This window comes from Acinetobacter sp. T_3_1, assembly GCF_025377055.1.
GTDB lineage: Bacteria > Pseudomonadota > Gammaproteobacteria > Pseudomonadales > Moraxellaceae > Acinetobacter > Acinetobacter kookii.
On sequence record NZ_JACHVD010000008.1, the window covers coordinates 34625 to 90958 of the forward strand.

General features: G+C 41.8%; 63 protein-coding genes and 1 tRNA gene (1 of these 64 running past the window's edge). 36 read left to right on the forward strand and 28 right to left on the reverse strand.

The window, feature by feature from the left end; all coding sequences use genetic code 11:
- The coding region (locus H4I94_RS09440) for an IS4 family transposase (RefSeq protein ID WP_409976798.1) at positions 1 to 883 on the reverse strand (883 nt) is incomplete at its 3' end.
- Between the two features lie 634 nt (positions 884 to 1517).
- On the opposite strand from H4I94_RS09440, the gene sohB reads away from it, so the two are divergent.
- Positions 1518 to 2480: a protease SohB gene (gene sohB / locus H4I94_RS09445; RefSeq protein WP_261182915.1), complete on the forward strand. Its 963-nt coding sequence runs from the start codon at positions 1518 to 1520 to the stop codon at positions 2478 to 2480.
- 125 nt (positions 2481 to 2605) lie between these two features.
- Positions 2606 to 3223, forward strand: coding sequence for a cytochrome b/b6 domain-containing protein (locus H4I94_RS09450; protein WP_092818958.1), 618 nt, complete (start codon positions 2606 to 2608; stop codon positions 3221 to 3223).
- Here H4I94_RS09450 and H4I94_RS09455 read toward each other — a convergent pair.
- The 5 genes from H4I94_RS09455 to H4I94_RS09475 form a co-directional block, all read right to left on the reverse strand.
- Positions 3182 to 3850 carry a DUF2238 domain-containing protein gene (locus H4I94_RS09455; RefSeq protein WP_261182916.1) on the reverse strand — a complete coding sequence of 223 codons (669 nt, stop codon included), beginning with the start codon at positions 3848 to 3850 and terminating at the stop codon, positions 3182 to 3184. The two genes, H4I94_RS09450 and H4I94_RS09455, sit on opposite strands and share 42 nt — an antisense overlap.
- Positions 3851 to 3994: 144 nt before the next feature.
- Positions 3995 to 5383, reverse strand: a complete 1389-nt coding sequence (gene purB / locus H4I94_RS09460; RefSeq protein ID WP_092818558.1) for an adenylosuccinate lyase — start codon at positions 5381 to 5383, stop codon at positions 3995 to 3997.
- 63 nt (positions 5384 to 5446) lie between these two features.
- Positions 5447 to 6178, reverse strand: coding sequence for a high frequency lysogenization protein HflD (gene hflD, locus H4I94_RS09465; RefSeq protein ID WP_261182917.1), 732 nt, complete (start codon positions 6176 to 6178; stop codon positions 5447 to 5449).
- A gap of 16 nt (positions 6179 to 6194) precedes the next feature.
- A complete protein-coding gene (gene mnmA, locus H4I94_RS09470; protein WP_261182918.1) occupies positions 6195 to 7328 on the reverse strand; it encodes a tRNA 2-thiouridine(34) synthase MnmA in 1134 nt (377 codons plus the stop codon).
- A gap of 4 nt (positions 7329 to 7332) precedes the next feature.
- Entirely contained in the window at positions 7333 to 7818 is a 486-nt protein-coding gene (locus H4I94_RS09475) for an NUDIX hydrolase (protein WP_261182919.1), read from the reverse strand.
- Positions 7819 to 8088: 270 nt separating this feature from the next.
- Between H4I94_RS09475 and H4I94_RS09480 the strand changes: the two genes are divergently transcribed.
- Together H4I94_RS09480 and H4I94_RS09485 are read left to right on the forward strand one after the other, a co-directional pair.
- The gene (locus H4I94_RS09480; protein WP_261182920.1) at positions 8089 to 9303 is read left to right on the forward strand and encodes a DnaJ domain-containing protein; all 1215 of its coding nucleotides are present in this window, start codon (positions 8089 to 8091) and stop codon (positions 9301 to 9303) included.
- 11 nt (positions 9304 to 9314) lie between these two features.
- Positions 9315 to 9968: a hypothetical protein gene (locus H4I94_RS09485; RefSeq protein WP_092818554.1), complete on the forward strand. Its 654-nt coding sequence runs from the start codon at positions 9315 to 9317 to the stop codon at positions 9966 to 9968.
- Positions 9969 to 10124: 156 nt separating this feature from the next.
- On the opposite strand, the gene H4I94_RS09490 is transcribed toward H4I94_RS09485, so the two are convergent.
- From H4I94_RS09490 to H4I94_RS09505, 4 genes are all read right to left on the reverse strand, one after another.
- Positions 10125 to 10655: a gamma carbonic anhydrase family protein gene (locus tag H4I94_RS09490; RefSeq protein WP_261182923.1), complete on the reverse strand. Its 531-nt coding sequence runs from the start codon at positions 10653 to 10655 to the stop codon at positions 10125 to 10127.
- A 93-nt stretch (positions 10656 to 10748) separates the two neighbouring features.
- Positions 10749 to 11897 carry a D-alanyl-D-alanine carboxypeptidase PBP5/6 gene (gene dacC, locus H4I94_RS09495; RefSeq protein WP_092818552.1) on the reverse strand — a complete coding sequence of 383 codons (1149 nt, stop codon included), beginning with the start codon at positions 11895 to 11897 and terminating at the stop codon, positions 10749 to 10751.
- A gap of 118 nt (positions 11898 to 12015) precedes the next feature.
- Positions 12016 to 12405 (reverse strand): MCR_0457 family protein, encoded by a 390-nt coding sequence (locus tag H4I94_RS09500; RefSeq protein ID WP_261182925.1) that lies wholly within the window; start codon positions 12403 to 12405, stop codon positions 12016 to 12018.
- 246 nt (positions 12406 to 12651) lie between these two features.
- A complete protein-coding gene (locus tag H4I94_RS09505; RefSeq protein ID WP_261182927.1) occupies positions 12652 to 13026 on the reverse strand; it encodes an MCR_0457 family protein in 375 nt (124 codons plus the stop codon).
- Positions 13027 to 13136: 110 nt separating this feature from the next.
- Here H4I94_RS09505 and surE point away from each other — a divergent pair, with 110 nt between their 5' ends.
- The 3 genes from surE (at position 13137) to H4I94_RS09520 (ending at position 15859) form a co-directional block, all read left to right on the forward strand.
- Positions 13137 to 13907, forward strand: a complete 771-nt coding sequence (gene surE / locus H4I94_RS09510) for a 5'/3'-nucleotidase SurE (RefSeq protein ID WP_261182928.1) — start codon at positions 13137 to 13139, stop codon at positions 13905 to 13907.
- A gap of 116 nt (positions 13908 to 14023) precedes the next feature.
- Positions 14024 to 14836 (forward strand): peptidoglycan DD-metalloendopeptidase family protein, encoded by an 813-nt coding sequence (locus tag H4I94_RS09515; RefSeq protein ID WP_261182929.1) that lies wholly within the window; start codon positions 14024 to 14026, stop codon positions 14834 to 14836.
- Positions 14837 to 14929: 93 nt separating this feature from the next.
- The gene (locus H4I94_RS09520; protein ID WP_092818546.1) at positions 14930 to 15859 is read left to right on the forward strand and encodes a LysR family transcriptional regulator; all 930 of its coding nucleotides are present in this window, start codon (positions 14930 to 14932) and stop codon (positions 15857 to 15859) included.
- A 55-nt stretch (positions 15860 to 15914) separates the two neighbouring features.
- On the opposite strand, the gene H4I94_RS09525 is transcribed toward H4I94_RS09520, so the two are convergent.
- The gene (locus H4I94_RS09525) at positions 15915 to 17126 is read right to left on the reverse strand and encodes an aspartate aminotransferase family protein (protein WP_092818545.1); all 1212 of its coding nucleotides are present in this window, start codon (positions 17124 to 17126) and stop codon (positions 15915 to 15917) included.
- 163 nt (positions 17127 to 17289) lie between these two features.
- On the opposite strand from H4I94_RS09525, the gene grxD reads away from it, so the two are divergent.
- Positions 17290 to 17631, forward strand: a complete 342-nt coding sequence (gene grxD / locus H4I94_RS09530; protein WP_086175639.1) for a Grx4 family monothiol glutaredoxin — start codon at positions 17290 to 17292, stop codon at positions 17629 to 17631.
- 66 nt (positions 17632 to 17697) lie between these two features.
- On the opposite strand, the gene H4I94_RS09535 is transcribed toward grxD, so the two are convergent.
- Positions 17698 to 20337, reverse strand: coding sequence for a Lon protease family protein (locus H4I94_RS09535; RefSeq protein WP_261182930.1), 2640 nt, complete (start codon positions 20335 to 20337; stop codon positions 17698 to 17700).
- A 183-nt stretch (positions 20338 to 20520) separates the two neighbouring features.
- Here H4I94_RS09535 and H4I94_RS09540 point away from each other — a divergent pair, with 183 nt between their 5' ends.
- From H4I94_RS09540 to rpmE, 4 genes are all read left to right on the forward strand, one after another.
- On the forward strand, positions 20521 to 22683 hold the full coding sequence (locus H4I94_RS09540; protein WP_261182931.1) for an AmpG family muropeptide MFS transporter: 2163 nt from the start codon (positions 20521 to 20523) through the stop codon (positions 22681 to 22683).
- 288 nt (positions 22684 to 22971) lie between these two features.
- Positions 22972 to 23373, forward strand: a complete 402-nt coding sequence (gene gloA / locus H4I94_RS09545; RefSeq protein WP_092818542.1) for a lactoylglutathione lyase — start codon at positions 22972 to 22974, stop codon at positions 23371 to 23373.
- Between the two features lie 258 nt (positions 23374 to 23631).
- Entirely contained in the window at positions 23632 to 24630 is a 999-nt protein-coding gene (locus H4I94_RS09550; protein WP_261182932.1) for a bile acid:sodium symporter family protein, read from the forward strand.
- A 203-nt stretch (positions 24631 to 24833) separates the two neighbouring features.
- Entirely contained in the window at positions 24834 to 25058 is a 225-nt protein-coding gene (rpmE, locus tag H4I94_RS09555) for a 50S ribosomal protein L31 (protein ID WP_001200845.1), read from the forward strand.
- An 87-nt stretch (positions 25059 to 25145) separates the two neighbouring features.
- Here rpmE and H4I94_RS09560 read toward each other — a convergent pair whose 3' ends face one another.
- The 3 genes from H4I94_RS09560 to epmB are packed head-to-tail and all read right to left on the reverse strand — an operon-like array spanning position 25146 to position 30014.
- Positions 25146 to 27257, reverse strand: coding sequence for an EAL domain-containing protein (locus tag H4I94_RS09560; RefSeq protein WP_131273345.1), 2112 nt, complete (start codon positions 27255 to 27257; stop codon positions 25146 to 25148).
- Positions 27239 to 28984 (reverse strand): GTPase, encoded by a 1746-nt coding sequence (locus H4I94_RS09565; protein WP_261182933.1) that lies wholly within the window; start codon positions 28982 to 28984, stop codon positions 27239 to 27241. The genes H4I94_RS09560 and H4I94_RS09565 overlap by 19 nt, the downstream gene beginning before the upstream one ends.
- A gap of 13 nt (positions 28985 to 28997) precedes the next feature.
- Positions 28998 to 30014, reverse strand: a complete 1017-nt coding sequence (gene epmB, locus H4I94_RS09570; RefSeq protein ID WP_092818538.1) for an EF-P beta-lysylation protein EpmB — start codon at positions 30012 to 30014, stop codon at positions 28998 to 29000.
- 70 nt (positions 30015 to 30084) lie between these two features.
- On the opposite strand from epmB, the gene efp reads away from it, so the two are divergent.
- The 8 genes from efp (at position 30085) to H4I94_RS09610 (ending at position 38663) form a co-directional block, all read left to right on the forward strand.
- Complete coding sequence (gene efp, locus H4I94_RS09575; RefSeq protein WP_092818537.1) at positions 30085 to 30654, forward strand: elongation factor P; 570 nt, start codon at positions 30085 to 30087, stop codon at positions 30652 to 30654.
- Between the two features lie 173 nt (positions 30655 to 30827).
- The gene (locus H4I94_RS09580; RefSeq protein WP_261182934.1) at positions 30828 to 32921 is read left to right on the forward strand and encodes a carbon starvation CstA family protein; all 2094 of its coding nucleotides are present in this window, start codon (positions 30828 to 30830) and stop codon (positions 32919 to 32921) included.
- Positions 32918 to 33220 carry a YbdD/YjiX family protein gene (locus H4I94_RS09585; RefSeq protein ID WP_092818535.1) on the forward strand — a complete coding sequence of 101 codons (303 nt, stop codon included), beginning with the start codon at positions 32918 to 32920 and terminating at the stop codon, positions 33218 to 33220. Before H4I94_RS09580 ends, H4I94_RS09585 begins: the two co-directional genes overlap by 4 nt.
- A gap of 153 nt (positions 33221 to 33373) precedes the next feature.
- On the forward strand, positions 33374 to 34279 hold the full coding sequence (locus H4I94_RS09590; protein ID WP_261182993.1) for an AAA family ATPase: 906 nt from the start codon (positions 33374 to 33376) through the stop codon (positions 34277 to 34279).
- A gap of 24 nt (positions 34280 to 34303) precedes the next feature.
- Positions 34304 to 35209, forward strand: a complete 906-nt coding sequence (locus H4I94_RS09595; RefSeq protein WP_261182994.1) for a DUF58 domain-containing protein — start codon at positions 34304 to 34306, stop codon at positions 35207 to 35209.
- A gap of 3 nt (positions 35210 to 35212) precedes the next feature.
- Complete coding sequence (locus tag H4I94_RS09600) at positions 35213 to 37222, forward strand: DUF3488 and transglutaminase-like domain-containing protein (protein WP_261182935.1); 2010 nt, start codon at positions 35213 to 35215, stop codon at positions 37220 to 37222.
- Between the two features lie 31 nt (positions 37223 to 37253).
- A tRNA-Val gene (locus tag H4I94_RS09605) sits at positions 37254 to 37330 on the forward strand.
- A gap of 322 nt (positions 37331 to 37652) precedes the next feature.
- Positions 37653 to 38663 (forward strand): tyrosine-type recombinase/integrase, encoded by a 1011-nt coding sequence (locus H4I94_RS09610; RefSeq protein WP_261182936.1) that lies wholly within the window; start codon positions 37653 to 37655, stop codon positions 38661 to 38663.
- Positions 38664 to 38732: 69 nt separating this feature from the next.
- Here H4I94_RS09610 and H4I94_RS09615 read toward each other — a convergent pair whose 3' ends face one another.
- The 12 genes from H4I94_RS09615 to H4I94_RS09670 all read right to left on the reverse strand — a co-directional run bounded on the left by H4I94_RS09615 (position 38733) and on the right by H4I94_RS09670 (position 44391).
- Complete coding sequence (locus H4I94_RS09615) at positions 38733 to 39368, reverse strand: hypothetical protein (RefSeq protein WP_261182937.1); 636 nt, start codon at positions 39366 to 39368, stop codon at positions 38733 to 38735.
- 107 nt (positions 39369 to 39475) lie between these two features.
- On the reverse strand, positions 39476 to 39757 hold the full coding sequence (locus H4I94_RS09620; RefSeq protein ID WP_261182938.1) for a hypothetical protein: 282 nt from the start codon (positions 39755 to 39757) through the stop codon (positions 39476 to 39478).
- Positions 39757 to 39960, reverse strand: coding sequence for a hypothetical protein (locus H4I94_RS09625; RefSeq protein ID WP_261182939.1), 204 nt, complete (start codon positions 39958 to 39960; stop codon positions 39757 to 39759). The genes H4I94_RS09620 and H4I94_RS09625 overlap by 1 nt, the downstream gene beginning before the upstream one ends.
- Positions 39957 to 40259, reverse strand: a complete 303-nt coding sequence (locus H4I94_RS09630) for a hypothetical protein (protein WP_261182940.1) — start codon at positions 40257 to 40259, stop codon at positions 39957 to 39959. The genes H4I94_RS09625 and H4I94_RS09630 overlap by 4 nt, the downstream gene beginning before the upstream one ends.
- A complete protein-coding gene (locus tag H4I94_RS09635) occupies positions 40252 to 40545 on the reverse strand; it encodes a hypothetical protein (RefSeq protein ID WP_261182941.1) in 294 nt (97 codons plus the stop codon). The genes H4I94_RS09630 and H4I94_RS09635 overlap by 8 nt, the downstream gene beginning before the upstream one ends.
- Positions 40538 to 40969, reverse strand: a complete 432-nt coding sequence (locus tag H4I94_RS09640) for a DUF551 domain-containing protein (RefSeq protein ID WP_261182942.1) — start codon at positions 40967 to 40969, stop codon at positions 40538 to 40540. Before H4I94_RS09640 ends, H4I94_RS09635 begins: the two co-directional genes overlap by 8 nt.
- The gene (locus H4I94_RS09645; protein WP_261182943.1) at positions 40969 to 41370 is read right to left on the reverse strand and encodes a hypothetical protein; all 402 of its coding nucleotides are present in this window, start codon (positions 41368 to 41370) and stop codon (positions 40969 to 40971) included. Before H4I94_RS09645 ends, H4I94_RS09640 begins: the two co-directional genes overlap by 1 nt.
- A complete protein-coding gene (locus H4I94_RS09650; RefSeq protein ID WP_261182944.1) occupies positions 41370 to 41666 on the reverse strand; it encodes a hypothetical protein in 297 nt (98 codons plus the stop codon). The genes H4I94_RS09645 and H4I94_RS09650 overlap by 1 nt, the downstream gene beginning before the upstream one ends.
- A gap of 52 nt (positions 41667 to 41718) precedes the next feature.
- Entirely contained in the window at positions 41719 to 42618 is a 900-nt protein-coding gene (locus H4I94_RS09655) for a YfdQ family protein (protein ID WP_261182945.1), read from the reverse strand.
- Between the two features lie 18 nt (positions 42619 to 42636).
- The gene (locus H4I94_RS09660; protein ID WP_261182946.1) at positions 42637 to 43011 is read right to left on the reverse strand and encodes a hypothetical protein; all 375 of its coding nucleotides are present in this window, start codon (positions 43009 to 43011) and stop codon (positions 42637 to 42639) included.
- A 16-nt stretch (positions 43012 to 43027) separates the two neighbouring features.
- On the reverse strand, positions 43028 to 43228 hold the full coding sequence (locus tag H4I94_RS09665; RefSeq protein WP_261182947.1) for a helix-turn-helix domain-containing protein: 201 nt from the start codon (positions 43226 to 43228) through the stop codon (positions 43028 to 43030).
- 473 nt (positions 43229 to 43701) lie between these two features.
- Positions 43702 to 44391, reverse strand: coding sequence for a S24 family peptidase (locus H4I94_RS09670; protein WP_261182948.1), 690 nt, complete (start codon positions 44389 to 44391; stop codon positions 43702 to 43704).
- 301 nt (positions 44392 to 44692) lie between these two features.
- Here H4I94_RS09670 and H4I94_RS09675 point away from each other — a divergent pair, with 301 nt between their 5' ends.
- Genes H4I94_RS09675 through H4I94_RS09705 form a run of 7 tightly spaced genes read left to right on the forward strand, consistent with a single transcriptional unit; the run spans position 44693 to position 49233 of the window.
- On the forward strand, positions 44693 to 45538 hold the full coding sequence (locus H4I94_RS09675) for a phage regulatory protein/antirepressor Ant (RefSeq protein ID WP_261182949.1): 846 nt from the start codon (positions 44693 to 44695) through the stop codon (positions 45536 to 45538).
- Entirely contained in the window at positions 45535 to 46329 is a 795-nt protein-coding gene (locus H4I94_RS09680) for a replication protein (RefSeq protein ID WP_261182950.1), read from the forward strand. Before H4I94_RS09675 ends, H4I94_RS09680 begins: the two co-directional genes overlap by 4 nt.
- The gene (locus H4I94_RS09685) at positions 46326 to 46934 is read left to right on the forward strand and encodes a restriction endonuclease (RefSeq protein ID WP_261182951.1); all 609 of its coding nucleotides are present in this window, start codon (positions 46326 to 46328) and stop codon (positions 46932 to 46934) included. The genes H4I94_RS09680 and H4I94_RS09685 overlap by 4 nt, the downstream gene beginning before the upstream one ends.
- Positions 46931 to 48190 carry a DNA cytosine methyltransferase gene (locus H4I94_RS09690; protein WP_261182952.1) on the forward strand — a complete coding sequence of 420 codons (1260 nt, stop codon included), beginning with the start codon at positions 46931 to 46933 and terminating at the stop codon, positions 48188 to 48190. Before H4I94_RS09685 ends, H4I94_RS09690 begins: the two co-directional genes overlap by 4 nt.
- Positions 48187 to 48378, forward strand: a complete 192-nt coding sequence (locus H4I94_RS09695; protein ID WP_261182953.1) for a hypothetical protein — start codon at positions 48187 to 48189, stop codon at positions 48376 to 48378. Before H4I94_RS09690 ends, H4I94_RS09695 begins: the two co-directional genes overlap by 4 nt.
- Positions 48375 to 48830: a hypothetical protein gene (locus H4I94_RS09700; protein WP_261182954.1), complete on the forward strand. Its 456-nt coding sequence runs from the start codon at positions 48375 to 48377 to the stop codon at positions 48828 to 48830. Before H4I94_RS09695 ends, H4I94_RS09700 begins: the two co-directional genes overlap by 4 nt.
- Positions 48831 to 48843: 13 nt before the next feature.
- Positions 48844 to 49233 carry an antiterminator Q family protein gene (locus H4I94_RS09705; RefSeq protein ID WP_261182955.1) on the forward strand — a complete coding sequence of 130 codons (390 nt, stop codon included), beginning with the start codon at positions 48844 to 48846 and terminating at the stop codon, positions 49231 to 49233.
- Between the two features lie 14 nt (positions 49234 to 49247).
- On the opposite strand, the gene H4I94_RS09710 is transcribed toward H4I94_RS09705, so the two are convergent.
- A complete protein-coding gene (locus H4I94_RS09710) occupies positions 49248 to 49931 on the reverse strand; it encodes a hypothetical protein (protein WP_261182956.1) in 684 nt (227 codons plus the stop codon).
- 725 nt (positions 49932 to 50656) lie between these two features.
- On the opposite strand from H4I94_RS09710, the gene H4I94_RS09715 reads away from it, so the two are divergent.
- From H4I94_RS09715 to H4I94_RS09755, 9 genes are all read left to right on the forward strand, one after another.
- On the forward strand, positions 50657 to 51289 hold the full coding sequence (locus H4I94_RS09715; RefSeq protein ID WP_261182957.1) for a hypothetical protein: 633 nt from the start codon (positions 50657 to 50659) through the stop codon (positions 51287 to 51289).
- A gap of 862 nt (positions 51290 to 52151) precedes the next feature.
- Positions 52152 to 52343, forward strand: a complete 192-nt coding sequence (locus H4I94_RS09720; protein WP_261182958.1) for a hypothetical protein — start codon at positions 52152 to 52154, stop codon at positions 52341 to 52343.
- Positions 52330 to 52548 carry a hypothetical protein gene (locus tag H4I94_RS09725; protein WP_261182959.1) on the forward strand — a complete coding sequence of 73 codons (219 nt, stop codon included), beginning with the start codon at positions 52330 to 52332 and terminating at the stop codon, positions 52546 to 52548. Before H4I94_RS09720 ends, H4I94_RS09725 begins: the two co-directional genes overlap by 14 nt.
- 8 nt (positions 52549 to 52556) lie before the next feature.
- Positions 52557 to 52781 (forward strand): hypothetical protein, encoded by a 225-nt coding sequence (locus H4I94_RS09730; RefSeq protein ID WP_261182960.1) that lies wholly within the window; start codon positions 52557 to 52559, stop codon positions 52779 to 52781.
- Between the two features lie 2 nt (positions 52782 to 52783).
- Positions 52784 to 53002, forward strand: coding sequence for a hypothetical protein (locus H4I94_RS09735; RefSeq protein ID WP_261182961.1), 219 nt, complete (start codon positions 52784 to 52786; stop codon positions 53000 to 53002).
- A complete protein-coding gene (locus H4I94_RS09740; RefSeq protein ID WP_261182962.1) occupies positions 52983 to 53336 on the forward strand; it encodes an HNH endonuclease in 354 nt (117 codons plus the stop codon). The genes H4I94_RS09735 and H4I94_RS09740 overlap by 20 nt, the downstream gene beginning before the upstream one ends.
- A 243-nt stretch (positions 53337 to 53579) precedes the next feature.
- Positions 53580 to 54026, forward strand: a complete 447-nt coding sequence (locus tag H4I94_RS09745; RefSeq protein ID WP_261182963.1) for a phage terminase small subunit P27 family — start codon at positions 53580 to 53582, stop codon at positions 54024 to 54026.
- A 12-nt stretch (positions 54027 to 54038) separates the two neighbouring features.
- Positions 54039 to 55733, forward strand: coding sequence for a terminase large subunit (locus H4I94_RS09750; RefSeq protein WP_261182964.1), 1695 nt, complete (start codon positions 54039 to 54041; stop codon positions 55731 to 55733).
- A 55-nt stretch (positions 55734 to 55788) separates the two neighbouring features.
- Positions 55789 to 56334, forward strand: the 5' portion of a protein-coding gene (locus tag H4I94_RS09755; protein ID WP_261182965.1) for an HK97 family phage prohead protease. 48 nt of this gene lie beyond the right edge of the window; 546 of the gene's 594 nt are visible here — the first part of the coding sequence; its start codon is at positions 55789 to 55791; the stop codon falls past the right edge of the window.

A 56334-nucleotide genomic window follows, 5' to 3' on the forward strand; every position in this document is an offset into this window, starting at 1 on the left:
TTTTCTTGGCATGCGCACTGCTCAATTCAATACATTCATCCGCAATAATGCCTTTAGTCGCTAATACACTGCGGCTTGATTTAACTTGATAAACTGTCTTTGGGCGTAGCCGAGTTACGAAGCTGACTTTCTGATGTGTCAACTGAGCAAACCATTGATAATCAAAATATCCTTTATCAAAGACGATAATGCTGCCAGCAGGAAACTTAAATGCTCTGCCTTGCACCATATCATTTTCAATACCATCTCCAAGCGCTACAAATTCAGGAATGGTATTGCTGTGATTTAAGCCAACACTGAGTTTAATACTGGCTTTGGATTCATGCACTTTTGCCCATTCGCACAATGACAGTGAAAGATCAATATGACTGGCATCTAGTGAATACAGCGGATTCTTGAATCTAAATTTATGTGCAGTTTTAGAGTTTTCACAGCGCTGAAGCAGCTGTGTGAACAATTGCTGATACAGGCTGGCGGGCTGTTCTTCGTTGAGTCTTGCTAAGGTGCTTCGCGCAATTCTTTTCGCGCCAAGATGATAGAGCTTTTCCTGCTGGGATTCGAGATTGGATTGAATGTCTCTTAAGCTTTGCCGACAAGAAAGTTGGGACATTAATATGGCAACAAACTGATCCCAGCGGGTGGCTGATCTTAATTTTTGCCCAGAGTGGTGCAGTTTAGCCAGACGTTCAAAATCTTGTCTTAAAATGGGTTTGAGTAATTGATGAAATACGGTATTCTGATGTGACAAAACCTGAGNAAACTGATCCCAGCGGGTGGCTGATCTTAATTTTTGCCCAGAGTGGTGCAGTTTAGCCAGACGTTCAAAATCTTGTCTTAAAATGGGTTTGAGTAATTGATGAAATACGGTATTCTGATGTGACAAAACCTGAGTCCTTTATAGTTAAAGTGTTTGTTTGCACTCATATTTTAACTATTTAGACTCAGGTTTTTTTTATTTAAAGCAAACTATGGGACAGTAGTGGCCGTAAGGCTCTTTTTATTTGTGTGTTGGGGCTGAAGTTGGAAAGATCTGGTTTTCTTTTATAGATAATGATCATTAGATTCCTTTTATAAATCAAAAAATATTCAATATTAGATTTTTTTAAATCAGCACGGCCTCAATTGACTGATTTAATTTTGTACCTTCTCGTAGGCAATCTCTCTACTTTTGAAAGGTCAAAAGTAGACAAAAACCTTTTGTTTCCCATACACGACATCCTTGTCGATGGGAAAAGTGTGGCATCCATGCCACACTCATGAATCTAATATTGACTAAAAATCTATTTTCAATTTCAGCTTTACGAACAGTTCTNATGGGAAAAGTGTGGCATCCATGCCACACTCATGAATCTAATATTGACTAAAAATCTATTTTCAATTTCAGCTTTACGAACAGTTCTTAATTTCTAAAATGATTTATGAAAGAAGTTTATTATTTGCAAAATATAAATTGAATTTTTGTGTGATTGCCCACATCTTATGCAAGATAAATATGAATTAAATGAGTCTGTATCTGTATGTTATTTCACACCCCCAAATTACCCGCTGAAATTCGTATTAGCCATTTAAACGCACGTGTAAATGAACAACGTAAAAAAATTGCCCAAGCGACTGCGTCTAAACTGGAACTCTTGCATCTTGCCCAGCAGCTTTCAAAGGAAGCACGCTTACGTAAAAAGAACAATCAAAAAATTTATGTACTCGATTTCAAGGGTGACACAGCAGCCTCTGCCGTAGAAAACTTGCGTGAAGAAATTACCCTGATTTTAGCCACTGCAAAAGCAGGGCGTGACCGTGTTGTGGTACGTCTGGAAAGCCCGGGCGGTATGGTACATGGCTATGGCCTGGCGGCTGCCCAGCTGGTGCGTTTGCGTGATGCCGGCTTTAACCTGACGATCTGTGTCGATAAAGTCGCAGCCAGTGGCGGTTACATGATGGCTTGCATTGCCAATGAAATTGTCTCTGCTCCATTTGCCGTGGTCGGTTCCATTGGTGTGGTTGCACAGGTACCGAACTTTAACCGCTTGCTGAAAGAAAAGCATATCGACTTTGAACTTTATACCGCAGGCCAGTTTAAACGTACCGTGACCATGTTTGGTGAAAATACCGCAGAAGGTAAAGCCAAATTTGAGGAAGAGTTACAGCAGACGCATGAGCTGTTTAAACACTTTGTAGAAAAATACCGCCCGCAACTGAATGTAGAGAAAGTGGCGACAGGTGAACACTGGTATGGAAAAGACGCGCTTGAACTCAACCTGGTAGATAAGCTGCAAACTTCGGATGAGTATTTACTCGGCTTGTTAGCGCAGCACGAAGTCTTTGTGATTGAAACTCGCCGTAAACCGACATTGGGTGAAAAACTGGGTTTACAAGCCGCACAAATGGCAGATGGTCTGGTGCCGGCCGTGATGAATAAAGTCATGGAAACTTTGAGCAAGGCAAATGCTGGCTTGGTTCAAATGCGAGATCCTAAGCTTTAATTGAAATTCGTTGGGCTATTTTAAAATTGCGCTCTGATGAGCGCAATTTTTTTGACTGGATCTTAATCTCCGATTCAGCTTGATCTTTTATGATGGCATTAAAATAAATGAGCACAGGTTTTTTTATGCTTCATCATACGACGAACTCTTCAACAGATTTGCTGATCCGATTTCTGCATATTGTTATTATTTTGAGTTTTACCGGGGCTTATCTCACCGGGGATATAGAAGAATGGCATCACATCCATATGGCATTTGGCTATACACTCGGTATTAGCCTGATATTAAGAGTTTTATGGCAGTTTTTCGCTCCTCGACTGGCCCATACCCAGCCTTCAGGAATAAGCCGTCGTTTAAATGTAATCAAGCCATTTGTAAAGCGTTATGGGGCGCAGCCGCAGCAATGGGTTTCACCCGCATTTTTAAAAGCAGCCAGTTCCAGTCTGTTTCAGCTCAGTATCCTGGGTATTTTTTGCTTGTTGCCTTTAACTGTGCTGGCCGGATTTTTTACTGACTATACGCATAGTCATAGTTTAAAAGAAGTGCATGAGCTATTTGCCAATCTGTTTTTAACCAGTGTGTTATTGCATTTGGCAGCGCTGACATTGAACAGTGTTCTGCTTAAAAAATGGCTGGCAAAGCGTATGTTCTGGGGCGAAGATCCCCATTCATGGTTCACCCTGTTTGCGTCAGTCCTGTCACTAGGCATGCTGGTCGCTTTCTGGCTGTGGTATTTTAGCTAAGCTTTTGCGAGAGTAGCACAGATCAAGCAGGCCATAGCCTGCTGCGCCGACTGTTGCAAGCAGCATGTCTTTATGTGCATCCCACATATCTCCCTGCTGCCCATTATAATTTTCCGCTTCCTCTGGGGATAAACCAATCGCAATCAGCCATTCAAGCCATTCATAAATTAAACTGGTGGCCATAATAAATTGAACCACCAATAAAAATAGCATGAAGGGTTTAGCTTCAGGCAGCCACACCTGAAACAATCGAAGTAACACCGGGTAGAGCAGTACACCGCAGGCAAGATGCACCAGACGGTCATACATATTGCGTGACCAGCCCATCGATTGATTGAGGTCAAAGCCGAACAGCTGAATCAGCCATTCGTTATAGGGGACATAGGAATAGAGGTAATGTGCGCCGATAATATGGATCAGCAAAAAAAAGAGATAGAGCACAAAACTATAAAAACTCATGCCAATTTTTTTTTGGGTAAACAATAACAGCACAAGCATAAACACGGTGCCTGCTTGATGCAGTAGATATGCTTCAAATTCTAAAGGACGAATACTGGCGATAATGATCGCAACCGTGATCACTACGAGTGCAAGCCAGTGTTTAATGCTTAATTGATGTTCAATCATTATTTCTTGTATTGGCAAAATTTTATTGGGAGTGCTGAAATTTTATCAATGACTTATGTAGTTATAAACATAGATGAATTATCAACAGATTCTATTCTAATAAAAAAGCGAAGCCGAAGCTTCGCTTTTTAGATTTATTTCGAATTAAATTTTTGAGATTAAATCTTTAATCTGTTTCGCTTGAGTTGACGCATTACCTGTATAAGTTGCAGGTGTCATTGTCGCAAGACGGGCACGGTCAGCAGCAGGAACGGCTTCTAACTCGTTACCATTCACGAAGTTCACCATCATGTCGCGAGTCATGGCCTGACCACGAGTCAGTGCTTTCAGTTTTTCATATGGTTTTTCAACTGCATAACGACGCATTACCGTTTGAATTGGTTCAGCAAGCACTTCTTGAGCGTGATCCAGATCTTCCAGAATACGGTCAGCATTCAATTCAAGTTTGCCAATACCTTTAGAACAAGCTTCGAACGCGATCAAGCTTTGTGCAAAACCGACACCCATGTTACGAAGTACAGTCGAGTCAGTTAAGTCACGCTGCCAGCGAGAAATAGGAAGTTTTTCGCCCAAGTGTGCAAGAACTGCATTGGCAATACCCAGGTTACCTTCAGAGTTTTCGAAGTCAATTGGATTCACTTTATGCGGCATGGTTGAAGAACCGACTTCACCTTCTTTCAGGCGTTGTTTGAAGAAACCAAGCGAGATGTAACCCCAAACGTCACGGTTAAAGTCGATCAGGATGGTGTTGAAACGACGCAGTGCATCAAACAGTTCCGCCATGTAGTCATGCGGTTCAATTTGAGTGGTGTACGGGTTGAAAGTCAAACCTAAAGATTCAACAAATGCTTGTGAATGCGCAGGCCAGTTGATTTCCGGATAAGCAGAGTAGTGTGCGTTGTAGTTACCGACTGCACCGTTAATTTTACCTAGAAGTTCAACTTGTTTGAACTGTTTGATTTGACGCGCTAAACGGTAAGCCACGTTGGCCATTTCTTTACCCAAAGTGGTTGGGCTGGCAGTTTGACCGTGGGTACGAGACAACATTGGCTGTTCAGCGTGTTGTTCAGCCAAAGCAACGATTGAGTCGATGATTTGCTGCATAGCTGCAACTAAAACTTCACGGCCATTTTTCAGCATTAATGCATGAGACAGGTTGTTGATGTCTTCAGAAGTACATGCAAAGTGAATGAATTCACCGGCATTTTTCAATTCTTCGATATCAGCAATCTGTTCTTTAAGAAAATATTCAACTGCTTTAACGTCATGGTTGGTGGTGCGTTCAATTTCTTTAATGCGGTTGGCATTGTCTTCAGAGAAGTTGGCCACAATCGCATCAAGTGCAGCATTGGTTTCTGCGCTGAAAGCAGGAACTTCAGTGATTTCAGGACGGTTTGCAAGCGCTTGTAACCAGCGAACTTCAACAGTCACACGAGCGTGGATTAAACCAAACTCAGAGAGGAAAGGACGCAAAGCATCACATTTGCTGGCGTAACGTCCATCTAATGGAGAAAGTGCGGTTAAAGCGTTCATAGCGATTCCTTAAACTTTGGAATTAAACGTAAAGCGAATAATAAAAATTCGTTCATGATCAGGTTAAACCACCTGATACTGTAAACGGGCAAGATCTTGAATATCCTGGAGCAGTTTGCGCTTGCTAAAAATCATGCCCCATGAGCTGCCACCGAGTTGACGCCATAAGTGCGCCAGTTGCAGGCCAGTAAACAGGGAAGCGCGAATTCGGTTGGTGTGGGCACTATCTTTAAATGCTTCGGCATTGCCCTTGACCATAATCCGCGGATTAATCTGTCCGGCAGTGTCTATATAGGTTTGGGCAAGGTTGGCAATAATGCTGGGATGCAGATAGTTATTATCGAAAAAAGACAGCTGTTTGAGAATTTTTTGTTGTGATTGTTCAATAATTTCAATAAATTTTGGATTGCTATAGACTTTTTTCTCTAACTGCAACAGTGCCATGGCATAGCTCATTGGCAGCTTGGCGTTGGAAAATTTCGGCAAACGCGACTTGGGAGAAGGATTAAAGGGTTGGGTAATGCTGCTTTCTAAGGTTTTTAAACCGAGGGAAATATCGGCCAGTTGATTAAAGAAGTCTAGGGTTTGACAGGATTCATTGGAAGTGGGACGGATATTCAGGCTGGCTTTAATGAGTTGTTCTAAATAGAAACTGCCATTTTCACCAATACTGTGTTGTCCTGACATGGCTGTCATATGGGTCAGCTGTGTCGACTGGAACACAGCTGCCAACGCCAAAGCACGGTTCTGACGTACATTCAAAGTCCGAGGCTGTTGAAAGGGTAACTCAGCCATGCCTATCGCTTCCTTTTTAAATAAAATCAGGTTTTGGTGCATTGGTATGATGAATCACACCACCACCTAAACAAACTTCATCTGCGTAGAACACTACACTTTGTCCTGGAGTCACCGCACGTTGCGGTTCGTCAAATTCAACACGTACGCCATTTGGCATATCGGCATCTTTATAAATGACACAAGCCTGATCTGGCTGGCGGTAACGGGTTTTAGCCGTACAGCGGAAACCTGTTACTGGAATATCCTGCTCGCCAGAGACCCAGTCAATCGCTTCACTCCAAAGTATAGTACTTTGCATTAGTGGATGCTCATGACCCTGACCAATAACAAGGCGATTATTTTCAATATCTTTATAAAGCACAAACCAGGCGCCTTCGGCTTCGCCTTTCAGACCACCTAAGCCGATACCGCCACGTTGACCGAGCGTATAGTACATTAAGCCGTGATGTTCACCAACCTCTTTGCCGGTATCCAGTAAAATTTTTCCGGGTTGGGCTGGAAGATATTGTTTTAAAAAGTCATTAAAACGGCGTTCACCAATAAAGCAGATTCCGGTGGAGTCTTTTTTCTTTGCAGTTGCCAGACCCAGCTCTTCAGCAATTTTACGCACTTGTGGCTTTTCAATTTCACCGACAGGGAACAAGGTCTTGTTAATTTCCCGGCCATGTACGGCATGCAGGAAATAAGTCTGGTCTTTGTTTTGGTCAAATCCGCGTAACAAAGGGGCGTATTCTTCACCACGCGAGTTGGTCATGGTTTCACCGCGACGGCAGTAATGACCCGTGGCAATAAAGTCTGCACCCAAATTCACGGCATGGTCTAAAAAGGCACGGAATTTAATTTCTTTATTACATAAAATGTCTGGGTTGGGCGTACGGCCAGCCGCATATTCAGCCAGAAAATGCTCAAACACGCGATCCCAGTATTCCATGGCGAAATTGGCGGTATGCAGTTTGATGCCAATTTTTTCACACACGGCTTGCGCATCGGCAAGGTCTTCCATGGCCGTGCAATATTCCGTGCCGTCATCTTCTTCCCAGTTTTTCATGAAAAGACCTTCAACCTGATAACCCTGTTGAAGAAGAAGTGCTGCAGACACAGATGAATCTACACCACCAGACATACCGACGATGACACGTTGTTGCATAGGATTAAGCATCCAAAGTTGTAAATAGGGGAGAGTTTTGGTGCTCGTAAACGAGCGATAAAGGATATCTTTGACCGGATAAGGCATCTTTGACGGCTTTAATCACCAAAGGACTACGTGCGCGTGCAGATTCTTCCAGTTCGTCCAATGTCATCCAGACGGCACCCACGATTCCAGTATCCAGTTGTGCCTCTGCATGATGATACAGATCTTTAGCCAAGAAGCAGAAACGGAAATAGGTACGGTCAGGGAACATTGGGGGAGTATAGGTATATATGCCAAGCAGGTCTGTAATTTCTACTTCATGCCCGGTTTCTTCCATGGTTTCACGAATGGCTGCCTGTATAAGCGTTTCGCCACATTCGACATGACCCGCAGGCTGGTTAAATACAGTATGCGTTACCCCTTGAGTATGTTCTTCAACAAAAAGGAATTTTCCATTTTTTTCAATAACAGTGGCGACGGTAACGTGGGCAGTCCAAGCGGTCATAGAAAAGCACCATGGGATAAAAGGGGTATTCTACAAAATTTAGCGCGTGGTGGCTATGACGGGAGGGGATTTCTTTGTGTATTAGAAAAATGATTAACTCATTTTAGAATCAAAAAGGCCACTGTACTTGATGAACATTGAACTGTGTCAGAAGCTTATTCTATGACTCAATTACGTTATCTAGGATTAAAAAAATATGAAAAAGATAGTAAATTTTGTGGATAAATCATTATAATTGGAATACTTTTATATTTATAATTTATTTTTTTAATGATTGATTTTTATGATTTATTGGGTGTTGATAACAATGAAATTAGCCAAGAAATTAAAAAGGCGTATCGAAAATTAGCTCTTAAATATCACCCTGATCGCCATCAAGGTAATAGTCATGAAGCAGAAGAAATGATGAAACTGCTAAATGAAGCTAAAGATGTATTGCTCAATGATGAAAAGCGTGAAGAATACGACGCTGCACTTTATTCATTCCAGCAATTTAAAGCCCGTCAACAGCAAGAAGCTGAACGTAGACAACGTGAACAGGCAGAACAAGCTGCACGTAAAAAACGTCAACAAACCGAGCAAGCCGAACGAGAAAAACAGGAACAAGCTAAGCGTCAACACCAAGCCAATGCCGAGCGTGAAAAACGTGAACAAGCTGAACGTGATCGACAAGCGCAAGCACAGCAAGAAAAACAAGAACAATCGCAACGCCAACAGCAAGAATCACAGAGCAAAGAACGACGCCGAGAACAATACCGTAAAGAACAACAAGCACAACGCAAACGTGAACGGGAAGAGGCTGAGCGCAAAGCACGTGAACGTGCTTGGCATGATAAAGAATTTGAAAAGCATAAACGTGAATACGAAGAACAACTCGAAAAAGAACGTCAAGCCAAAGCCCAACGTGATGAACAGATTAAAGAGTCGATTCGAAAGCAACGCTTACGTGAAGAAGAAGATCAACGTCGAGCCAAAGCAGCACGTCTAGCAAAAGAGGCAGAAGAAAAGCTCAAGCAAGAAGCTATAGCGCATGCATCAAAAAAACGGAAACGCATCTTATTGGTTTTGTGTGTAATAGGATTCGTTATAGCTTTTTATGTGTATCAAAAGAACCATACGCAAAGCGATTATCTTGATGATCCTTATGCAGCGTATGGCTTTGATGAAAGTGCAGAGGAGGTTCAACTTCCACCTGATTTATATGATGAACCAAGTGAAAATGAATTGAATGAACAGGGTGTTCGTCAACAGGAACGAGATCAACACCAAATACATGTAGATGACTCAGATAAACATGCAAACACCGCTGCTGATGTGATCAACATGACAGCGGACGTAGCAACGACAGCAACCACTGATACGGCACCAACGATTGAAGCACAAACTGTACCTATACAGCCAAAGATTGAAAAACCACAACCATCTGCAACAGTAAAGAAAAAGGAGGATGGTTTAAGTTTAGGCAATGATGATTTTTTTAATTAAGAGGAAATAAGATGATCAAACCATTAAGCTTAGCTTCACTTATGACGTGTAGTACATTGGCATTTGCCAACGAGCAAAAAATTGAAATTAAAAACAGCTTAAACGTAGAAAGCTTGATTAGCGAAGAAAGTAAATATATCGATGTGTTTAAAGCCATTACAGATGACATGATGAAAAATGGTTTTTATTTTAAAGTGGGCGGTAAAAAAATCGATCAAGATCGTGATGGCTATACTTTTGAGGTGCAAGATATTGAACTATTTATGAAGCGTAGTGCCATTAAACGTAATCAACAAAGAGCCAAAGTGGTGAAATCGACCGTACTCTATAAAGGTGCTGTTAATAAATTGAACTATAAGGCTGTGATTGGGCCAGATCTTAACCGCCCACGTGTTTGCTTTAAAATGGATTTAAGAGACAAAGAAGACAACACACTCGGCAGTTTTGGACTTATGCCAATGCGTGTGATTAATATGGACTACTTTGTGCCACATAAATATTGGGGCTATGAGCCAAGCAAACACATTCTGGAAGAGTTTCAATCTACGGAAGATGTTAAAATTCGTCTCTATAGAGACAAGATCACGCTCAATGTGCAATTGGAGCATTTGGCTTTGATTCATTCGGTCACATTCAGACAAGAGATTTGTAAGCCACTTGTATAGCTAAATCATAATATTGAAGCTACATCATATTGATGACACGATGTAGCTTTGTTATGCGTATTTTTATAGATGACACTATTAAATCATAGCACTGAATGTTTTTTACTTTTGAAATGGATTGTACTTTTTTATTAATATACGCAGCATCCTGATGCTCTATTTATAATTCTCCGCCACCTTCACATAGTGCCGTGCTGAATACGGCAAAAATTCTTTTTCTTTATCTGTCAAAGGACGAACTTTTTGTACCGGGCTACCGACATATAAATAACCACTTTCAAGATGTTTGCGCGGTGGTACCAAAGAGCCTGCGCCAATCATGACATCATCTTCAATTACCACGTCATCTAAAACAATGGTGTTGATTCCCACCAATACCCGATTGCCAATACTACAGCCATGTAAAGTCACATGATGGCCAATGGTCACATCTTCACCAATAATTAACGGTGAACCTTCAGGTTTATCGGCTTTTTTATGGCTCACATGCAGCATGGCATGATCTTGCACATTGGAATTTTTACCAATACGGATATGATTCACATCACCACGAATCACGGCAAACGGCCACACCGAAACGTTTTCAGCAAGTACCACATCGCCAATCACGACAGACATGTCATCGACATAACATGAGTCATCAATCTGCGGTGCAACATCTAAATAGGGACGAATGTTTTTAGCCATGTGAGAGTTTCAGTCTGTGGATTTCAAGCATTATAAAATAAAAAAGCACCCAGACCGAAGTGTGGATGCTTTAACTTAAGTCTAAAACTCAGCTTAGAACAAGTTTGCGAAGAATTGTTTGATGTGATCAATCATTTTTGCAAAGAAACCGGCTTCTTCAACAGCCTGAAGGGCAACAAGCGGTTTTTCTGCAATCACTTTGCCATTCAAGGTAGCCACATATTTACCTACCACTTGACCTTTTTTCAAAGGTGCAGTCAGTTTAGGCTGAACCACCAGTTGAGTTTTAATGGCATTGGCTTCGCCTTTAGGCATGGTCACGTTAAAGTTTTCTGCCAGGCCAATTTGAACATCATTGCTTTTGCCATACCAGACTTTTGATTTAGCCAGAACCTGATTGGCAGGTTGAACTTTTACGGTTTCAAAGTTTGCATAACCCCAAGCCAAAAGTTCACGTGTTTGTGATGCACGCTCATTCATGCTTGGTGCACCAAAAATCACGGAAATTAAACGTAATGGACCACGTTTGGCAGAAGTGGTTAAGCAATAACCGGCTTCTTCAGTATGGCCGGTTTTTAAACCGTCTACACTCGGGTCAGTATAAAGCAAGGCATTACGGTTACCCTGTTTAATGCCGTTAAAGGTAAATTCTTTTTCAGAATAGATTGGATAATACTTTGAACTGTCATGAATGATATGTTGCGCAAGTGTCGCCATATCTTTGGCAGTCGAGTAGTGACCTTCAGCAGGCATACCCGTTGCGTTGATGAAGCTGGTATTGGTCATGCCAATACGTTTTGCTTCCTGGTTCATCATGTGGGCAAAGGTACCTTCATTGCCGGCAATATGTTCTGCCATGGCTTTAGAGGCATCATTACCAGACTGGATGATAATCCCGCGCAGCATTTCCAGTGCCGTTGCAGTACCGTTAAGCGGTACATACATACATGATTCCGTGCTGCTGCCACGACACCACGCAGATTCGTTCATGCGAACTTTTTCATTTTCAGTCAGTTCACCGCTCAATAACTTCTGTTCGATGATGTAACTGGTCATCATCTTGGTCATGGAGGCGGGTGCTAATTTTTCATTTTCATTTTTTGATGCGAGGATTTGCCCTGTCTCATAATCCATTAAAACATAAGATTTATTATTGAGTTCTGGCGGTGCAGATAAGACAGTTGCTGCGTATGTGAAGCTCGGCAATAGTAATAATGCAGCAAGGGCGCTTTTGTGGGTCATTCTGGGTGGTTCCAATATCTTAATAATAAGCACAAAGAGCTTTGCATTTTAGGACAAAGCAAAGCTGACTTCTATGGGGGAAATCAGCTTATTTCAAAAGTATTGTAACCAATTTGTGTTATTTGCTGTATGTGGTAAGTTCTTGGCAAATTTCCTGGTTTTTTGCGTCACCTGCTTTTTTCGCATCCGTGCGTGCTTCAGCTAAAATAGGTTTAAATTTTTTCTCTTTACTGAGTTTAGCCAGGCTTGAAACCGCATTATTTTCGGCAGGTAAATATTCCTGTGCCAGCTTGGCATATCCTTGTTCAAATTTAGCATGATCTTTCACTAAACCTGGACATACTTCCGAGAGTACATAAATGGCAGCCAGCTCTTGCTGGGTGACTTTTTGTAGCGGAGTCACTTCAATATTTTCATCTTTTTGTGTGGCTGCGTGAGTCATGGAAAGAGCCATTGCGGCAGTGGTCAACAGTCCCAAAGAAAGTGACTTAAGCATAAATAATTTCATTAAAAAGACCTGAATGATTTAAAAACATCACAATAAAAATAAGCTTAACGATAATAAGCTTAACGATATTTTTCGTAATTGTAAGTACATAAATGTATTGAAGCTGTTGAACATGACCCGGTTTATAAAAAGAGTTGGAGCTGAGAAAAGCATCAAAAAAAAGCATAAAGAAGAAACTTCTTTATGCCGATGATCATTGTAAATGTTCAAGATTATGATGACTTAATCTAAAGCCAGTGTTCTATATCAAGCCTGATAATTGACCACATCATCACAAACCGATTTTTGCTCATCCTGGCTGGTTTCTTTTGCCGCCTGACGGGCTTCATTCAGTACAGCCTTATATTCTGAATCTGCTTGAATTTTATCGAAAGTCATTGATTTATCGGAATAGTCTTGCAGATAGGCTTGAATCAACAGCTGAATGTTTTGATCAAATTTTGCATTTTTACCAATAATGGCAGGGCATACTTCAGCCATCACCTGAGTTGAAGCAAGGTCTTCTTTCACAATTGTATTGGCTTCTTCTAAAGATAAGCCGTCATTGGCTAACACAGTAGAAGATAATAATGCCGCAATGCCTAACCCCAATAAGCCACGAAATGATATGCTTTTAGTCATTTTTAAATCACACTTTTTGAATGGATGTTGAGCGTCAAATATATATAATTTTCTATACAATTCAATCAAATGTTCTGATTAGTCATTTTTAACCGTTAAGAGATGTTGTAGTGAATATATTAATTGCCAATGATGATGGCGTTTTTGCTCCCGGTATTCAGGCATTGGCTCAAGCTCTGGCTCCGCTTGGCCGTGTAGTCATTGTTGCTCCTGAAAGTGAACGCAGTGGTTTTTCCAGCGCACTGACTTTAGACCGTCCTTTACGGCCTGTTCAGATTTCAACCGATGTCTGGGCGGTCAATGGCACGCCTGCAGACTGTGTATATCTGTCCATGAACGGCTTATTTGATTTTGAATTTGATCTGGTGGTCAGTGGAATTAACAGTGGGGCAAATCTGGGTGATGATGTGCTTTATTCAGGCACCGTCGGAGCCGCCTTCGAAGGCCGCCTGATGAAACAGCCGGCTATTGCCGTATCCATGGCCGGTCCCAATGTGCGTTCCTATGACAGCCCGAATGATTATGCCGTGGCAGCAAAATGGGTACATGATTTCATTGTTCAGGGGTTGCCGATTTTACCGCCGCGTCATATTTTTAACGTGAATATTCCAGATATATCTGAATTGAAAGGTTCGAAAATTACCTATCAGGGACGTCGCAGTCAATCTAAACCGATTACCAGTCATGTAGACCCACGTGGACGTCAGGTTTATTGGATTGGCTTGTCAGGAGAGGCAGTTGCTGAACCTAAAAAAGGTTTAACTGAAATAGAATCGGACTTTTTTGCGGTGGCAAATGGTTATGTCAGTATTACGCCGATTCAAATGGACGCCACAAATTATGAGATTTTGCACACATTACACGCACAGTTTTCTAAATAGTGTCCAGTAGTGTTATAACTTTGTGAAAAAGCGGAATTGAACATATTTTTCAGATGCTTTTTTGCTAATCTTAGCGCAAACCAATAAACAGACTTAATGTGTAGAGAGGAAGATTAATGCACTTGGTGTCACCGTATCGCATATTTGCTGCGCCTGCAGGCTTGTTGAAAACCATGGTGTTGTCTACAGCTGTTATTGCCACAGCCATTTTGAGTGGTTGTGCTTCAAAACCACAAGTCCATAATGCAACACGTTACGCGGCTGCGCCAGATTACTATACTGTTCGGTCTGGAGATACATTAAGCGGAATTGCTGCACGTTATGGTCTGGCTTATACCAGTGTGGCTGATATGAATGATATAGCGGCACCCTATCGCATTTATGTCGGTCAATCTTTGCGTTTAAAGGATTCAGGCTCACGTCGGACGACCACTACACAAGCGGTGACCCAGGCGGCACCGATTCAGCGCCAAACCGTTCAGCTTCCGACTGCACCGGCTAAACAACCTGCTGTTCCGGTAACTACGACAACTGCACCCGTGGCATCTTCGCAAGTTTCTGCTTTGCGCTGGGTAAAACCAAGTAATGGCCCAGTTATTGCAAGCTTTAATGTGGCTGCAAATGTAAAAGGTATTCGCTATGGGGGGAATACGGGTGATGCAGTTTTTGCAGCGGCAGATGGTCAAGTGGTGTATGCGGCAGATGGTTTGAAAGAATACGGCAATTTAATTCTGATCAAGCATATCGATGGCTACATTACGGCTTATGCCCACAACAGTAAAATGAATGTGAGCAGTGGCCAGAATGTGACAGCTGGGCAGAAAATTGCTGAAATGGGTTCAACAGGAACCAGTCGTACCATGCTGGAGTTTCAGGTACGTTTAAATGGTAAACCTATCAATCCGACCATCGTTTTACCAATAAATTAAATTTTACAAATACAAAACATAAATTTCACCGTATAATACAATGAGTTGCTTTTATCGGAAAGATAAAGTAATCATAAGTTCAGAGGGAAATTTATGTTAGATCAACTTCGAGCAATGGGTGTGTTTGCTTGTGTTGTTGAAAAAAGCTCGTTTAGCGGTGCTGCACGTGAGTTAGGAATCACGACCAGCGCCGTAAGTCAGCAAATTCGTTCTTTAGAAAATGAAATGGAAGTCACACTTCTACATCGATCTACGAGAAAATTAAATTTGACTGAAGCCGGACTGGCCTTTTTCCACAGCTGTCAAGAAATGCTTGCCGCTGCAGAGCGTGGGAAAATCCGTATCAACGAGTTACGCGATGACTTGGTAGGGGATTTACGCATTGCCACAACCCCGGAACTTGGTGCGAATCATGTGATTCCTGCATTGTCTCACTGGATGCAGGCACACCGTGGTTTAGCTGTCCATGTAGAGGCAGATAATCAATATATTGATTTAATGGAAGGGCGTATTGATATTGCCTTGCGCATGAGTCCAAAAATAGAAGATCATCATTTGAATGTGATGCCTCTGGCTCTGGTAGAGCAGGTGTTGGTGGCTTCTCCAAGTTATTTGAATCAGTCGGCGCCTGTATCGCGGCCTGAAGATTTAAACCATCATGACCTGATTCCAATCAATATTATGAAAAATTATCAACATTTTTCATTTCAACATGCGGCGTCAGATAAAACAGTGAATCTGGAAATGAAATCACGTTTAAGTACCAATAACGTCCTGGTTGCAAAATCATTATGTTTGCAAGGGCATGGTATTGCACGAATTTTATATCTGGATGTACAAAAAGATTTAGTGAATGGCTCGCTGGTGGAAGTTTTACCAGAGTGGAAACTAGAAAATTTCACCTTATATGCCATCACAGCAAAAAAAGATCAGCAGCCGATGAAAGTTCATCGCTGTTTAGAGGCATTAAAACAATACTTTAGCCAGTTACCCGGCGGAAGAATTTACCAGACAGTCTCATAAGAATAGAGCACAAAAAAAGCCGCGATCAGCGGCTTTTTTAGATTGGGTTAAAGGCTTAAGCCAAATAATCCTTGATCATTTTAACCAGGCGTTCAATCAATTGATCTGCCTGTTCTTGGTTAATGTTTAGTGGCGGTAATAAACGGATGACAGAACCGGCAGTCACATTGACAATTAAATGATATTCATCACGTGCTACATTGACCAATTCTCCACAGGCTTTTGGTAACTCAATACCAATCATCAGACCAAAACCACGAACGCTAACGTTTTGATCAGCCAGTTGCTGGGTCAACTGCTCAACGATATAACTCCCCATTTTTGCAGCATTTTCAACCAGATGTTCTTTTTGAAGGGTATCAATAACCGTATAAACCACACGTGAACCCAGGGCAGTACCACTATACGTTGAACCATGGTTGCCAGCCGTTAACACACCGACGCCGCGGCCTTGGGTCATCACCGCACCAATCGGAAAACCATTGCCTAAACCTTTGGCAGTGGTGAGTACATCGGGAACAATATTGGTGTGCTGGTAAGCAAAGTATTTACCGGTACGGCCATTACCCGTTTGAACTTCGTCCAGCATCATCAGCCAGTTGTGCTGATTACAGATTTGACGGATTTCTTCCAGGTAGCTAAAGCCTTGAGGGGCAGTATTGACGCCACCTTCACCCTGAATCGGTTCAACCAGAATTGCCACGATGTCCGGATGCTGAATTGCAGCTTCTTCAATCGCTTCGATATCACCAAATGGCACACGGATAAAACCTTCAACCAAAGGCGCAAAACCTTCCTGAACCTTTTTGTTACCCGTCGCTGAAAGGGTCGCCAGGGTACGGCCATGGAAAGAATGATCTGCCACAATAATTTTTGGGGTGTTGATCCCTTGCATATGACCAAATTTACGCGCGATTTTAATGGCACCTTCATTTGATTCTGCACCACTATTGGAGAAGAAAATTTCTTCCATGCCGGAAACTTCTGCCAGTTTTTGCGCAGCAGCCGTTTGCCAAGGCACTTCAAAAATGTTGCTGGTATGCATTAGGGTGGCGGCCTGTTCGGCAATCGCTTCAGTGACCGCAGGGTGTGAATGACCCAGGCCACATACTGCAATACCGGTTAAGGCATCTAAGTATTCAGTACCGTCTTCAGTATAAAGATAAGAACCTCGTCCTCGGACAAAGCTGATCGGCTGACGGCCAAATACCGGCATCAAATGAGATGGTTGATCAGTTTGCACAGGAGCAAGGGTAATGTTATTCATGACTAACTCTTATCTGTTAGGAGGGAAAAATAAAAGTTTATATAAGCAAAATCCAGAACAGAATAAAAGCCCAAATGTAAATAAAAATGGATTTATTGCTTTAGAGATACTGTTTCGTCCAGTTTTGGGTATAATGCGAAGCAGATTAGTTGAGGATTTATCAATGACTGAACAAGTACGCGATACTGAAGCGTTAATTCGTGACCAAATTGCTAAACATGCAGTGTTACTTTACATGAAAGGTACACCACAATTCCCACAATGTGGTTTCTCTGCACGTGCGGTAGAAGCACTCAGTCAAATTGGTCGTCCATTTGCTTATGTCAATATTTTGGAAAACCCGGATATTCGTGCAACTTTACCGAAAATTGCCAACTGGCCTACCTTCCCACAATTGTGGATCAATGGCGAATTGATCGGTGGTAGCGATATCATGCTGGATATGTTCCAAAAAGGTGAGTTAAAACCTTTGGTTGAACAGTACAGCCCGGCACCTGAAGCTTAATTCAGTGTAATGATGCGGTATGAAAAAAAGCGCCTTGAAGGCGCTTTTTCTATGTCTCAGAAAATGTCAGCGATCTTCTGATCTGTGGTTTGGATCATTTGCAACAGCTTCAGCCGATGCTGCTGATCCCGTTTCATCCGTTGTCGCTTCAGTTTTGGACTTTTTCTTGTCTTTCTTCTTTTTTTTCTTTTTCTTCGGCTCTTCTTCGAGTTCGGCACCATCTTCCAGCGCCTGCCAATATTCTAACTGATCCATGACCGCCGCATAAATGGAACCTTTACTGTAACGACCTTTTTTATTCAGTGTGCCTACAGGACGTGCCATTAAGAGTTCTAAAGCCTGATCAATGGTTTCAATGGCGTGAATATGGAACTGACCTTGGGCTACGGCTTCAATTACATCATGACGCAACATCAGGTGTTCCATATTTTGATAGGGAATAATCACCCCTTGTTTGCCCGTCAAGCCTTGCAATTTGCAGGCATCATAGAAACCTTCAATTTTGGCATTGACACCGCCAATCGGTTGAACCTGACCCAGCTGGTTCATGGAACCGGTAATGGCCCAGGACTGGTCAATCGGTAACTGGCTAATGGCAGAAATAAGGGCAGAAAGCTCAGCCACGGTTGCACTGTCGCCATCGATCTGACCATAACTTTGTTCAAAGGCGAGGGCAGCCGAGAAATGCAGCATCTGTTCACGGCCAAAATGCGCTTTCAGGAAACTCGACATCAGCAATACGCCTTTGGCATGCAGCGAGCCGCCCAGTTCGACACTACGCTCGATATCCAGAATGTCACCGCCACCTTGATAGACCGATGCAGTCAAACGTGAAGGCAAGCCAAATTCGACATCGGCATACTGAATTACCGACAGGGCATTGATCTGACCCAAACGATGACCTTTGGTTTCGATGAGCTGCGTGCCACGTGTTAAATCTTGCCAGTATAGTTCACGTAAATAACCCAAGCGATACTTGCGATGATCAAGTGCGGTATTGATATGTTTTTCTGAAACGGTTTTGTCACCGGCTTGCGCTGCATGATGATGCGCTTCGCGGATCAGGTCACCCAAAGTTAAGGCATGCAATGACAATGAGCTTTGGTCTTCCGCCTGACGGCTTGAATCGGTGAGTAGTGCAGCCAGCGCAGAACGGTCAAAAGGCAAGAGTTTGTCGGCCTGAACATAGTCTGCAATCAATTGCATATAGGCTTGTTCATTAATGTCATTACGTTGTAATGTGTCGGTGAAATCGGCCCGAATTTTAAACACGCTGCCAAGCTCAGGTTCCAGTTCCAGAATTTCATAATAAATTTCAGGTTCTGCAAGTAGAATCACTTTAATATTTAATGGAATCGCTTGCGGTTCGATGGAAATGCTGCCGGTTAAGGTCAGCATATGTTCCAGCGAGGACAGCTTTAATTTTCCAGATTTCAGGGCACGTTTTAGCCCTTGCCATGCATAAGGCTGTTCCAGCAGCTGTTCGGCTTCAAGCATCAGAAAACCGCCGTTGGCCTTATGCAGTGAACCTGGACGAATCAGGGTGAAATCGGTGGTAATGGTGCCATTTTGAGTAAGCTGTTCCACATGTCCCAACAAGTTGTAGTGGGTCGGGAAGTCTTCGAAAATGACTGGTGCACCGCTATTCGGCTTATAGGAAACGATGATATTGGCCTGATAGCGTGAAGGCACGCGACTGAAGATGCCAGGAGCGAAATCATCCTCTTCTTGCTCAAGGATAATTTCTACATTATTGATGATATCTTCCGCATAATATTGCAGATATTCAGTCAGGCCATCCACATCGGGGTATTTGTTCTGAATCAGGTCAATGCGCGGCATCACCACTTGCTTGGCAATATCGCGGTTGAGATGCTGGACCTGATCCCGTGCGTCATCTTCCAGGTCACCCAAATGCAAGCCCAAACGCTCCAGCTTTTTATTCATGTAGCGGATGTTCGAGGCAATCTCTGCGCGCTGTTTGCTATCCAGGGCATTAATGTCTTCTTTGGACATTTCCTGATATTCATTGTCTTTCAGATGAACCGGTACGAAGCAGTGTTCATCATCTTGTGAAATCAGTTTTAAATCAAAGTCTGCACCTTCTTTGGTCAGTTCGACTAGGGCCGATTGCTGTTCATCGCCAGTTTGCTCGCGAATCATTTCAATACGGTTGTGGTAGGTTTCAGCCGTAAAGCGCCGTTCCAGCTGTTTTAAAATGGTTTGCCAAGTTTGATGCAGCAAGGCCTGGAATTTAGGCGCTTGTCCTGGTGGAAGTTCAAGTGCAATCGGTTGACGGGGGAACTTGAAATTATTGACATAGACCCAGTCATTTGGGGTTTGCATGGTCTTGGCATGTTGTTGCAGTAAACGCTTGATCATGGTGCGTTTACCCAAGCCTGCCGTACCGACTGCAAAAATATTATAGCCCGAGTAAGGCAGGGCGATGCCTGCTTCAACCGAGGCACGTGCGCGATCTTGCCCAAGAAAGTCATTGAGCGGTTTGATTCTTCGTGTTGACGCAGGAATTTTTTCAAGATTGGGAATATGCGTCAGTTGTTTGGGATGAAGCTGTGTTTTGGTCAGGGTGTTTTGAATTTCCGGTTGATCGAATGCTGAAATTAAACTGCTTGGTATAGGGTCTGGTTGAGTCACTGTAATTGTTGCAGATAATGAAGAATTCATTTGATCGAGTTTTTGGGGCACTGTTTAAATCCAAAACTAAAATATTGCAATAGAGATTTAAAGGTATACAGGTTTAGTTGAAAAATTCAAGCGCGCAGGTCGTTTTTATCGACAAAATAAAATAATGATTTCACAATTATTGTTGAAACTGAACTTATTAAGCGTTTGAATAGCAGCATTCAGTTTTGCAGAAAAAACAACGTAATGACAACACAATCTCCAGGGTGGAAATCTGCCTTTACTGCTTTTCTCGATCGTCGTGCACTGATCATGCTGTTTTTAGGCTTTTCAGCCGGTATTCCCATTCTTCTAATCTTTTCCAGTCTGTCCTTATGGTTGGGTGAAGCCGGCATTGAAAAAAGTGCAGTCACCTTTTTTAGCTGGGCAGCACTGGGCTATTCATTCAAGTTTGTCTGGGCACCTTTAATTGATGAATTGCCAGTGCCTTTCCTGACCAAAAAGCTGGGACGACGTCGGGCCTGGTTGCTGATTGCGCAAGTTTTAATTATTAGCGCTATCTGTATTATGGCTTTTTCTAATCCGGCACTTGGTCAGGGCTATTTGTATCAGATGGCAGCAGGCGCCGTGTTACTAGGTTTTTCTGCAGCGACTCAGGATATTGTGATTGATGCCTATCGGATTGAGCTTGCAGAAACGGAAATGCAAACCGTGCTGGCCTCGACTTACAATGCAGGTTATCGCATCGGGATGATTGTGGCCGGTGCAGGTGCCTTGTTTCTGGCAGCCTCGCTTGGAACCGCCAAAGGGAACTATATTTATAGTGCCTGGAAAATTACCTATTTGGTTATGGCTGCAGTCATGCTGGTGGGCATTATCACCACTTTAGTGATCCGTGAACCGCAGGTGGATCGTAGCTATAAAGATTATAAGCGTAGCGATTACTATCGTCTGGTGGCCGTATTTTTTGTTGCCGTGATTGGCTTTGTCGTGAGCTATATTTTTTCTGGAACTTTAACCGAATCTGTTAAGGCACAATTTGCAATTACCGATTCGTTCCTGTTGTTCTGCTTTGAAAGCCTGCGTTTTATTGGATCTGCTGCGATAGCTGTATTGCTGGGCACATTATTGGTCAAAATGGGTGCGGTCAACAAGCAAATGGCGATGGAAACCTGGATCAGCCCGATTGCCGATTTCTTTAGACGTTATGGCCTAAAGCTGGCTTTGGTTTTGCTGTTGCTCATCGGTTTTTACCGTATTTCGGACATTATTGCCGGGGTGATCTCCAATGTGTTCTATCAGGATTTAAACTTTAGCAAAGAGCAGATTGCCGAAGCGGTCAAAATTTACGGGGTAATTTTCAGCTTGGTCGGTGGTTTCCTGGGGGGCTTGCTGGCACAGCGTATGAACATTATGAAACTGATGTTTGTTGGTGCTGTTCTTGCCAGCTCAACTAACCTAATTTTTATCGGTTTGGTCAAATCCGGTCAGCCGACCCATGATGTTCAAGTCACGGTAGGTCAGCACAAGTATCAGATGCAGTCGGATGAGGTGGGTTATTGGAAACTGAAAGTGCCGAGTCAGGTGTTGGCCCAAGCCAATGCCGTACAGGTTCAAGTACAATATGACGATGATGCCCAGCCGCCAGTCATGAGCGCTGTACCTTATTTAAAACAGGATGCTCAGCAGCAGGGTACTCAATCGGGCATGATGCAGATTCTGCCGGTGACCAGTGATAATGTGATTAATGCACATGAACAAGAGAACAGTCTGGTGGTGCGTGGCCAGTATTTTGGACAGCCATTGACTGAGACACAAAAAATTGTCTTGCATTTGGATGAACAGAAATTCGATGCCAATCTGGACAAAACAGGGGTATTTAGCACCGCTATTCCCGCGGAAAGCCTGGCAAATTCTGCATCAAAACAGCTTGTGGCGGAAGTAATCGATAATGACAAAGCGATTTTAAGCACACAGCATCGCTATACGGTCGATATGGGTTCAGCCACAGCAAAAGGTCTGGATATTGATGTACAGCCTTTAGCGGCAGTCAATGCTCAATCAACTGACGATGTTGAAATTAGCGGCAAGGTGATTAAACCTTATAGTTCACTGTGGCTATATTTTGCCATTATTGTCGATAACCTGGCATCTGGATTGGCGGGTGCAGCATTCATTGCATTCTTGTCCAGTTTAACCAGCGTATCTTTCACGGCAGTACAATATGCCATTTTCAGTTCACTGATGACTTTAACGCCGAAGATTTTAGGTGGCTATTCAGGGACTATTGTGACCAATATCGGTTATCCGAATTTCTTCCTCATGACCACGCTGATTGGCATTCCCATTTTAATCCTGGTGGTCTGGGTGGCGAAGTTATTGCGTGAACATCAGCAACAGTCGAGCTAAATTCAAATTTAAAAAAAATGAACGAACAACCCATTTGTCTTGAGGATGAAATGGGTTTTTTCTTGAGCTAAAAATTGTGGTAAGGATTCAATTTTATCTTGTAAATAGCCTAAGCAATGACTCCATCCTTACGGCGCGCTGTGCTGTTAAGCATAATATGATTTAAAAATGTCAAAACAACAGGGAAGTGGAACAATAAATGATATCCACCGCCAGATTGCTAAATTGAATTTTCCACACCAAGTCCCTATAGTGTCTGTAAAAATGGAAAACATAGGAAAATGAATTATGCGCATGCTGCATACCATGTTACGTGTAGGCAATTTGGAACAATCTTTAAAGTTCTATACTGAAGTACTCGGTATGACTTTGCTTCGTAAACGCGATTATGAAGAAGGCCGATTTACTCTGGCTTTTGTCGGTTATGGCGATGAAAAAGATCATACGGTACTGGAGTTGACCCATAACTGGGACACAGAAAGTTATGAGCTGGGAAATGCTTATGGTCATATTGCCATTGCGGTTGATGATGCCTACAAAGCCTGTGAAGAGATTAAGGCACGTGGCGGTAAGGTAGTGCGTGAAGCTGGGCCAATGAAGGGTGGTGTTACCGTGATCGCTTTTGTTGAAGATCCGGACGGCTATAAAATTGAGCTGATTCAGCAAGATGTTAATGCCAGAAATAACTAATAGATTTCTTTCATCATTATTCACATCTTTTGTATTTTTCTGCCTGAGCTGAATTGAAATGTATTTCAAGTCTGCGCAAGAGAAATAAAAAGAATTGATGAAAGAAGTCTGATCATAAAGTGATATAGATAAACTAAATATTCAACATTGAGTTGAAAAACTGGCTTTATTTATTTAGCCCAGTAAGATGAAACTTTACCAGTAGGTAAATTCACTTATTGGGCTTTTTAATATTTTCAATGATTACAGGAAGTAGCGATGTTAAAATTATTGGCATTGGATCGCTTTACTATTTTGTTGATTGTGATGGTGATCTTGGCAAGCCTTCTGCCCATATCGGGGCTGGCTGCGGATATTTTTAGTGTGATCACCTCGGTGGCAATTGCGATTCTATTCTTTTTGCATGGGGCAAAACTGTCCCGAGAAGCGGTGGTGCAGGGCATCATGCACTGGAAATTCCATGTGGTGGTGTTTGCTTTCACTTTTGCCCTGTTTCCGATTTTAGGCTTATTGGCCAAACCGCTTCTTTTACCGATGTTGGGCAAAGAGTTGTACTGGGGCTTCCTGTTCATGTGCTTCTTGCCATCAACCGTGCAATCTTCCATTGCATTTACCTCGGTGGCAAAAGGCAATGTCGCCAGTGCAGTGTGCAGTGCTTCATTTTCCAATATCGTCGGCATGTTCATTACTCCTGTATTGGTGAGTTTCTTTATTTTAGGTCAGTCGCAACATGGCTTTGATCCTACATCCTCAATTCTTCAAATTACCTTATTGTTACTGGTCCCATTTATATTGGGGCAAATATTACGCCCTTATGTTTATCCGTATATGTTGAAATTGCCCGGTATTGTCAAAGCATTCGATCAGGGTACTATTTTGATGGTGGTGTATGGGGCATTTAGTGGGGCTGTGGTCGCCGGTTTGTGGCAAGAAGTCAGCTGGCAAACGTTGCTGATTTTGACCATAGCCTGTTCAGTGTTTTTGACTATCATCATGCTACTGGCTTTATATATTCCGAAATGGCTGGGTTTTAACCGGGAAGACCAAGTCGCGATGTTCTTTTGCAGTTCGAAAAAAACATTGGCCAGTGGCGTGCCGATGGCACAAATCCTGTTTATTGGGCAGCCTTTGGGTATGATCGTTCTCCCAATTATGATTTTTCATCAGATTCAGCTCATGGTCTGTGGAGTCATTGCCAACTACTGGTCAAAACATCCTGCAGATGAGCTTAACGCGATAGAAGAATGTAAAGAATAATTCGCTATCTGTTATTTTTTCCCGTATAATTGCGCCCACTTGTTGTGCTTAGCTCTGACGGTATCCGTCTCGGTGGGCCAAAAGAATGGTCTGTTGTGGTGTTGGTCTAGCTTTTTATTAGATAAAGCTTATTCCTCATTAATCATGAGAGTGATCAATTGCGATGACAGCATAAGCCTTTCTTAACTTAGGAGTAATCGACGATGCGCGCCGATATTCACCCAAAATATGAAAAATTAGTTGCTACTTGTTCATGTGGTAACGTAATCGAAACTCGTTCAGCGCTTGGTAAAGAAACGATTTACCTAGACGTATGTTCAGCATGCCACCCATTCTATACTGGTAAACAAAAGAATGTGGACACTGGCGGCCGTATCGACAAATTCAAACAACGTTTTGCTGGTATGTCACGTTCTATCAAACGTTAATACCCAAAATGAAAAAAACGGGCTTCTTGCCCGTTTTTTTATGCCTGTCATTTCATCAATGACTCAATGACAGACTTTGTACAAGACCTATTGGTCTTGTACATCAATCAAATGATCCAGTTTTTTCTGGAAATAATCGCCCTGAATAAAACGTGCATCCACATTCCATGCATTTGCAAACAGGGTCATGTCATTCAGGTCACGCAGCATGATTTCGCCAGGTTTGATTTCCTGGAAAGCGCTCAGTTTTTCCTGTAACTCCTGGGTCGTTTTTTCTGCCTGCAACATTTTGGTCAAATTCTGATGCAAGGTTAAACAATTTACATCCAGTTGACGTAACATCGACTCGCTATAAATGGTATTACCAAAGTCTCTGAGGGAAACTTCAGCACCAAATTGACGTAACTGGGCAATATACTTTTGGGCATCTGAAATATTCTGACTAATATCTTCTTCCGAAAATTGTAAAATTAACGGATGCTTTAATTTACTGCGCACAATGGTAATGAGTTTTGAAATAAATTCAGGGAAAGTGCGATCGTGTAAGAGAACCGCTTTATTCAGATTCACAATCAATCTTGCTTCAGGATATTGAGTAATGAAATTATGCAGTTGTTTACATGACTCCACGAGTATCCAGCGATCCAGTTTAATAGATAACTCAGGATCTTCTGCAAGTTCTCTTAAACCCGCCAAATCTCTCCAGGTATTTTCATAAATAAAGCCACTGGTCACTTCATAAGTATATAAATTGGTGTCTTGCTTATCGTAAAGTTGTTGATATTTAAGATGAATTTCACCGCGATCCAGACTTTGCTGCAAGGCTCGGAGTAGGGCTGCTTCAGGCGAACTCGGTGCTGCCTTAATTTCGGGCTGGTGCAGATCAATGCTTGGAATGGCTAATGGTGTTTCTAATTCAAGTGCTGGAGTCGGCTGATTTTCTGGTAAAACAGTCTTATAAGCTGAAGCAATAAATTGTTCAAAATGTTTTTCATCGCGTATTTCAGTATCTAACAGCGTATAGCCAATTCTGAGATTAAGCGGATAAGATGTTTGGTTAATCGACAGCAATTGCGGTTTTTTCAGCGAGCTTAAACCGATAAGTTTTGACTCTAACTTGGCTTTGGATTCAGCTTGGAACAAAGCAACGTAAATTCCAGAACTCATTTCAAATAAGGGAACATGAGTTTGTTCTTTTAAAAATTCCTTGATATTGCTGAAATACTTTTTGAAAGTATCCCATTCACCTTCAAAAATGCTGTCCGGGCAGGAAGTCAAGGAGAATAGAACTAATGCATTGATATCAGAAGGCTGTTGAGTAATTGTGCGATTAATCAGCTGATAAGTATTCGGCTTTGGAGCATCAGTCGGAGAGATCGCCTGAGCTGATGGTGAAGAGTCAATATCAACGGTAATTTGTACCGCATCTTCTTCATCCGTAGAGGGCAAAAACTCGATTTTAAGCGGGTTGGGAATAGAGACCTGATCATTGAGGCTGTTGATTTCAAAACGCCCCAAATCAAACTGACCTTGTGAAATTTTTTTAAAACGTAGCTTAAAGTCATTTAAATCTTTAGGCTGAAGCAGATCCAGAAGGGGAAGTCCAACAATCTCATCTTCATTCTTAATTCCAAAAAGTGCTAAATATTCAGGGTTAGCCTGAACATGAATACCTTCCTGAATCAATGCAATGGCTTTGTTGCTCTCTTGAACTAAAGACTGGGCATGCGTTTGAGCTGTTTCTAGCTCTTCCATTAAATGTTGTTGCGTCAGGACCAAACGACTGAGTGAAAGTGCACGTAAAAGCCCGAGATAAAAACGATCTGGATAATCCAAATTAAGAATGTCATAGACGCCTTTACGAATATATCCCGCATATTGATCAGCTTGATAATCATCAGGCTTGAGCAGGATCATAGGAAGGTTGGGTTGCTTAGACAGGCGGATTAAGCTTAATGCCTGTTCATATTTCAGGTCATAAGCACGGCCAAAAATCACCAGATCCCATGGATGATGTAATTGTTTTTCAAAATTTTGTAAGTCATCCAGCAAGGTAGCATGTACCACATGTTCACTTGATGTTAAAAGGTCACGAATTTGGTTAAAACGGATCTGATTGTCATCGATAATGAGTAAACGTGTTTCAGTACGTTTTAACTTTTTGGACAATAATGGATTTCTCACTTCAATGCTTCCCATAAATCGTGATTCTTGACTTCATTCGTTTGCTTATTAATAAAGTTCTTGATTAGGTTTTCTTGATGCTCATTCAGTAATTCGAACTCAAAATGAATAAAACTTTGTGTAATGATTTGCGCTTTAGTTAAATAAATTTTTATTTCTTCTTGTCCCAAGCGCAGATGAATGGTTTGTTTTTCTCTAAACATATGTGAACCGGAAACGATCAGGCTGGTGGATACCTCATCAAGCTGGCTAGACTGAACGATCAGGGCAGGTTGGTAGTTATGGCTATGGCGATCTGTTTTGATCATGACAGCACAAGGGAATAAATCTTGTGCCAGAACTTCCAGTCCCAGTTCCAGGCTTTTGGCTGTGGACTGCTTGATCCAGCGGATCACACCACCACGCCAGGGACTGTGGGTATTTTCCTGAATTAAAATAAATTCGCCGGTTTTCAAATTCGAAGGTGCAGCGCCATTCCATTTAATTCTGTAACCATTGACACTGATGTCCAGAACTTCTGCAGGATAAATTTGTTTGGCTTCCCGGTCTAGAGTTTTCGCCGTCGTCATTTCAGCAGGAATATTCGAATTCATCGAATTAATAAAGCTGCTTTCATTGTGGAACTGATAATTGCTATCTAAATCCAGAGTCTCATGAAAGTTTTTGCCCTTAGACAGGTAAAAATGTGCCACTGAAAGACTGAAGCAGATTTGTAATTGTGCAGAATATTCATAACGCTCATGACGACGTTCCGTATTGGTCGTAAGCAGGTTGTGAATATGAAAATGCAGGGCCGGCGTTAAGAATAACTTTTCATTACGCGATAGATAACCCGACTTTTTGGTTTGGGTTTCCGAGAGGTGATCTAATAAATTTTGCGTTGAAATATAAATGGTTGGTTTATATAAACTGGATTGATTGACATTGAAAACAGGGGGATAGTCTTTATGAATATCGACAATATAACGAGAAAGCGTCGTTTCCTTAGGTAATATATGGACCAGTTTTGCCCAGTCGAAACTGCATAAATATAAGCCCTGCATTTCAGAAGGCCGAATTTGATGGGTATTCAGAATTTCCAGCAACACCAGTTGTGAATAAGCCTGAGCAACGGTTTGTAAAGGATGTTGCGTGTCTAAAATCTGGTTAATATTGGTTTGATAAAAATTATTTTTAATTGCACATTCAATCAGCTGATGTGCAATTAACCATTGTCCAAATAAAGGCGTGCTATACAGCAGATGCTGTTGATAAAGCAATAAAGACAGCTGCTGCAAGGCATAATAAGTAGACACGATTCTGGCAGTCTGCAAACTTTTCTTCTGGTTGAATGCAAATAGAGAAAACTTTTGCATGCTGAGCTGGGTGTTGCAGCGTTTTGAAATATCGATATAAATTTTAGCAAAATGACTACGTAACAGCATCGCCAGTTCAATAATCTGGTCACTGCGGTCATTGCTCGCCAGCCCCTGATTGAAAAAATGCTTTTCCAGACTGCTTAAAACGTTATCCAGGGTCGGATGCAGGATTTGAATCAAGTCAAAACGCAACATTTCCGGACATTTAAGTTCTGATATTTCCAGCAATGCATTGAAAAGTTCTTTAGAAGAATTCCCCAGTTGAAGAATGGATAAATTGGATACCCATTCTTGTAATCCCTTTGCATTCGTTGGGCAAAAGCTTAATTTTTCCAACTTTAACTCTGTTGGTGTTTGGAAGATATCTGAATTACTCATAAGCATCGTTATTATTAACTCAAAAAGTTGAAACTCCAAAAAGCGGTGTTTTATTTTTTTCGCCCGCTATTTCCCTAACGAGTTTAGGAACCAAATATCCCGGCAGGTTCTCTAAAACCTCTTTATATATCAGATTAATTTCTTCAGGACTTAAGTCAAAATGATGGGCACCTTTTACTTTATCTAATACGTGTAAATAGTATGGCATCACACCTGCATCAAACAGGCGGTAACTTAAATCCACTAACAGTTGCGCAGAATTATTAACCCCTTTTAATAAAACTGCCTGATTCAGCACGGTAATTTGTTGTTGAACCAACGCTGAAAGTTTGGAACAGGTAAAATCGTCCAGCTCAGCGGCATGATTTGAGTGTACCACTAGAATAATGCGCAGCCTACTGTTTTTTAACAGGGAAATCAGCTCATTGTCGACACGGTTGGGGATTACGATCGGAACCCGTGAATGAATTCTCAAAAATTTAATTTGCGGCATGGACTCAAGACGATCAATCCACAGCGCAAGTTTTCGGTTGGACAGGGTAAGCGGGTCGCCACCGCTCAAAATAACTTCATTTATATCTGGTTGATTTTGAATGTATTGTTTAATATTTAGCCAGTCTTCGTTTTTTGGCAGGTTTTCTTGATAGGGAAAATGACGGCGGAAACAGTAACGACAATGAACTGCGCAAGCACCGGTTAAGGTGAGTAAAAAACGCGATTTATATTTATGTAATACGCCTGGCTGCTGATTGGCCTGTTCTTCACTTAAAGGATCAGTCACAAATCCAGGATGATCTTCAAGTTCCAGATGGTGGGGCAATATTTGTAACAGCAAAGGGTCAAGCGGGTCACCAATGCTCATTTTTCCGACGAACGCACGTGGAACACGCAACTTAAACTTTTCAGAAGCCAGGATTGCCCCTGATAATAATTGATCAGGCGAGAGCTGAAGCGTTTCAAGCAACTCTAAAGGGTCCGTAATCAGGTCACTCAGTTGAGATTGCCAGTTTTGCTCTTGATACAAATAGTTTATCATGCCAGATGTTAAAAATAATGCTAGTCTAGCATTAATAGATTTAAGTTAGTAAGTTTGGAGCGAGCCTTTCATGGCCAATTATTCTACAAATGACTTTAAGCAAGGCCTTAAAGTAATGCTTGACGGCAACCCATGTTCAATCATGGAAAATGAATATGTAAAACCTGGTAAAGGTCAAGCATTCAACCGTGTAAAACTTCGTAACCTTAAAACAGGTAAAGTTTTAGAAAAAACTTTTAAATCAGGTGACTCTTTAGAAGCAGCGGACATCGTAGAAGTAGAAATGAACTACTTGTACAACGATGGTGAAATGTGGAACTTCATGGACCCAGAAACTTTTGAACAGATTGCCGCAGACAAAACTGCAATGGGTGATGCTGCAAAATGGTTAAAAGACGATTCTAACGAACTGTGTACAATTATGTTATTCAATGGCGTTCCATTGACAGTAAGTGCGCCAAACTTCGTAGTATTGAAAATCGTGGAAACTGATCCAGGCGTACGTGGTGATACTTCTGGCGGCGGCGGCAAACCGGCTAAACTCGAAACTGGCGCGGTTGTTCGTGTACCATTATTCGTACAGCAAGAAGAAAGCGTTCGTGTAGATACCCGTACTGGTGACTATTTAGAACGTGCATAATGGTTTTAAAATAGACTATTATCGAAAGGGATGATCAAAATCATCCCTTTTTTTATGCCAAAGTATTAGATGAAAAGCAAAATATGAGGAGTACAGTCGCAAGGGAAGAAACAGCAGTATACCGAACAATAAAAAATTAAGGCTGATTTATGCATTAGATATGAGGGCTTTACATGGAAACGATTCAACCGAAGTTATCAATGACTTCCAAAATAGTGTGGCTTCTGGTGGCAGTTCTAGGTGCGGTGTCATTTGGAATACTTGCCATCAGCAGAGGTGAGCATGTCAATGCAGTTTGGCTGGTTTTAGCTGCCATCTGTGTCTATAGCATCGCTTATCGCTTCTATAGCTTATTTATTGCCAATAAAGTTTTTGAACTCAATGCAAGACGTTTAACCCCCGCTCACCGTCTGGCAGATGGTCTGGATTATGTACCGACCAATAAATATGTTTTGTTTGGACACCACTTTGCCGCCATTGCCGGTGCCGGGCCTTTAGTCGGGCCAATTCTTGCGGCACAGATGGGCTACTTGCCTGGAACCATCTGGTTGCTGGTCGGGGTCGTGCTTGCAGGCGCTGTTCAGGACTTTTTAGTTCTGTTTATTTCGACCCGCCGTGATGGACGTTCACTGGGTGAAATGGCAAAGCAGGAGCTTGGATCTTTCGCAGGTATCGTTGTGATGCTGGGTGCATTAGGCGTCATGATCATTATTCTTGCCGTGCTTGCCTTGGTGGTGGTAAAAGCTCTGACCAACAGTCCATGGGGCGTGTTCAGTATTGCCGCAACCATTCCAATTGCAGTCTTTATGGGGATTTACATGCGCTTTATCCGTCCGGGTAAAATCGCAGAAGTCTCTATCATTGGTTTTGTGTTGATGATGCTGGCGATTGTCTATGGCGGTAATGTTGCAGCTGATCCGTACTGGGGACCAATCTTTACCCTTTCAGGCACGCAACTGACCTGGTGCTTGATTGTTTATGGTTTCATCGCTTCGGCATTGCCGGTCTGGTTGCTGCTTGCTCCGCGTGATTATCTTTCAACATTCTTGAAGATTGGCGTAATTGCCGGTCTGGCCGTGGGCATTATGGTGGCATTGCCTGAAATGAAAATGCCGGCGGTAACGCATTTCGTGGATGGTACAGGTCCTGTCTTTGCTGGTTCGATGTTCCCGTTCCTGTTCATTACCATTGCCTGTGGTGCCATTTCCGGTTTCCATGCCTTGGTTTCTTCAGGAACGACTCCGAAGCTGGTCAATAACGAAGTGGACATTCGTGTGATCGGTTATGGCGGCATGCTGATGGAATCCTTCGTTGCTGTGATGGCGATGATTTGCGCGACCATTCTTGAACCTGGGGTGTATTTCGCAATTAACGCACCTGCTGCGGTGCTGGGTACAACGGTTGAAAGCGCGGCAGAAGCGGTGCGGACTTTAGGCTTTGTGGTGACACCTGAAGCCTTGACCCTGCTTGCTCAGGAAGTGGGTGAGAGTTCAATTCTATCGCGTACCGGTGGTGCCCCGACATTTGCGATTGGTATGGCGCACATTATTACGGAAATTTTCAATAACCGTTCCATGATGGCGTTCTGGTATCACTTTGCCATTCTGTTTGAAGCACTGTTTATTTTAACAGCGGTGGATGCAGGTACACGTGCTTGCCGTTTCATGGTTCAGGATACGGTCGGTATTGTGATTCCTGCGGTGAAAAAATCGCACAATTTCTTTGGTAACTTATTGGGTACCGCAGTTGCTGTTGCAGGCTGGGGCTTCTTCGTTTACCAAGGTGTGGTTGATCCGCTCGGCGGGATTAACAGTTTATGGCCACTGTTCGGTATTGGTAACCAGATGCTGGCTGCTATGGCACTGATTTTAGGTACGGTCATTCTGTTCAAAATGAAGAAAGAAAAATATGTGTGGATCACGATTGTTCCCACCATTTTCCTGTTCATTACCTGTATGACTGCAGGCTGGCAAAAGATCTTCCATGAAAATCCGAAAATTGGTTTCCTGGCACAGGCCAACCGTTTCTCTGATGCGATTGCCCGCGGTGAAATCTTAAAGCCAGCCAAAGACCTTGCTGAAATGCAAACGATTGTGTTCTCCAATCAGATTAATGCGGTACTGTGCGGTTTCTTTATGATTGTGGCTATTGTCATGGTGTTTGCTGCGATTGGCGTCATTCGCCGTGCCTCGGCAAATCCAAATCCAAGCGTGCAGGAATCGGAAGCCATTTACAGTGATTCAATTGGGACAGGAGAGGTGAAATGAGTCTAAAAGATCAAATTCGCCAGAAACTGGCATTAGGCAAAATCATCAAGTTTACGGTACTGGCTCAACCGAAAAAGCTTTTGATGTTGAATGGCATTAAAACTATTCAGGTCATTTGGCAACGTTTGCAGCAAAGCTTTCGCCTGATGGTTGGTGTACCGGATTATCAGACCTATCTGGAGCATATGGAAAAGAACCATCCGGACCTGGTTCCAATGGATGCCAAAACATTTTACCGTCACTGTGTGGATGCGCGTTATCCAAGTGCAAGTGGCGGAATGAAGAAATGTCCTTGCTAAGCTGAAGATATGTTGGTCTGAAATCTTCTGATTTGTTTGGAAAAACCGGAAAACGGTGTATGTTAATCATGCACCGTTTTTTATTGAGGAAAGAGTGTGATTTGGGGTACGAATAAAGTTCAAAAACAAGAACTCACACCAGCGCAGCAAGAGCTGAATTTTCAGGTGGAATTTTTTGCGACAAAAATTCAGGCATTCTTGACTCAAATCAACAGCATTATTCTGGATAAAGAACAACAAACCAAACTGGCTTTATGTTGTCTGCTGTCTGGTGGACATGTGCTGTTTGAAGATTTGCCGGGTCTGGGTAAAACCACCTTGTCCAGTGCCTTGTCGCATATTGCCGGATTGAAGTTTCAGCGTATCCAGTTTACCAATGACATGCTCGCCAGTGATGTGATTGGGGTGAACATATTTAATCAAAAAGAACATCAGTTTGAATTCAAGCAGGGACCTATTTTTACCCAGATCTTGCTGGCCGATGAAATTAACCGCTGTAGTCCCAAAACGCAAAGTGCCTTGCTGGAAGCCATGGAAGAGGGACGGGTGACGGTAGATGGAGTGCGTTATGACTTGCCGCAACCTTTTTGGGTGATTGCTACCCAAAATCCCTTGTTCCAGAGTGGAACTTATAGCTTGCCCGAATCCCAGCTCGACCGTTTTTTGATGCGCTTGTCACTGGGCTATCCATCGCGTTCGGCAGAAAAACTGTTATTACAGCAAGATTCCCGCTATGCCCTGATTTCAACCTTGCAACACGTTTTTAATGAACATGAAATTCTGGCGATACAACAGCTGGTGACACAGGTTTATATTGCCGATGCAGTGCTGGATTATCTGCTGGATCTGGCGACTGAAACCCGCAAAAGACCGCATGGTTTATCGACTCGTGGATTGCTGGCCTTGAAAAAAGCAGCCCAGGCGCATGCTTTTATTGAACAGCGTAGTTATGTGACCCCAGATGATGTGCAGGCAGTGTTTGCCGCTGTGGTGTCGCATCGTATGGGCTTAAGCGAAGCAGAAGCCTTGCGGTTGATGCAGCAAGTTCATATTAGTTAAAAGGTGATCCACTTGACTACACCTTTGACCCAGCCCTGGCAAAAATGGTTAGCGAAACGCTTTCAATTTAAAAAAATCAAACAGCTCTCGCAAAAAGACATTTTGATTTTTATCTATCAGCAAGGTTATTTGTATCTGGTATTGATTTTGCTGACCTTTATTGCCGGGGTAAATTATGCCAACAACCTGATTTTGGGTTTTTGCTTTCTGGTCAGTGCTATTTTATGTATCAGCTTTTATTTAACTTTTAAGCAGTTGCATGGGCTCAAGCTTGAAGTTTCAGTCAATGAGGTTGGACAGGTGGGGCATCAACTGGATTTGCAACTCCATTTTCAGCAAGCGCAAAAGCAGCCACGTTATTTATGGGTCAAAACCAGTCAGCATCTGGAAAAAATCTACATCTCAGAATTGAAGCACACTATGACCCTATCTTTTTTTACTGAAAAAAGAGGGCGGTTTGATTATCCAACCCTTCAGGTATATTCAGTTTATCCTTTTGGCCTGGTGCGTGCCTGGACCTATTTTTATTTAAAAGAATATTCCTGGGTAGCGCCTAAAGCGGCCGTTTATCATGCGGAAAACAAGCAGCATCAGCACACTTTTGAACCGGATATGGATGAATTTCGCGAGCTGCGTAATTTCAAGTTGGGAGATCGTCTGCAAGCGGTATCTTGGAAGCAGGCCGCACGCGGACAAGGTTTATATATCAAGGTGTTTGAACAGCATAACGAGCAGATGAATATTGAAATTCATTATAGCAATATGCCAAGTGCCCAGCATGAAGAAAAACTCAGTCTCATGATGGGCTTGATTGAGCAATGTGAGCAAATGCAGTGTGCATATGCCGTCTTTTTACCGCAAGCCGAATTGGCAGCAGGTCTGGGTAACAGCCAGTTATTACAGGCCAAAAAACTTTTGGCGCAGGCTTAAATCATGATTCATGCACAGATCAGAACCTCGATACTGATGACCCTGTCATTGATACTTCTGGCACAGGTTGTGTTTAATCCGCTGCTATTGAGCCTTATTTTTGCCTTGATGATCCTTTTTTTATTTTATAGCTTAAAAGATCAGAGCAAGGCTTTATCCAGAATATGGACTTTTATACTGACTTTCATTGCCTTGGCTGCAATTTATTTTAACTATCAAACTTTTATTGGCATAGAAGCCGGCGTTGCCATTTTATCGACATTTTTATTTGCCAAAGCCTTAGAAAGCAAAAATAAGCGCGATGTCATTATCCTGTTTAATTTTGCCATGTTTGTCAGTGCCAGTTCATTCTTGTTTAGCCAGTCCATCTGGATGGCGTTGATGGTGGTGCTCTGTTTACTCAGCTGCCTGATTGGCCTGTACCGTTTACAGACCCATGAATTCAGGCAATTGCAAAATTCATCCGGCGCATTGCAAAGTGACGCAAAACATGTGGGCAAATTCCTGATTCTGGCGTTGCCTTTTTTTATCTTGCTGTTCGTGTTTTTTCCGCGCTTGCCGCCACTTTGGGCAATTCCGATTCCGGTACAAAAAAGTGTTACCGGGATGAGTGACAGCATGTCACCGGGGGATATTGCCGAATTGTCACAGTCAACCAGTCTGGCATTTCGAATTATTGGCGATATGAACCAGTTGCCAGGCCGCAATGAATTGTATTGGCGAGCTATGGTGTTAGATCAGTATGACGGTAAAACCTGGACCAGCAGTTTTGTAAACGAAAAACCCGTCTCAATGCAAGGTTTTCAGAACAGCAAAGACAGTTTTGATTATCAGTATTTAGCGGCTGACCCTCATGTGATGTGGGTGATGGGACTCGAACAATCACGGCCATTGCAGCGGAACTATGAGTTAAAACACGATGGCCGTATTACGCCGGTACGCCAAATTTTGCAGAATCAGCCGATTGCATTGCAATGGCTGGGGAATGCTCAGGTGCAAGAGGAGGCTGTGTACACAACCAACGTACTGGAACAAATCAATACCAAAATTCCAGGGCGCCTGGATGAGCAATCACGCCAGTTTGCATCTGACATGTTCAGGCAGAGCGGACAGCAACCCGAGCGCTATATAAACAACATTTTGCAATGGTACAGAAAGCATGACTTTGCATATACCCTGAATCCCGGATTATTGGGAGATAACCGGATAGATGAATTCCTGTTTCAATCACGTCGTGGTTTCTGTGAGCATTATGCCTCCAGTTTTGCTTTGCTGATGCGTTATGTCGGAATACCTGCACGTGTGGTGGTGGGCTATCAGGGCGGACAACTTGCACCAGATCGTGCCAGTTGGGAAGTACGCCAGCTCGATGCACATGCATGGACAGAGGTGCTGTTGCATGGAAAATGGCAAAGAATTGATCCTACAGCAATTATTGCGCCCCATCGAATAGGTGGTGGAATGCAGGATTATATTGAAAGTGATCGCAGCATTTTGGGCAACAAAGAGCAAAAGTGGAAATACCGCCAGTTTGCAGTGATGAAAAACATGCGCATCTGGAGTGACTACGCGAGTTATCAATGGCAAAGCAAGGTAGTGGGTTATGATGCCGAAAAGCAGCAAGGCTGGCTGTCCAGGTTAGGTATTCAAAACGCGTATACCAGTAGCATCATTATGTTATTAAGTATTCTGCTGGTGGTGTTAATTTATTTTATCTGGATTGTGTATCGAAACAGTCGGTCGGTTTCAGCTTATGAGCGTGCCATTCAACAATTTTCGAAAAAATTGGAACCCGGCTTGCACAAGCAGCCTGCAGAAACTTTTTATAGCTGGATGCATCGTTTGGCGGAAACAGCCGGGCAGGAGCAGCAACAGATATTTACTCAAACAGCGCAGTATTATCAACAACAGCAATATTCATTCATGCAAAATCCCGAGCAAATAAAGCAATTTAGAGAAATGCTTAAAACTTGTGCAGATACGTTAAAAAAGAATAGAAAGCACTTGTCTTAAAAAATAAAAATGAATATGATGCACAACACTTAGGTGTATAGCTCAGTTGGTTAGAGCGCTACGTTGACATCGTAGAGGTCAGCAGTTCGAGTCTGCTTATACCTACCAATATTCTAAACGTTATGTTATAAGGGTTTTAAGCGAAAACAGTAGCTTAAAGCCCTTTTTTATTGTCTTGAATAATGCATGTCGTTATCTGCACTATCTTTATAATCGGTACTTTTTGCCGATAATGCAGTTTAATTTAGACCAAGATTAGACCAAGATTTTTGAGTTTAGACCAATGAAATTACCTAAGCCGATCAAGCGCGGTGAAAGCTATCGAATAAAAATTATGATTGCGGGGAAAACATATTNTAATCGGTACTTTTTGCCGATAATGCAGTTTAATTTAGACCAAGATTAGACCAAGATTTTTGAGTTTAGACCAATGAAATTACCTAAGCCGATCAAGCGCGGTGAAAGCTATCGAATAAAAATTATGATTGCGGGGAAAACATATTCTGCAACCAGAGATACCGTAAAAGAATGTGAGCAGTGGGCAGCGCAAAAATTACTTGAGTCAAAGGCAAATCAGCTGGCTGAAGATCAGGGCATAAAACAACACTACCCATTCAAAACACTTTTTCATAAATACTATGATGAGCAGGGCCGGAAGCTTCGCGGATCCAAATACGTCAAAGAACAATTAGGCCCATTTGATGAGAAATTTGGTGCACTGGCAGATATGTCTATTCATGACATTACACCCAAGCATTTAACCGCCTGGCGTAATAAGCGATTAAAAGAAGTTGGTGCAAATACAGTGCTGCGTGAAATTGCGCTGTACTCGTCAGTTTTTAGCTACGCCGTAAAGGAACTATTCCTGCTTGAGACTAATCCATGGATGGGGATTAAGAAGCCTGCTAAGCCCAAGGCGCGTAATCGCCGTATCCGTGATGATGAGATTGATTTAATTATTGAAGGGTTAGGGTATAGGCATGGCCAGGTGCCAACACTTCCCGAGCATTATGTTGCCTGGGCATTCTTATTCGCATTAGAAACAGCGATGCGCCGTGGTGAAATCCTTGGCATTAAAATGTCTGAAATTTATGATCGGCATGTGCATTTACCAAAAACCAAAAATGGTGATGCTCGTAATGTGCCATTGACGAAAAAAGCTTTAGCTTTACTGGATCTAATTGATCATGAGGGTGATAAGTTAATTCCCCAGAATGAGAATGCCTTCAGATTGATGTGGGAACGCCGTAAAGCGAAAGTAGGGCTATCAGATATCCATTTCCATGACACACGCCATGAAGCTATTACCCGGTTTGTGAATAACCAAAAATTACCGGTAGAAGTGTTGGCAAAGGTGACAGGGCATAAAAATATCAAAGTTCTGGTGAATACTTACTACAACCCGGATGTTGAAGATATTGCGGATATGATGGATGCATAAAAAATCCCTATTCAATAGTTGATGAATAGGGTTTCTTTTCGGCTTATAGAAATGAGGTTTGTCGTAGGATTATTTGACTCTTATATTGTCCAATTCATTTACTGCTACAATTTTGATATTTTTTTCTTTCTTCAAACTATCAATTAATATCGCTTGATCCGAAAAAGTATCAAATAAATACCAATGTGTTTTATCCTCTTTTAAAGTAACAATTGGAAGATTGCTGTTGATTTTTTTATTAAAAGCCACAACCCCATTAATAAATGGTGCTACGAATAGAATTAATGAAACACATATCATTTTACCTAGAAACTTATAATAGATAATTCCATATAGAGCATTAAAGACTGCTAAATATGATAAAGATTCCCAAATAGTATTAGTCTCTTTAAATATAGCCCAAAAGATTAAAAGTGTAATAAGAGCCGAATTACCAATTATCAAAACTTTTTTTGGAGAGATAGGAGATTGTTTGTCAAAAAGAGCTTCAAAATACATTAAGGCTAAAATTACACCTGCTCCAAGCCTAATATTCGAAATCAATAATTCTTTAGTAGTTAATAAATTTATAATCCAATCACTATTTAATCCAGCCTCATAATAACCATAGTAATAACTCACTCCTGTAATAAAAAGAAATGAGGTGACCATGCCAATTAGTTCTACCCACCCCACTCCTAAGCTTTTGAGTCTTTCTTGAATCATATTTTCACTACATGCTTTGTATTAATAATCATTTGGTTATCATATTCATGGTAACTATCAATAGCAAAGCAAAAGTATTTGCGTATACAAGTAAAATTGATATTGGATTAGTTTTTACGTTGGCGACCTCGCTTAGCAACGGGCTTAGTAGTCAAAATCAAATTTGCCTGCTCTGGATCGTAAAGGCATTTACCGCGTGTACCTTTGTTGATCTCTGCACAGCGATCACGGACCGCATCAACACTAATTCCATACTGCTGAGCCAATTCAGAAGCGGATACCAATTTTGGGCTTACATCCTTGATCGATACGATCTTTGCACCGCCAACCTCAGAGCCTACAAATAGCTGAGGCGCTTCACCATGTACAGTGATTTGAAAAACTCCCATCAAGAAACCTCCCGCAAACTTTGCAAAACCTCAAAAGGCAACTTCACATCAACACTGGCTTCATCGTTTCGAGCAATGTAATCATCAACAATGTGATAAAGCAGCTCAGTTTCTTCACTGTTGAATTGAGTGCCAGTACCGCCAATTTTTCGAGCTGCTAATGATTCTCGGATGTCTTTGGCTTGTTCTAGTTTTTCAGTCATTGTTTTAATCCTTGCTTAATACGACTGCCAGACTTAATTTCTTCATCAGTGGCATGGTCTTTAAGTTGAATGACAACAGGCCCATTTCTAAAATCAGGGGAAATTAACTTTCCGTCGAGCTGATTGCGCTCCCTGGGTGTTAAGTTGCGCCATTTCGCGATACACCAACTGCCTTTTAAAATCCCAATTGGCATATCCATGCACATTGAGCCGTAGCTATAGCCATGATCTTGCAACCATTTTTTAGCAGCACTCACAGCGCTAAAATCACCGGTTTGATTGAATTCTATTTCAGTCATTGGCTGGCTCCTGTGCTTCATCCTCGTCATAAATATCACCACCACACTTAGAACATGAATCATTTTCGGTGATCTCTTTGAGAGCAACCCACTCTCCACAGTCCATACAAGTTGTGCACTTTTTATCAGGATTGGCTTTTTCAAAATTTGACCAAGCATCGGATAAACCATTGTCAGCCTCCGACATACAATCAAAATAATGATCACAGTCATCACAAATAATCATTCCATCGCCCTTGTCAGGGTTGCTTTGATTAATTGAACAAACCTCACATAAATCAACCATGGCCTTGCTCCTGTGCTTCGATCATGGCTTTTTGCTTTGCATCATTTTCGTAGTAGAAATGGTATTGCTCAGGCAATTCAATGCTCTTTGGCATCCAGTGCGATTGACCGTAAGCCGCCTGCCATCCGTAGCAATTTCTCTCTTTAAAGCCGCCAGCCCATTTTGAATCACGTGTTACTTGTCGAACTTGCCCAAGGCTATGCACAAAAACTTCTTCACCCTCTTCGGGCATCCGATCAGAAGTTGAAATCCATTCCGGCACCGCTTGGGCTTTGGCTGCTTGCCACATTTCCCATGCTGCCTGAACCTCATCCCAAACATATCGATCAGTAATAAAACAAAAGCAGTTCACAAGGTTCATTTTATAAAAATCTGTTTTTTTAAACTCAGCTTCAAACGCTTCTCTTTCTTTCTGTAAATCCATCACACCACCTCAACTTTCAAAACGTACTTTTTACCGCCACTGGTAAACTCAACCGATTCGCCTTTATCCAGTAGGTAATGCCCAATGGCTTCCAAATTTTTAAGACTCAAACCTGTTTTGGCTCTTGCTCTGCGTCGGTCGCACAGAATGCAAGCATTGGTTTTGACTGAGCGTTCCGAGCTACCACATTTTTCACAAGGTGCATAAGGTACATACGTCTTTAAGCCTTTAGCTTCGGCTGCCTTACGAAGTGGGATATTATTTTTTAAACCACCTGTAGAAACGGGTTGATTCCACTCGATAGCTTTATCGGTATTCACAGCCGGCTTAATCTGGCCACCATTCGCTACAAATTTTGCAACTGCTTCCGAGTAGTCAGGTTTGATTTGAGCTCCAATCATCACGCCGCCACCTTCAATATTTTTGGTGCCTGAGCACGCAAAGACTCGATTAACGATTTACCCACTTTCAAATACTGCTTAAGAAAAATCGCATAGCGTTTCTGTGCGGCAGCATTCATCTTTCCGGTACCATCAATTTCCAGTGTTTCTTTATTTGGCATGCTGTAGCGTACGCATGGGACATGTTTAATAAATTTAGCCTGGTAACCGCCGTTTAAAAGCCATGTTTCAAATGGTCCGGCAAGTTGGATGTGAATTTGCTTAGTTCCTTCAGGTTCAATGGATAAGTAATTCATTTCGATATCCTCTAAATGACCATGCTCCTTGCATGGTCATCTATGCCATTGGTTAGATATTTGCCGAACCTTCAAGGATGGTCACAAAATCAGGCACACCTGGTAATACCGTTTCAGTGTCATCTGCATTGCGGATAGTTTTGCCTTCACGGATATAAGTCACAGTATCTTCCATGGATTTTTCAATTGCTTTTTCGAGCTGATCCAAGTCGTACCACAAAACAATATTTCCATCTTTAATGCGGTAGCGGAAACGAGCAGGAAGGGCATAGTGCTCGCCACCACGATGGACTTGAATACCAAATACAATTTGTTCAGGAATATTTAAATTTCCCTGGCGACCAGCACTAGCTTCAATATTTTCGTTATAAGTCAGTGACACCTGGCCATTGTCAGTACGAGTACCAGATTTAAAGTCGATATTAGTTTTGGCTTGAAGGGTATTAACGATTTCATACAGTTCAGCAGCGGCAGGCTGATTGACATACGGCATTACATCCTCAAGGAATAATGCAAAATCCATTTGTGTCATTTTTTTGCCGGAGTTCATTTTAACTTTTTCAAATTCTGGTGTTTGCTTCACATAGAAGTTGGCAATATGACTGCAGTGACGTTGAAGTGCATTTGAGCCGTAACCAGCAACTTCTTTAGCTTCATGAAAATCTAAAACGGCCTGAATTTTACCGCCAAGTACATCAACAAAAACCACAGAATTTTTATCACCAAAACGATTAACGTAAGCAATAAGGTCTTTGGCTGTATGCAAAGTTGTTTTCTGATCAAGTTGAATTGGTCGCTCAAGCGTTTCTGTAAAGGCATGAACCTCACTGCCTTCAGGTGCAACTACAAACGGAAGGATACCACCAGCAGATTGAAGAGATGTTTGACCAATTTTGAAAGCATCTTTATGCATTGCTGTAACCACTTGATTATTTTGTTCAGAGTTATTCATGTTGTTGAAACCTTTTAATTAGCTAAGAGTTTTGAAAGTTGGTTTTTGTGTTTCCGGCAGTGCTTTCACATCTACTGGTCCACTTGACTGGATTTGTTCAAGGTTTAGTTTTTGTTGGCGAGGATCCTCACGTACAAGTTGCTGTTTACCATCGGTGAATAGAACCGTTGGCTCTTTATCAAACTTAGGAAGAATCGATTTAACGTCATCCATGATTTTGTATACGCCGTTGCCATTTGGCTTGATGGTCAAAGAAATAGTGACCTTACTTTGCTTACCGGTATCGGCAGTTGCTTGAAGCGCTTCGGTAAGAAGCTCGTCAATTTCTTCAGCCACAGTGCCGTGACGCAAATTTTGCAGAGTTTGAGCAAAAGAGGTTTTGTTTTTAGACATGGTTATTCTCCAAAACTTAGTTGTGTAAGCCGTGTTGTATTAATTTTTTGCGCAGGGTGCCGCGGTTCAAGCCAAGGATTTCGGCCGCTTTTGTTTGATTGCCATGGCAGCGAATTAACACTTCTTTAAGCAATGGCTTTTCAAATTGAGCCAAGGCTTTGTGATACGCCGTACCTTTATTGGCATCAAAGAATTCAGCAGAGAAAAGAGTTGTCATTGTTGATTCGCTCCTTTGTATTCAGCCTGGCGCGCCAAAGACTGTTCATTTTGATATTGCACTTCACGTTCAGAGCTGCGTAGGTACATGTAAGACAAGGCCAGAACTGTGATTAGGATTAAAAGGAATGAGCAAAGGTTTGCAAAAATGTTCACAGGCTTGCCGTACATTTCTTCGTACGTTGGTTCCTGGTGAAGGATTGCAGTCGTTTGACTTTTGTTAGTGTCAAACGTAGGTGTTTGACTGTGGGATGGTTGGTGGTTCATACTCGTTTCACTCTTTGAGTAAAAAGCCCTGTCGCCGTAGGAAGTTTCAGGGCTTTTTGTTTATCTTGTGAACTAAATATAAACACCATGTTTACAACTGTCAATCAAATCGATGTGAATTATGTGAAATTTATTTTGTGAATATTTGTGAAAAATAAAAAAGCCGCGAATTAATCGCGGCTTTTTTTGTGAAAATGTTTATTCGTGTTAAGGAAGTCTGTTTGATGTAAAGAAACAATGACCAATGATTTCAAAGCTTTCAGCTTCTAACTGTTCACCAGTTAAAATTATTTCAGGGTCATTAACAGGGTTAAGGCTTACTATGCGAACACCACCATATGGTAGATTGTAAAGCGCTTTAAACTTGAAAAGATTTCCATAGCAAATTGCATAAATCTTTCCATCCAAAATTCGTTTGTTGGCGAGATTCACATAAACAATGGATCCATCATTTATGGTTGGTGACATAGAGTCGCCAAAAGCTGTGAATGCCACAGCATGGCTCGGATCAACATGGTAATCCTTTAAAACTCGAATATCACAAGTTACTTTTTCTTGAATTTTTTGAACATTTTCATCGTTAAACGTTCCACTGCCACACGACACTAAGATCTCCTTAAAGTATGGAATTTCAGCGTACTCAGCATTGTTCGCGGTGCTTTGAGTGGTTACTTGATGAGAAATGACATCAGTATTTGAGTCAGAAGTATCTTCACCAAGCAAAATCCAATTCACGGACACGTTAAACAAAGCTGAAGCTTTAATAGCTCCGGCTTTTGACACGCCTCTTTTGGACCAGTTTGAAATAGTCTGAGCAGACTCAAGCAATATGGTCGCCAATTCTGAAGGCTGTTTTGCACCGGATATGTCGTATAAACGACTCATTGATGGATGCATGGTTTGATCTCCTTTTTACACATCCATTATGAATCAAAGTAAACAAAATGTGTTAAACACAATATTGACTTATACGTTCACATAGTGTGTACTTAATGTGAATTGTATTATTTTGGCTATAAACAATGTGTGAATCTGATAAACAGATGATTTTAAAACTAGGTGGGCCATCTAAAGTGGCTGAATTGGTGGGAGCTAGCAGGCAGCGAACTCAAAATTGGATGACTCGTGGCATTCCTGCACGAGTGAAATTGCAGTTCCCGCAGTACTTTTTGGTCAATTCGCCAAAAGGAGAGAAAAAATGAGTGAGGATGTAGCAAAAAAGAAAGGACTTGATGTGCGAGATCAAGTCCTTTGGGGTAAGCAGCTTGATGTGCGAGATCAAGTTGCTTTGGAAAATCAAAATATCAAACCATTGAATTCCGTTGTGAATATATCACATTCGGATCGCTCATCAACAATGAGTCATCGAGAGATTGCTGGATTAATTGGTAAAGAATCACGTCATGTTAAGCGTGATTGCGATTCAATGTTTAAGGAATTGAATATTAACCCAGTGGGGTATGCCCAACCTTGGACACACCCTCAAAATGGTCAGACTTACATTGAATACATGTTGACACGAGATCTGGTTGAAACGCTTATTACTGGATATAGCATTAAGTTGCGTCACGCCGTATTGAACCGTTTGCGTGAGCTTGAAAAATTGGCTGCTCAGCCAGTTGTTGATTTAAACAATCCTGAATTTTTGCGACAGGCATTACTTGGGTATACAGAAAAAGTAATCGAGCTTGAGCATAAAGTTCAAAAGCTTGAACCCAAGGCTCAGGCGCTTGATGACATTGCTGCCACAACAAGTACTTTTTGTATTCGCGATGCTGCCAAGACTGTTGGCGTGTCAGAAAAGGTATTTATTCAATTTCTACTTAATCAAAATTGGGTGTATCGCTCTAAAGATGGATATAACACCTTGGTTGCATACGGAAAACGTATTAATCAAAAAGTGATGGCTGAAAAAGTCACACGTGTTATTGAAACCTCCAAGGGACCACAGGTCTTTACGCAAGCGCGTATCACCTCAAAAGGCCTTACACGTTTAGCAGCCATGGTGCGTGATGCTGGCTTGGTAGAGGGAGTAGCGGCATGAGTCAATGGATACCAAATTCTTTCCAAATGCCAAACGCTCTCGTTGATTCAGGGATGCTGGCAAAACTTAAAGGCTCTTCACTTGCCATGTATATCTTCATTGTGCGTAAAACACGTGGATGGCAAAAAGAGTCTGACTCAATCAGTCTTTCTCAGTTTATTGAGTTCACCGGGTATGGGAAAGATGCTGTTTTAAGTGGTGCTGACAAGTTGGTTGATCTTGGCTTGATTAAGCGCGTTGAATATCAAAATCAGCCTGCTTTGTACACCTTAAATGACCTACCTGAAAGTGTTACTGATGGGGAGTCGGAAAAAACGACTGCGGAAAAACCGCATGCGGATAAAACGACTGGGGGAGTCGGAAAAACCGACAGCACGCAGTCGGAAAATCCGACCCACAATAACAACTATAAAACAACTAATACAAAAACAAATATTAGCAAGGAGAAATCTAAAAAAACCTCTTCTGAAAAACCGGCTGCTTTTGATGCGAAATCAGTTGAGTTGCCGGTGAATGTAAATCGTGATTTGTGGATTCAATTTGTTGATATGCGCAACAGCATTAAAAAACCACTTACTGAAAACGCCGTAAATCTTTTGATTAAAAAATTGATCGGTTTTGGTGAGTGTGCAAATCAATCGCTGGAAGCATCGATTATTGGAAGTTACCAGAGTGTTTATCCGCCTAAACAACAAACCCAAGTTCAAAACCAACCTCAGACGCAACGCCGTCGTTTTGGTAACCAAGCAAGTGAAACTCATATGCGCACAGTGGGAGGTCAAACTAAATGAGCAACATTCAATTATTTGAACAGGCTTTTGCTGTGAACTTTCCGGTTGAAGTGGCTGACATGGTTCTTGATCGCATGAGTGAATTATATGGTGCTGAATTCACCAAAAAATATGCTGGATATGCAGATGATGAACTTCGCCAGTTGGCATGCACGGTATTGAATGGCTTAACCCCAGCTGACATTGCTCGTGGCATTACTCGCATGAACTCTGAAGAATGGTGTCCTAAGAACCTTCCTACTTTCCGTTCATGGTGTGAGCAGGGCGGTGACTGGTGGACTGCGGATATGGCTTGGGCTAAAGCAATGCAGTTTGAATCAGATCCATCAACTCCGATTACCAAATTGGCGAAAGTTACTTTGGAAGAGGTTCGCCACGTATTAAACGTTGAAGGGCAAAAATCAGCTCATTTCGCATTTAAAGATATCTATCAAGATTACCTGCGCCGTGCGAAAGAGGCAGGCCGTGTTCAAGAAATGTGGGTAAAACCAAAAGCTCAAAAAGCACTTGGTTTTGATGAGCGTAATCGCACTGGGGTGCCTTGTCCGCCTGAATTGGTAGCAAAGATTGGTAAGGGGTTTAAGCGTGTGGGTGGTGCAGCATGAATTTCAGCTTACTTCCTAACGAACTAATTATTGATAACTTTGCTGGTGGTGGCGGTACATCGACTGGTCTTGAGCAAGCATTCAAACGTCCTGTTGATGTGGCAATTAATCACGATCCGAAAGCATTGGCCATGCATCGAATCAATCATCCGGATACAAAGCATTATTGTGAAAGCGTTTGGGATATTGACCCAATCGAGGCAACTGGAAATCAACCAGTAGGTCTGGTTTGGTTATCGCCGGACTGCAAGCATTTCAGCAAAGCTAAAGGCAGTAAACCAGTTGAAAAGGAAATCCGTGGTCTGGCTTGGGTAGCGCTGCGATGGGCTGCAAAAACACGTCCGAGAGTAATCATGTTGGAAAACGTTGAAGAGTTTAAAACATGGGGAGATTTGGGTGAGGATGGTAAGCCCTGTCCAAAGAAAAAAGGCCGTACTTTTAAATCATTTGTGAATGCACTTAAACGCCAAGGATATGTGGTTGATTACCGTGAACTGCGGGCATGTGATTATGGTTCACCAACAATTCGAAATCGTTTCTTTTTAATTGCCAGACGAGATGGATTACCTATTGTTTGGCCAAAAAAGACACATGGTGATCCTGAAAGCATCCAGGTGCAAAAGGGATTATTAAAGCCTTGGCGTACTGCAGGTGAGTGTATTAATTGGTCAATAGATTGCCCGAGCATATTTAATCGCAAGAGACCTTTAAAGCCTAGAACACTTAGCCGGATATGGAAGGGTATTGAGCGCTTTGTAGTTAATGCTCCAATACATCCGATTACCACTAACGACCATGGCGCTCTTGCAATCAGTCATTTATCCAAGATGAAGAAAAACTGTATTGGGCAAAAACTCAGTGAGCCACTACACGCAATGACTACAGTAAATCATTTTGCAGAGGTACGTGCATTTTTAACAGCATATTACGGAAATGAAAAGGATGGAAACTCATTAGCTGAGCCATTGCGCACGATTCCAACTAAAGATCGTTTTGGTCTTATCACCATCCAACAACAGCAGTATCAGATTATTGATATTGGTTTTCGAATGCTACAACCAGTTGAGCTTTTTAAAGCACAAGGTTTTCCAGAATCTTACGTTTTTGAAAAAGGAATTGATGAGCACGGCAATGAAATCCGCCTGACTAAAACCGAGCAAACTCGAATGGTGGGTAATTCAGTTTGTCCTCAATTATCTCGTGCCTTGGTTGAAGCAAACTTTAAGCATGAGAATACATATCGAGGTGCCGCATGAGTTTAATACAGCAAGATGCCCGAAAAGAGTATGAGTCTTTCTTGATGGAGCAACCTTTTTATCTGCAATTGAAGTATATCCACGGCGACCGGTTATTTGATTTTGATCAGGGGATTGGATACCGCAATTTAACTGTTCAGGTCGGGTATGTGTGCTGGTGCAAAGGTGACAAGGAGTTTGTGATTTGAAAATCCTCATCGGTATCGATACTGGTGTTCATACAGGCTTCGCCGTTGCTATAGATCGTGGCAACGGCGGGGAGCTTGAGCAAGTGGAATCACTCTCTATTACTCAAGCCATGGAACAAATACGGGATCGCATTAATTCAGATGGCAAGGACAATATTTTTCTCTATATCGAAGATGCACGAAAACGCACCTGGTTCGGCAGCATGGATGCTCGTCAAGCAAAAAGCGGTGCTGGAGTACGAGAAGGTGTTGGATCAGTTAAGCGTGATGCGCAGATTTGGGAAGACTGGTGTAAAGAGCAGGGCATTCATTTCAAGATGATTCACCCAGCTGCTAATGCAACAAAAAAGAAAGCGGATGATTTTAAACGTATGACCGGCTGGACCGGTCGCACGAATGAGCATGCACGTGATGCGGCTATGTTGGTTTTTAAAAGATTTTGGAAGGTTTAAGGAAAGAATATAAATGAGCGCAATTGTAGAAGTAAAACCAACAGTTCGAATGATGCAGAATGAATTGGCTCAGTGGGGTAAATGGGCGCGTCATGCTTCTTATAATCCAAGTGAATTGACTTATACCTCACCTACATATGGTTTGATGCGTTTAAAAGAAGGGGTGAAGTCATCGGGTGTTCAAGTGGTGCTTGATGATGATGCTTTGGTGGCTATTGATCACCTGGTGACTCAGTTAAGGTTTTCACGGCCGGACCTGTACCAGTGGATTGAGTTCCATTATTTGAAGGGGTATCCGGTGGCGGTGCTTGCGCAAAAGACCGCCGTGGCTAGATATAAAATTGATGGATATTTACTGGCAGCCGAGTCTTGGTTAGACTGCCGACTGGAAGATCTAGCCTGAAATTACAATTAAAACTATGAATTTATGGCTTGAAGATGAGTTTTTAATTCAGGCCACTCTCTAAAAACTACTGTATCGATATTTGAATAAATTTTTTCATCGCGAGGGTCCTCTCTGGTGGAGTGCTTGCAAGCTGATAGATAATAATTCTGATCTTGGTATGGCAAATAGATGATCCATTCACCAGTTAATCTATTTTGATCACTACGGGATTTAAAAGGGTCGGTAGTCACTGACTTAATAATTTCTTTTATTAAATCCTTGGTAAATACAGTTTCACCTGACTCTTTTATCAAATCTTCAAGGATTTTCCTTCGGCCCTTATCTCCACCTGCGCCATTGTCCATGTTTATTGCAATAGAAGATATAGAGTTTGGTAAAAAGTGTTTATGGTGTAATCCTTTTAAAGGCGGGTGATTAAAAACTGTTTCAGGTTTGGTTCTGGAAAGTGAGACGGCTGATTCTAGATTAGAAATTTCTTCTAAGATAATTTTAGGGTTAATCCCTTGCTTGGATAAGCTTAATACCTCAAATTTAAACAAGGTGCTAATACGGCCTGGAGCATAAGAATCGATATTAAATGCATTACAGAAATCATCGATGTCCTGTTGAGTTACATTTTCTATTGATGTTGATCCATCGGGATTAACAAAGCGCAATTTAAAATTAGCATCTTCAAATTTTCTTTCTAGTGGCATGATTATCCTAAATTTTTGTTTAATTAGATTTCTGATAATAGCATTTGACTTGTATACAGCAACATGGCATATTTATGTTAAGGTCGGCGTAGTTACATACAGTTGACCATTTTGGATTGATCTCCATATATTTGGTACAAGCAAGCTACTCAAACTTGTACAAAAAAACCTGCTTAGCGCAGGTTTTTTAATGTCTGAAATATTTGAAAAATGTAATATTTTGTCTTGTTAGTTACTCATTGCCATGGCATATTTATCGAACAGTCAGAGTAGCTATACAAAGACTAATGGATTGATCTCCGTTAAAGACATCACCCGCTATAGCGAGGTAGATGATCAAAGCCCACTATAATGTGGGCTTTATTTTTTAGAGAAAAGTGGCTCATCATTCGATGGGTTTTTTTGCATTTGGTGGTACTCTGTTTCAGTCATAAATTACCAGGCAATTGAATTGAACATATGTATTGGGGGCGACTTAGCTGGTCAAGTAGTTGAGTTAGACAAACGATTCTTTAATGCGAAGGAAGTCGAAGAAAATAAGACCTCGGAATACTATAAGCAGAGATATATTGTTGGTGATGCTGAGTACAGATTTTGGATATCCAAAGATATAAAGTTGTGCGATGCCACAGATCAAGCTGAAGTGTATATACGGAAACCAACGAATTGAATGGAAGGGTTTATTGAAAGGTGGCTTTAATACATTTGAGTGATGATTTTATAATATGGAAGAGTTAATAACTGCATCAGCAACTATACAAGGCGCTCAAATTCAAGCAAATTATACGTTATGGGCAGCAGCAATAGGCGGGTTATTCTTATTAGCTTCAATACTTATTACTGCAAAAGCTACGTTAAATGCCCATAAAGCCGATAAATTAGCTGAAGCAAAAAGAGATGTGTATCTTAATCTAGTTAGGAAATGGCAAAATTATTTAATGGCGGCAAACTCTTTTCGTAATTTTGAAAAAAGAAAAGATTTTAATAGGAATTATGCTTTAGCCTTAACTGAATTAATAGCAGCACTGCATGAGGCTAGTTTTATTTCCAATCCATTAACAAAAGAAAAATTGTTTGATTTTACAATGCAGTTCACACTGGATTTGAGTAAAATAAATGACTGTATTGATGAATGGTATGTTCCTAAAGAAGATAATGAAAATAGGTTGAAAATAATAATAAATCTTATGGATATTCTGAAAATTTATGGTCTTAAAGCTTTAGACTTGCAAAAAGAATTAAGGAAAGAGATGGGCTTGCCAGAAGATGAAATGGTGAATCAAAGAATCATGGAGAAACAAGAAAAATTCGCAGAAAAAATTAAGTCTAAATTATTGGGAAAAAGTAATATTGACTAATTTTGAAAGAAAATAGATTTCAGCAATAGTGATCGAAGTTTACGTTAAAGAATAGATTGATTTAAAAGCTCGCCAAATGGTGGGCTTTTTTAATGCCCTGAGAAATGTCATGTGTAAGCAATATCAGGGCACTCAGATTAGATTTAATGATGATTGTCTAACAAAGATCAAAAAATAACCAAAAGCAGACACAGGAAAACAGTTTCTCCAAATTCTCTATACTTTGTAAATCAAAGCCTAGTGATATATTTTTTTNTGTCATGTGTAAGCAATATCAGGGCACTCAGATTAGATTTAATGATGATTGTCTAACAAAGATCAAAAAATAACCAAAAGCAGACACAGGAAAACAGTTTCTCCAAATTCTCTATACTTTGTAAATCAAAGCCTAGTGATATATTTTTTTTGCTCCAAAGAGAAAGCGCAATAAAAAAATAAAAAAGATGATACCCCATACTAGTCCGTTTAACTTCCCCGAGTTAAGCGGGCTTTTTTAATGAATTTTGTTCACAAAAAATTCACGAACAAGTATGCATGATTGATGCTAGAAACAGCTGTAGTTTCTGAATGACCCTCCAAGGTCCTTAGTTTAAGCCCACCTCAATCTACTGCTGAAGTGGGCTTTTTTTTGCATGGAGAAAAGTAATGCTCCGATTATTAATGTGTTTATTCGGCCTGCATGGTGCCACTGAAATCGATTACACGATTGATGATGAAGAAATCAAGGTGTGTCGGGATTGTTTGAAAGAAGTTAAATAGACCCTTGTCACTTCGGTGACATTTGCCGGACGTATTACGGCACATAAAGCCCCTCACAGCTACAGATGTTGAGGGGTTTTTCTTTTCTTATTGGTGGTGTCTTATGGATGTGATCGAAGCGCAGCGAAACCTTAATCGGTATAAAGCCAATGTTACGGCATTGCAGCAGGTTCATCCGCAAGACCTGAACTTCGATGAGCTAAATACAATTACAGCACTCATTAAAAAACAGAACAGATTAATCAATAACATTGAAGAATCACTTAAACAGGGTGAGCGCCGTGAATACAGATGACCAGGCAAGACTCGATGCATTTAAGCGTGAACTGCATAGAGATATAACCAGTCGCAAACGATTGTTTGAGGCTGAAACAGGTTTGGCGATTACAGATATTGAGCTGGCATTTGTGAATATATCTACAGTAGATCGGCCTAATGATCATTTGCTGAGTGAAATCATAGTGACTGTGGGTGATTCAGATGACATGCAAATCATGTGAGGAAAGACGTGAGTGGATTAAACAACAAACAGAACGAGCAAAACAGCGCATGCAGTTGTGCTTGCAACGGCTTACTGGTCGAGCTGCTTCAAACAATGAAAGCTCAAATGAACCTGCAAACAGAACAGAACAAAGTCATGGCTCAGATCATGGACCAGAACAGTGAGTTGATTGCTCGGTTTGATGTTGATGGTGATGAAGACACACCTAAGTCTGGTTATCTGGATGATTAGATATGTTTCATAGTGCAAAAGATGGTAAAGGCCTTCGACATGTACATGTGGATGGTAATCGCATTGAATGTGTGATGTGGGCAAATGAAGAACAAGGTTTAGTTTGTTTTGTGCCGCATCGTCGTTTAACCAAGAAGAGTCGACGCAAAGGTGAGATATACACTCGATTATTGCGTGGCAAAGTAACGGTGGAGTTTGTTCATGAGTCGACCATGCCGTGAATGGGGTTGCGCTAACTTGGTTAAGTCGCGTAGTCAGAAAGGATATTGTGATGAGCATGCATCAAAGCGCAGTGGCTGGACTCGTCGTGTAGATCGATCGGGTTCTACAACTGAGCGTGGCTATGGCCATGCATGGCGTAAGTTGCGTGAACGTATCTTAAAGCGTGATAACTATCTTTGTGTTGCATGTAAAGCAAAAGGCCGAATAGCTGAAGCTACAGATGTCGATCACATCAAGGCTAAAGCACGTGGCGGAACAGATGACCCAGATAATCTTCAATCATTGTGCACGCCGTGCCATAGAGAGAAGACAGCGACGGAAGGAAAGAAATGATTAAAGCTAGTGAGCAAGTGCCTGAAGGTTGTGACTTGAGCAGTGAGTCAGATCGGACAGTCTGGTCGGTGTTTGATCCAAATGAATTAGTACACTACAAAGAAATAACTCGAGAAGAGTTTGAGCGGCTGTACTTATGTCAATGGGGAGGGGGATATGGAAAAGTTGAGAGCTCTGCTCTTAAATGACCGCCCCCTTAAGTTCATTTTTACGTGAGCGAAATTAAAAATTCAGGGTGTTGACATGGGTGGAGTAAATGCGGTAGCGGGTGCAGGTCGCAAACCCAAGGTAAAGCCAGCTGCAAGTAATGATTTTGACGGCATTATTGATATTGATGCGCCTGTGTATATGGAAAATATGAAGCATGCTGTAGTTATTTGGAAATCCATTATCCCGGAATTGCTCAAGCGAAAAACACTCACACTGACGGATATGCATAACGTAGAAATGTTTTGTATTGCATATCACAACATGCGATTAGCTCAGGAAGATATTGTTTTAAATGGAATTACGGTTGCAACAGCAATGGGGGTTTCTAAAAATCCAGCGGCCACTGTTTTAAATGAAGCCTCAAAACAAATGGCTTCATATGGGGCAATGCTTGGCCTTGATCCAGCATCACGTAATCGATTAACCGGTGGCGGCGGCAAACCTAAAAAAAATGCATTTTCAGAGGTGTTAAATATGTAGCGAGGTTACTGAATGGCTGCTTTCCCTAATGTAGACATTGCAAATAAGTGGGCCAAGCAAGTCGTTTCAGATAAAATTCCTGCATGTAAATGGGTAAAACTGGCCTGTGAAAGACATTTAAACGACCTAAAAAACAGTAAAAATAAAGATTTTCCATACAAATTTGATGCGAAATTAGCAGAAAAGAAGATCGCATTCATTGAATTATTGCCGCATACAAAAGGTGAATGGGCCCTAAAGCGACTCAAAATTACGCTTGAGCCCTGGCAGAAATTTGGTATTGCCTGCACGTTTGGTTGGGTCCGTAAAAAAGATGGCTTCCGCCGGTTCCGTGAATCGTATTGGGAGATTCCGCGTAAAAACGGAAAGTCGGCAATTGCTGCAGGTGTAGCTCTGAATATGTTCGCCAATGATGGTGAGTTTGGTTCAGAAGTTTATGCCGGTGCAACAACAGAGAAACAGGCTTGGGAAGTATTTAAGCCTGCTCGACTGATGGCAGTGCGTTCGCCTGAGTTTATCGAAGCAGCTGGCATCCTGATTAATGCTGGTAGTTTGGAAATACCAGATGATGGCTCAATTTTTGAGACGATTGTGGGTGATCCACCAGATGGCCAGTCACCGCATTGCGCAATTGTCGATGAATATCATGAGCACCAGACAAATGCGCTGTATGACACGATGCAAACCGGTATGGGTGCACGACGTCAACCGCTCATGTTTGTGATTACGACAGCTGGATTCAATATTGATGGCCCATGCCATGATATGCGATTACGTGTCCAGGATATGTTGCTTGGTACTGTGCCGGATGATGAGCTATTTGGTTTTATCTGGACCATTGATGAAGGTGATGACTGGACTGATCCTAAGGTTCTGCAAAAAGCAAACCCGAATTTTGATGTGTCAGTTTATGGTGACTATCTAGAATCGCAGCAACGCAAGGCCATTAATAACCCGGCACGCCAGAATACATTTAAAACAAAGCATTTAAATATCTGGGTATCCGCTCGATCTGCTTATTTCAACATGGAGAAGTGGCACAAATGTGCTGATAAATCGCTGCAGATGGAAGACTTTGCAGATGATGAATGCTTCATGCCACTGGATCTGGCATCCAAGATCGATATCTGTGCCCGGATTAATCTGTTCTACAGAATTATTGATGGAAAAATTCATTATTACTGTATTTCACCGCAATTCTATTTGCCATCTGAGACTGTATTTGATGGTGAAGAAAAGGTGGTGATAGATCGCTATCAAAAGTGGCATAACCTCGGGCTGCTTGAAGTGCATGATGGCGCTGAAACTGATCTTGATTTGGTGGCTTCGGATTTAATTGCAGATTCAAAAAGAGTGAATTTGAAAGAGGTGCCATTCGATAACTGGGGTGGTCGCCAGATTGCTAAAACACTTGGCGACAATGGCCTTGAAGTTGTTGAGATTGCCAAAAACACCAAGAACTTTAGCCCGCCAATGAAAGAGCTGGTAGCGGCAATTGCTGCCGGTCGTTTTCACCATGATGGAAACCCGATTTTATCCTGGATGGTTGGCAACGTGATCAGCAAACCAGATGCCAACAATAACGATTATCCACGCAAACAGAAGAATGCTTTCAAAATTGATGGCGCCGTATGTTTGCTTATGGGTATTAATCGAATTATGGCTGTAGCAGGTGAGCCTGAGAAATACGAAGTCCATTTTGTTTAAAACTATTTTATTTGCAGCCCGCTATTTAGCGGGTTTTTCATTTTAGGAGAGCCTTATGTCTATTCTTAGAAAGGCGTTTGAAAATTTCGAGCTTGAAGAATTTGACGAAGAAAATCGGACATTTACAGGCGTTGCAACAACAATCAATTCAGACCGAGTTAAGGACATTGTGGTGCCAGAGGGCGCGGTCTATACGCTGCCAGTACCACTGTGCCTACATCACAAGCTAGAAGAGCCGTGTGGTGAAGTTCAGGTCGCAGTAATTTCACCTAATCAAATCCGTGTGAAGTGTCAGTTACCGAAAGTAGTTGAAGAGGGTGAAGTTAAGAAGATCGTCGATAAGGCACTGCATAGCGTCAAATACAAACTCATTAAGGGTATGTCTATTGGTTTTATTCCTGATTGGGATGAAGCGGAGATGCTACCTGGTGGTGGGGTGAAATTTAAGAAATGGGAATGGTACGAACTGAGCCTTGTGACTGTTCCATGTAATCGAGAAAGTCAAATTGATTACACCAAAGCATTTGAGGAGCACAAAGCCGCGTTGGGCAAAAAACCTCAAGACGTCCCAGATGGCGATTCATCTGAACAAAAACACGTA

Excerpts from the sequence above, each read along its gene's own strand:
- H4I94_RS09610 (WP_261182936.1), top strand. The coding sequence starts at position 37,653 with ATGAAATTACCTAAGCCGATCAAGCGCGGTGAAAGCTATCGAATAAAA.
- H4I94_RS09705 (WP_261182955.1), top strand. The coding sequence starts at position 48,844 with ATGAGCGCAATTGTAGAAGTAAAACCAACAGTTCGAATGATGCAGAAT.
- H4I94_RS09645 (WP_261182943.1), bottom strand. The coding sequence starts at position 41,370 with ATGATTGGAGCTCAAATCAAACCTGACTACTCGGAAGCAGTTGCAAAA.
- H4I94_RS09490 (WP_261182923.1), bottom strand. The coding sequence starts at position 10,655 with ATGGCTAAAAACATTCGTCCCTATTTAGATGTTGCACCGCAGATTGAT.
- H4I94_RS09680 (WP_261182950.1), top strand. The coding sequence starts at position 45,535 with ATGAGTCAATGGATACCAAATTCTTTCCAAATGCCAAACGCTCTCGTT.
- H4I94_RS09630 (WP_261182940.1), bottom strand. The coding sequence starts at position 40,259 with ATGACTGAAATAGAATTCAATCAAACCGGTGATTTTAGCGCTGTGAGT.
- H4I94_RS09565 (WP_261182933.1), bottom strand. The coding sequence starts at position 28,984 with ATGCTTATGAGTAATTCAGATATCTTCCAAACACCAACAGAGTTAAAG.
- H4I94_RS09670 (WP_261182948.1), bottom strand. The coding sequence starts at position 44,391 with ATGCATCCATCAATGAGTCGTTTATACGACATATCCGGTGCAAAACAG.
- H4I94_RS09660 (WP_261182946.1), bottom strand. The coding sequence starts at position 43,011 with ATGTCTAAAAACAAAACCTCTTTTGCTCAAACTCTGCAAAATTTGCGT.
- H4I94_RS09585 (WP_092818535.1), top strand. The coding sequence starts at position 32,918 with ATGAGTCTAAAAGATCAAATTCGCCAGAAACTGGCATTAGGCAAAATC.
- H4I94_RS09515 (WP_261182929.1), top strand. The coding sequence starts at position 14,024 with ATGCACTTGGTGTCACCGTATCGCATATTTGCTGCGCCTGCAGGCTTG.
- H4I94_RS09500 (WP_261182925.1), bottom strand. The coding sequence starts at position 12,405 with ATGAAATTATTTATGCTTAAGTCACTTTCTTTGGGACTGTTGACCACT.
- H4I94_RS09650 (WP_261182944.1), bottom strand. The coding sequence starts at position 41,666 with ATGAATTACTTATCCATTGAACCTGAAGGAACTAAGCAAATTCACATC.
- H4I94_RS09685 (WP_261182951.1), top strand. The coding sequence starts at position 46,326 with ATGAGCAACATTCAATTATTTGAACAGGCTTTTGCTGTGAACTTTCCG.
- H4I94_RS09625 (WP_261182939.1), bottom strand. The coding sequence starts at position 39,960 with ATGACTGAAAAACTAGAACAAGCCAAAGACATCCGAGAATCATTAGCA.
- H4I94_RS09475 (WP_261182919.1), bottom strand. The coding sequence starts at position 7,818 with ATGACCGCTTGGACTGCCCACGTTACCGTCGCCACTGTTATTGAAAAA.
- grxD (WP_086175639.1), top strand. The coding sequence starts at position 17,290 with ATGACTGAACAAGTACGCGATACTGAAGCGTTAATTCGTGACCAAATT.
- H4I94_RS09665 (WP_261182947.1), bottom strand. The coding sequence starts at position 43,228 with ATGACAACTCTTTTCTCTGCTGAATTCTTTGATGCCAATAAAGGTACG.
- H4I94_RS09675 (WP_261182949.1), top strand. The coding sequence starts at position 44,693 with ATGAGTGAGGATGTAGCAAAAAAGAAAGGACTTGATGTGCGAGATCAA.
- hflD (WP_261182917.1), bottom strand. The coding sequence starts at position 6,178 with ATGGCTGAGTTACCCTTTCAACAGCCTCGGACTTTGAATGTACGTCAG.
- sohB (WP_261182915.1), top strand. The coding sequence starts at position 1,518 with ATGTTATTTCACACCCCCAAATTACCCGCTGAAATTCGTATTAGCCAT.
- H4I94_RS09600 (WP_261182935.1), top strand. The coding sequence starts at position 35,213 with ATGATTCATGCACAGATCAGAACCTCGATACTGATGACCCTGTCATTG.
- H4I94_RS09690 (WP_261182952.1), top strand. The coding sequence starts at position 46,931 with ATGAATTTCAGCTTACTTCCTAACGAACTAATTATTGATAACTTTGCT.
- H4I94_RS09525 (WP_092818545.1), bottom strand. The coding sequence starts at position 17,126 with ATGAATAACATTACCCTTGCTCCTGTGCAAACTGATCAACCATCTCAT.
- H4I94_RS09635 (WP_261182941.1), bottom strand. The coding sequence starts at position 40,545 with ATGGTTGATTTATGTGAGGTTTGTTCAATTAATCAAAGCAACCCTGAC.
- H4I94_RS09455 (WP_261182916.1), bottom strand. The coding sequence starts at position 3,850 with ATGATTGAACATCAATTAAGCATTAAACACTGGCTTGCACTCGTAGTG.
- H4I94_RS09550 (WP_261182932.1), top strand. The coding sequence starts at position 23,632 with ATGTTAAAATTATTGGCATTGGATCGCTTTACTATTTTGTTGATTGTG.
- H4I94_RS09450 (WP_092818958.1), top strand. The coding sequence starts at position 2,606 with ATGCTTCATCATACGACGAACTCTTCAACAGATTTGCTGATCCGATTT.
- H4I94_RS09710 (WP_261182956.1), bottom strand. The coding sequence starts at position 49,931 with ATGCCACTAGAAAGAAAATTTGAAGATGCTAATTTTAAATTGCGCTTT.
- H4I94_RS09735 (WP_261182961.1), top strand. The coding sequence starts at position 52,784 with ATGTTTCATAGTGCAAAAGATGGTAAAGGCCTTCGACATGTACATGTG.
- mnmA (WP_261182918.1), bottom strand. The coding sequence starts at position 7,328 with ATGCAACAACGTGTCATCGTCGGTATGTCTGGTGGTGTAGATTCATCT.
- efp (WP_092818537.1), top strand. The coding sequence starts at position 30,085 with ATGGCCAATTATTCTACAAATGACTTTAAGCAAGGCCTTAAAGTAATG.
- H4I94_RS09655 (WP_261182945.1), bottom strand. The coding sequence starts at position 42,618 with ATGAATAACTCTGAACAAAATAATCAAGTGGTTACAGCAATGCATAAA.
- H4I94_RS09520 (WP_092818546.1), top strand. The coding sequence starts at position 14,930 with ATGTTAGATCAACTTCGAGCAATGGGTGTGTTTGCTTGTGTTGTTGAA.
- gloA (WP_092818542.1), top strand. The coding sequence starts at position 22,972 with ATGCGCATGCTGCATACCATGTTACGTGTAGGCAATTTGGAACAATCT.
- H4I94_RS09740 (WP_261182962.1), top strand. The coding sequence starts at position 52,983 with ATGAGTCGACCATGCCGTGAATGGGGTTGCGCTAACTTGGTTAAGTCG.
- H4I94_RS09695 (WP_261182953.1), top strand. The coding sequence starts at position 48,187 with ATGAGTTTAATACAGCAAGATGCCCGAAAAGAGTATGAGTCTTTCTTG.
- purB (WP_092818558.1), bottom strand. The coding sequence starts at position 5,383 with ATGAACGCTTTAACCGCACTTTCTCCATTAGATGGACGTTACGCCAGC.
- H4I94_RS09745 (WP_261182963.1), top strand. The coding sequence starts at position 53,580 with ATGGGTGGAGTAAATGCGGTAGCGGGTGCAGGTCGCAAACCCAAGGTA.
- H4I94_RS09480 (WP_261182920.1), top strand. The coding sequence starts at position 8,089 with ATGATTGATTTTTATGATTTATTGGGTGTTGATAACAATGAAATTAGC.
- H4I94_RS09560 (WP_131273345.1), bottom strand. The coding sequence starts at position 27,257 with ATGGGAAGCATTGAAGTGAGAAATCCATTATTGTCCAAAAAGTTAAAA.
- H4I94_RS09485 (WP_092818554.1), top strand. The coding sequence starts at position 9,315 with ATGATCAAACCATTAAGCTTAGCTTCACTTATGACGTGTAGTACATTG.
- H4I94_RS09540 (WP_261182931.1), top strand. The coding sequence starts at position 20,521 with ATGACAACACAATCTCCAGGGTGGAAATCTGCCTTTACTGCTTTTCTC.
- H4I94_RS09620 (WP_261182938.1), bottom strand. The coding sequence starts at position 39,757 with ATGGGAGTTTTTCAAATCACTGTACATGGTGAAGCGCCTCAGCTATTT.
- H4I94_RS09720 (WP_261182958.1), top strand. The coding sequence starts at position 52,152 with ATGGATGTGATCGAAGCGCAGCGAAACCTTAATCGGTATAAAGCCAAT.
- H4I94_RS09750 (WP_261182964.1), top strand. The coding sequence starts at position 54,039 with ATGGCTGCTTTCCCTAATGTAGACATTGCAAATAAGTGGGCCAAGCAA.
- rpmE (WP_001200845.1), top strand. The coding sequence starts at position 24,834 with ATGCGCGCCGATATTCACCCAAAATATGAAAAATTAGTTGCTACTTGT.
- dacC (WP_092818552.1), bottom strand. The coding sequence starts at position 11,897 with ATGACCCACAAAAGCGCCCTTGCTGCATTATTACTATTGCCGAGCTTC.
- H4I94_RS09505 (WP_261182927.1), bottom strand. The coding sequence starts at position 13,026 with ATGACTAAAAGCATATCATTTCGTGGCTTATTGGGGTTAGGCATTGCG.
- H4I94_RS09640 (WP_261182942.1), bottom strand. The coding sequence starts at position 40,969 with ATGGATTTACAGAAAGAAAGAGAAGCGTTTGAAGCTGAGTTTAAAAAA.
- H4I94_RS09580 (WP_261182934.1), top strand. The coding sequence starts at position 30,828 with ATGGAAACGATTCAACCGAAGTTATCAATGACTTCCAAAATAGTGTGG.
- H4I94_RS09615 (WP_261182937.1), bottom strand. The coding sequence starts at position 39,368 with ATGATTCAAGAAAGACTCAAAAGCTTAGGAGTGGGGTGGGTAGAACTA.
- epmB (WP_092818538.1), bottom strand. The coding sequence starts at position 30,014 with ATGATAAACTATTTGTATCAAGAGCAAAACTGGCAATCTCAACTGAGT.
- H4I94_RS09715 (WP_261182957.1), top strand. The coding sequence starts at position 50,657 with ATGGAAGAGTTAATAACTGCATCAGCAACTATACAAGGCGCTCAAATT.